Origin of the sequence: Curtobacterium sp. MCPF17_047 (assembly GCF_003234045.1) — a bacterium.
In the GTDB taxonomy this organism is placed as follows: domain Bacteria; phylum Actinomycetota; class Actinomycetes; order Actinomycetales; family Microbacteriaceae; genus Curtobacterium.
The window spans coordinates 1-55,333 of the sequence record NZ_QKSF01000001.1; the positions used below are offsets into that span (position 1 = coordinate 1).

Annotated in this window: 54 protein-coding genes, 3 tRNA genes and 1 pseudogene (1 of these 58 cut by a window edge); 34 read left to right on the forward strand and 24 right to left on the reverse strand. The window is 69.3% G+C overall.

Features of this window, described 5'->3' with window-relative positions; genetic code table 11:
* Window positions 1-315: 315 nt before the first annotated feature.
* The 3 genes from DEJ33_RS00005 (at window position 316) to DEJ33_RS00015 (ending at window position 611) form a co-directional block, all read left to right on the forward strand.
* A tRNA-Glu gene (locus DEJ33_RS00005) sits at window positions 316-388 on the forward strand.
* Between the two features lie 72 nt (window positions 389-460).
* Window positions 461-537 (forward strand) — tRNA-Asp (locus DEJ33_RS00010).
* A 1-nt stretch (window position 538) separates the two neighbouring features.
* Window positions 539-611: transfer RNA gene (locus DEJ33_RS00015), tRNA-Phe, on the forward strand.
* A gap of 218 nt (window positions 612-829) precedes the next feature.
* Here the strand turns inward: DEJ33_RS00015 and DEJ33_RS00020 are convergent.
* A complete protein-coding gene (locus DEJ33_RS00020; protein WP_111076896.1) occupies window positions 830-1,840 on the reverse strand; it encodes an aldo/keto reductase family protein in 1,011 nt (336 codons plus the stop codon).
* Between the two features lie 239 nt (window positions 1,841-2,079).
* Between DEJ33_RS00020 and DEJ33_RS00025 the strand changes: the two genes are divergently transcribed.
* Together DEJ33_RS00025 and DEJ33_RS00030 are read left to right on the forward strand one after the other, a co-directional pair.
* Window positions 2,080-2,730, forward strand: coding sequence for a hypothetical protein (locus DEJ33_RS00025; protein ID WP_111194072.1), 651 nt, complete (start codon window positions 2,080-2,082; stop codon window positions 2,728-2,730).
* 59 nt (window positions 2,731-2,789) lie between these two features.
* Entirely contained in the window at window positions 2,790-3,791 is a 1,002-nt protein-coding gene (locus tag DEJ33_RS00030; protein ID WP_111194211.1) for an SDR family oxidoreductase, read from the forward strand.
* Window positions 3,792-4,014: 223 nt separating this feature from the next.
* Here DEJ33_RS00030 and rocD read toward each other — a convergent pair whose 3' ends face one another.
* Both rocD and ddaH read right to left on the reverse strand, forming a co-directional pair.
* Window positions 4,015-5,250, reverse strand: coding sequence for an ornithine--oxo-acid transaminase (gene rocD, locus DEJ33_RS00035; RefSeq protein WP_111194073.1), 1,236 nt, complete (start codon window positions 5,248-5,250; stop codon window positions 4,015-4,017).
* Window positions 5,250-6,143, reverse strand: a complete 894-nt coding sequence (gene ddaH / locus DEJ33_RS00040) for a dimethylargininase (RefSeq protein WP_220034016.1) — start codon at window positions 6,141-6,143, stop codon at window positions 5,250-5,252. Before ddaH ends, rocD begins: the two co-directional genes overlap by 1 nt.
* Window positions 6,144-6,350: 207 nt before the next feature.
* Here ddaH and DEJ33_RS00045 point away from each other — a divergent pair, with 207 nt between their 5' ends.
* From DEJ33_RS00045 to DEJ33_RS00070, 6 genes and pseudogenes are all read left to right on the forward strand, one after another.
* Window positions 6,351-6,788, forward strand: coding sequence for an Lrp/AsnC family transcriptional regulator (locus DEJ33_RS00045; protein ID WP_111076413.1), 438 nt, complete (start codon window positions 6,351-6,353; stop codon window positions 6,786-6,788).
* A 100-nt stretch (window positions 6,789-6,888) separates the two neighbouring features.
* A complete protein-coding gene (locus tag DEJ33_RS00050) occupies window positions 6,889-7,257 on the forward strand; it encodes a hypothetical protein (protein ID WP_258374558.1) in 369 nt (122 codons plus the stop codon).
* A 28-nt stretch (window positions 7,258-7,285) separates the two neighbouring features.
* Window positions 7,286-8,086, forward strand: a pseudogene (locus DEJ33_RS00055) (nitroreductase family protein); the annotation flags it as partial.
* A gap of 137 nt (window positions 8,087-8,223) precedes the next feature.
* Window positions 8,224-8,997, forward strand: a complete 774-nt coding sequence (locus DEJ33_RS00060) for a YqjF family protein (RefSeq protein WP_111194075.1) — start codon at window positions 8,224-8,226, stop codon at window positions 8,995-8,997.
* Window positions 8,998-9,154: 157 nt separating this feature from the next.
* Window positions 9,155-10,153 (forward strand): SDR family oxidoreductase, encoded by a 999-nt coding sequence (locus tag DEJ33_RS00065; RefSeq protein WP_111076902.1) that lies wholly within the window; start codon window positions 9,155-9,157, stop codon window positions 10,151-10,153.
* Entirely contained in the window at window positions 10,150-10,512 is a 363-nt protein-coding gene (locus tag DEJ33_RS00070) for a hypothetical protein (protein ID WP_111076903.1), read from the forward strand. Before DEJ33_RS00065 ends, DEJ33_RS00070 begins: the two co-directional genes overlap by 4 nt.
* Window positions 10,513-10,582: 70 nt before the next feature.
* On the opposite strand, the gene DEJ33_RS00075 is transcribed toward DEJ33_RS00070, so the two are convergent.
* Window positions 10,583-10,795 (reverse strand): hypothetical protein, encoded by a 213-nt coding sequence (locus DEJ33_RS00075; protein WP_111076904.1) that lies wholly within the window; start codon window positions 10,793-10,795, stop codon window positions 10,583-10,585.
* Between the two features lie 137 nt (window positions 10,796-10,932).
* The gene (locus DEJ33_RS00080; protein WP_111076905.1) at window positions 10,933-14,490 is read right to left on the reverse strand and encodes a proline dehydrogenase family protein; all 3,558 of its coding nucleotides are present in this window, start codon (window positions 14,488-14,490) and stop codon (window positions 10,933-10,935) included.
* A 118-nt stretch (window positions 14,491-14,608) separates the two neighbouring features.
* Between DEJ33_RS00080 and DEJ33_RS00085 the strand changes: the two genes are divergently transcribed.
* Window positions 14,609-15,094 (forward strand): MarR family winged helix-turn-helix transcriptional regulator, encoded by a 486-nt coding sequence (locus tag DEJ33_RS00085; RefSeq protein ID WP_181427330.1) that lies wholly within the window; start codon window positions 14,609-14,611, stop codon window positions 15,092-15,094.
* Between the two features lie 62 nt (window positions 15,095-15,156).
* Complete coding sequence (locus DEJ33_RS00090) at window positions 15,157-16,320, forward strand: PP2C family protein-serine/threonine phosphatase (RefSeq protein ID WP_111076907.1); 1,164 nt, start codon at window positions 15,157-15,159, stop codon at window positions 16,318-16,320.
* Window positions 16,321-16,612: 292 nt separating this feature from the next.
* Here the strand turns inward: DEJ33_RS00090 and DEJ33_RS00095 are convergent, their stop codons facing one another.
* The 5 genes from DEJ33_RS00095 to DEJ33_RS00115 all read right to left on the reverse strand — a co-directional run bounded on the left by DEJ33_RS00095 (window position 16,613) and on the right by DEJ33_RS00115 (window position 25,064).
* A complete protein-coding gene (locus tag DEJ33_RS00095) occupies window positions 16,613-22,099 on the reverse strand; it encodes a discoidin domain-containing protein (protein ID WP_146242483.1) in 5,487 nt (1,828 codons plus the stop codon).
* A gap of 125 nt (window positions 22,100-22,224) precedes the next feature.
* Window positions 22,225-23,103 carry a serine hydrolase gene (locus tag DEJ33_RS00100; protein ID WP_111076911.1) on the reverse strand — a complete coding sequence of 293 codons (879 nt, stop codon included), beginning with the start codon at window positions 23,101-23,103 and terminating at the stop codon, window positions 22,225-22,227.
* Between the two features lie 49 nt (window positions 23,104-23,152).
* The gene (locus DEJ33_RS00105) at window positions 23,153-23,872 is read right to left on the reverse strand and encodes an anti-sigma factor (RefSeq protein ID WP_111194077.1); all 720 of its coding nucleotides are present in this window, start codon (window positions 23,870-23,872) and stop codon (window positions 23,153-23,155) included.
* Window positions 23,869-24,378 carry a sigma-70 family RNA polymerase sigma factor gene (locus DEJ33_RS00110; protein WP_111076913.1) on the reverse strand — a complete coding sequence of 170 codons (510 nt, stop codon included), beginning with the start codon at window positions 24,376-24,378 and terminating at the stop codon, window positions 23,869-23,871. The genes DEJ33_RS00105 and DEJ33_RS00110 overlap by 4 nt, the downstream gene beginning before the upstream one ends.
* Window positions 24,379-24,380: 2 nt before the next feature.
* A complete protein-coding gene (locus DEJ33_RS00115) occupies window positions 24,381-25,064 on the reverse strand; it encodes a YceI family protein (protein ID WP_111076914.1) in 684 nt (227 codons plus the stop codon).
* Between the two features lie 130 nt (window positions 25,065-25,194).
* Between DEJ33_RS00115 and DEJ33_RS00120 the strand changes: the two genes are divergently transcribed.
* Window positions 25,195-26,070 (forward strand): DUF808 domain-containing protein, encoded by an 876-nt coding sequence (locus DEJ33_RS00120; RefSeq protein WP_111076915.1) that lies wholly within the window; start codon window positions 25,195-25,197, stop codon window positions 26,068-26,070.
* 86 nt (window positions 26,071-26,156) lie between these two features.
* The gene (locus DEJ33_RS00125; RefSeq protein ID WP_111076916.1) at window positions 26,157-26,657 is read left to right on the forward strand and encodes an ATP-binding protein; all 501 of its coding nucleotides are present in this window, start codon (window positions 26,157-26,159) and stop codon (window positions 26,655-26,657) included.
* A 68-nt stretch (window positions 26,658-26,725) separates the two neighbouring features.
* Here DEJ33_RS00125 and DEJ33_RS00130 read toward each other — a convergent pair whose 3' ends face one another.
* The gene (locus DEJ33_RS00130) at window positions 26,726-27,619 is read right to left on the reverse strand and encodes a helix-turn-helix domain-containing protein (RefSeq protein ID WP_111076917.1); all 894 of its coding nucleotides are present in this window, start codon (window positions 27,617-27,619) and stop codon (window positions 26,726-26,728) included.
* A gap of 123 nt (window positions 27,620-27,742) precedes the next feature.
* Between DEJ33_RS00130 and DEJ33_RS00135 the strand changes: the two genes are divergently transcribed.
* Together DEJ33_RS00135 and DEJ33_RS17730 are read left to right on the forward strand one after the other, a co-directional pair.
* Window positions 27,743-28,585, forward strand: coding sequence for an SDR family NAD(P)-dependent oxidoreductase (locus DEJ33_RS00135; protein WP_111076918.1), 843 nt, complete (start codon window positions 27,743-27,745; stop codon window positions 28,583-28,585).
* Between the two features lie 41 nt (window positions 28,586-28,626).
* Window positions 28,627-28,914, forward strand: coding sequence for a MarR family transcriptional regulator (locus tag DEJ33_RS17730; RefSeq protein ID WP_111076919.1), 288 nt, complete (start codon window positions 28,627-28,629; stop codon window positions 28,912-28,914).
* A gap of 88 nt (window positions 28,915-29,002) precedes the next feature.
* Here the strand turns inward: DEJ33_RS17730 and DEJ33_RS00145 are convergent, their stop codons facing one another.
* Window positions 29,003-29,296 (reverse strand): hypothetical protein, encoded by a 294-nt coding sequence (locus DEJ33_RS00145; RefSeq protein ID WP_111076920.1) that lies wholly within the window; start codon window positions 29,294-29,296, stop codon window positions 29,003-29,005.
* Between the two features lie 339 nt (window positions 29,297-29,635).
* Here DEJ33_RS00145 and DEJ33_RS00150 point away from each other — a divergent pair, with 339 nt between their 5' ends.
* Together DEJ33_RS00150 and DEJ33_RS00155 are read left to right on the forward strand one after the other, a co-directional pair.
* Entirely contained in the window at window positions 29,636-30,631 is a 996-nt protein-coding gene (locus DEJ33_RS00150; protein ID WP_111076921.1) for a helix-turn-helix domain-containing protein, read from the forward strand.
* Between the two features lie 139 nt (window positions 30,632-30,770).
* Window positions 30,771-31,718 carry an alpha/beta hydrolase gene (locus DEJ33_RS00155; RefSeq protein WP_111076922.1) on the forward strand — a complete coding sequence of 316 codons (948 nt, stop codon included), beginning with the start codon at window positions 30,771-30,773 and terminating at the stop codon, window positions 31,716-31,718.
* A 64-nt stretch (window positions 31,719-31,782) separates the two neighbouring features.
* Here DEJ33_RS00155 and DEJ33_RS00160 read toward each other — a convergent pair whose 3' ends face one another.
* The 3 genes from DEJ33_RS00160 to DEJ33_RS00170 form a co-directional block, all read right to left on the reverse strand.
* Window positions 31,783-32,397 (reverse strand): lytic transglycosylase domain-containing protein, encoded by a 615-nt coding sequence (locus tag DEJ33_RS00160; RefSeq protein ID WP_258374608.1) that lies wholly within the window; start codon window positions 32,395-32,397, stop codon window positions 31,783-31,785.
* A gap of 328 nt (window positions 32,398-32,725) precedes the next feature.
* Window positions 32,726-33,208 (reverse strand): hypothetical protein, encoded by a 483-nt coding sequence (locus DEJ33_RS00165; protein ID WP_111076923.1) that lies wholly within the window; start codon window positions 33,206-33,208, stop codon window positions 32,726-32,728.
* Between the two features lie 367 nt (window positions 33,209-33,575).
* A complete protein-coding gene (locus DEJ33_RS00170; protein WP_181432758.1) occupies window positions 33,576-34,514 on the reverse strand; it encodes an AraC family transcriptional regulator in 939 nt (312 codons plus the stop codon).
* Between the two features lie 204 nt (window positions 34,515-34,718).
* On the opposite strand from DEJ33_RS00170, the gene DEJ33_RS00175 reads away from it, so the two are divergent.
* The 7 genes from DEJ33_RS00175 (at window position 34,719) to DEJ33_RS17035 (ending at window position 42,225) form a co-directional block, all read left to right on the forward strand.
* Window positions 34,719-36,593, forward strand: coding sequence for an adenylyl cyclase (locus DEJ33_RS00175; protein WP_146242485.1), 1,875 nt, complete (start codon window positions 34,719-34,721; stop codon window positions 36,591-36,593).
* 269 nt (window positions 36,594-36,862) lie between these two features.
* Window positions 36,863-37,873 carry a 2-keto-3-deoxygluconate permease gene (locus DEJ33_RS00180; RefSeq protein WP_111076926.1) on the forward strand — a complete coding sequence of 337 codons (1,011 nt, stop codon included), beginning with the start codon at window positions 36,863-36,865 and terminating at the stop codon, window positions 37,871-37,873.
* Window positions 37,870-39,054, forward strand: a complete 1,185-nt coding sequence (locus tag DEJ33_RS00185) for a four-carbon acid sugar kinase family protein (RefSeq protein ID WP_181432757.1) — start codon at window positions 37,870-37,872, stop codon at window positions 39,052-39,054. Before DEJ33_RS00180 ends, DEJ33_RS00185 begins: the two co-directional genes overlap by 4 nt.
* Before the next feature lie 9 nt (window positions 39,055-39,063).
* A complete protein-coding gene (pdxA, locus tag DEJ33_RS00190; protein ID WP_111076928.1) occupies window positions 39,064-40,059 on the forward strand; it encodes a 4-hydroxythreonine-4-phosphate dehydrogenase PdxA in 996 nt (331 codons plus the stop codon).
* 1 nt (window position 40,060) lies between these two features.
* A complete protein-coding gene (locus DEJ33_RS00195; RefSeq protein ID WP_111076929.1) occupies window positions 40,061-40,849 on the forward strand; it encodes a DeoR/GlpR family DNA-binding transcription regulator in 789 nt (262 codons plus the stop codon).
* Between the two features lie 47 nt (window positions 40,850-40,896).
* The gene (locus DEJ33_RS00200) at window positions 40,897-41,901 is read left to right on the forward strand and encodes a hypothetical protein (protein ID WP_146242486.1); all 1,005 of its coding nucleotides are present in this window, start codon (window positions 40,897-40,899) and stop codon (window positions 41,899-41,901) included.
* A gap of 177 nt (window positions 41,902-42,078) precedes the next feature.
* A complete protein-coding gene (locus tag DEJ33_RS17035) occupies window positions 42,079-42,225 on the forward strand; it encodes a hypothetical protein (protein ID WP_181436490.1) in 147 nt (48 codons plus the stop codon).
* Between the two features lie 956 nt (window positions 42,226-43,181).
* Here the strand turns inward: DEJ33_RS17035 and DEJ33_RS00210 are convergent.
* The 5 genes from DEJ33_RS00210 to DEJ33_RS00225 form a co-directional block, all read right to left on the reverse strand.
* Entirely contained in the window at window positions 43,182-43,457 is a 276-nt protein-coding gene (locus DEJ33_RS00210) for a hypothetical protein (RefSeq protein WP_146242487.1), read from the reverse strand.
* Between the two features lie 173 nt (window positions 43,458-43,630).
* On the reverse strand, window positions 43,631-43,993 hold the full coding sequence (locus tag DEJ33_RS00215) for a hypothetical protein (protein WP_111076933.1): 363 nt from the start codon (window positions 43,991-43,993) through the stop codon (window positions 43,631-43,633).
* A 160-nt stretch (window positions 43,994-44,153) separates the two neighbouring features.
* Window positions 44,154-44,558, reverse strand: coding sequence for a hypothetical protein (locus DEJ33_RS00220; RefSeq protein WP_111076934.1), 405 nt, complete (start codon window positions 44,556-44,558; stop codon window positions 44,154-44,156).
* 104 nt (window positions 44,559-44,662) lie between these two features.
* A complete protein-coding gene (locus DEJ33_RS16800; RefSeq protein WP_146242488.1) occupies window positions 44,663-45,208 on the reverse strand; it encodes a hypothetical protein in 546 nt (181 codons plus the stop codon).
* Window positions 45,201-45,653 carry a hypothetical protein gene (locus tag DEJ33_RS00225; RefSeq protein ID WP_146242489.1) on the reverse strand — a complete coding sequence of 151 codons (453 nt, stop codon included), beginning with the start codon at window positions 45,651-45,653 and terminating at the stop codon, window positions 45,201-45,203. The genes DEJ33_RS16800 and DEJ33_RS00225 overlap by 8 nt, the downstream gene beginning before the upstream one ends.
* 98 nt (window positions 45,654-45,751) lie before the next feature.
* Between DEJ33_RS00225 and DEJ33_RS00230 the strand changes: the two genes are divergently transcribed.
* The 6 genes from DEJ33_RS00230 (at window position 45,752) to DEJ33_RS00260 (ending at window position 49,884) form a co-directional block, all read left to right on the forward strand.
* Window positions 45,752-46,393 carry a hypothetical protein gene (locus DEJ33_RS00230; protein ID WP_111076936.1) on the forward strand — a complete coding sequence of 214 codons (642 nt, stop codon included), beginning with the start codon at window positions 45,752-45,754 and terminating at the stop codon, window positions 46,391-46,393.
* A gap of 512 nt (window positions 46,394-46,905) precedes the next feature.
* Window positions 46,906-47,349, forward strand: a complete 444-nt coding sequence (locus tag DEJ33_RS00235) for a hypothetical protein (protein ID WP_111076937.1) — start codon at window positions 46,906-46,908, stop codon at window positions 47,347-47,349.
* Window positions 47,350-47,438: 89 nt separating this feature from the next.
* On the forward strand, window positions 47,439-47,651 hold the full coding sequence (locus DEJ33_RS00240; RefSeq protein WP_111076938.1) for a type II toxin-antitoxin system HicA family toxin: 213 nt from the start codon (window positions 47,439-47,441) through the stop codon (window positions 47,649-47,651).
* On the forward strand, window positions 47,651-48,289 hold the full coding sequence (locus tag DEJ33_RS00250) for a DUF2188 domain-containing protein (protein ID WP_220034423.1): 639 nt from the start codon (window positions 47,651-47,653) through the stop codon (window positions 48,287-48,289). The genes DEJ33_RS00240 and DEJ33_RS00250 overlap by 1 nt, the downstream gene beginning before the upstream one ends.
* A 42-nt stretch (window positions 48,290-48,331) precedes the next feature.
* Window positions 48,332-48,694, forward strand: coding sequence for a hypothetical protein (locus DEJ33_RS00255; protein ID WP_111076939.1), 363 nt, complete (start codon window positions 48,332-48,334; stop codon window positions 48,692-48,694).
* Window positions 48,695-49,188: 494 nt separating this feature from the next.
* Window positions 49,189-49,884, forward strand: coding sequence for a toll/interleukin-1 receptor domain-containing protein (locus DEJ33_RS00260; RefSeq protein WP_111076940.1), 696 nt, complete (start codon window positions 49,189-49,191; stop codon window positions 49,882-49,884).
* Here the strand turns inward: DEJ33_RS00260 and DEJ33_RS17735 are convergent.
* Together DEJ33_RS17735 and DEJ33_RS00270 are read right to left on the reverse strand one after the other, a co-directional pair.
* The gene (locus DEJ33_RS17735; protein ID WP_375334678.1) at window positions 49,802-50,359 is read right to left on the reverse strand and encodes a GAF domain-containing protein; all 558 of its coding nucleotides are present in this window, start codon (window positions 50,357-50,359) and stop codon (window positions 49,802-49,804) included. The two genes, DEJ33_RS00260 and DEJ33_RS17735, sit on opposite strands and share 83 nt — an antisense overlap.
* 103 nt (window positions 50,360-50,462) lie before the next feature.
* Window positions 50,463-51,107 (reverse strand): PDDEXK nuclease domain-containing protein, encoded by a 645-nt coding sequence (locus DEJ33_RS00270; protein ID WP_258374616.1) that lies wholly within the window; start codon window positions 51,105-51,107, stop codon window positions 50,463-50,465.
* Window positions 51,108-51,452: 345 nt separating this feature from the next.
* Between DEJ33_RS00270 and DEJ33_RS00275 the strand changes: the two genes are divergently transcribed.
* Entirely contained in the window at window positions 51,453-51,797 is a 345-nt protein-coding gene (locus DEJ33_RS00275; RefSeq protein WP_111076942.1) for an Lsr2 family protein, read from the forward strand.
* A 106-nt stretch (window positions 51,798-51,903) separates the two neighbouring features.
* On the opposite strand, the gene DEJ33_RS00280 is transcribed toward DEJ33_RS00275, so the two are convergent.
* Window positions 51,904-54,342 carry a hypothetical protein gene (locus DEJ33_RS00280; protein WP_111076943.1) on the reverse strand — a complete coding sequence of 813 codons (2,439 nt, stop codon included), beginning with the start codon at window positions 54,340-54,342 and terminating at the stop codon, window positions 51,904-51,906.
* 211 nt (window positions 54,343-54,553) lie between these two features.
* Between DEJ33_RS00280 and DEJ33_RS00285 the strand changes: the two genes are divergently transcribed.
* Window positions 54,554-55,177, forward strand: coding sequence for a recombinase family protein (locus tag DEJ33_RS00285; protein WP_220034424.1), 624 nt, complete (start codon window positions 54,554-54,556; stop codon window positions 55,175-55,177).
* 145 nt (window positions 55,178-55,322) lie between these two features.
* Here the strand turns inward: DEJ33_RS00285 and DEJ33_RS00290 are convergent, their stop codons facing one another.
* Window positions 55,323-55,333 carry the final stretch of a hypothetical protein gene (locus tag DEJ33_RS00290; protein WP_146242490.1) on the reverse strand. The gene runs 295 nt beyond the window's last position, so 11 of the gene's 306 nt are visible here — the last part of the coding sequence; the start codon falls outside the window, past its right edge — the gene reads right to left on this strand; its stop codon occupies window positions 55,323-55,325.

Sequence of the window (55,333 nt, forward strand, 5' to 3'; positions counted from 1 at the left end):
GGGGGCGAGCGGGGAGGAGGGAGGGAGTCGACATGGGTCTCGTTTTCGTCACAGTCCGGCGTGGCGCACGTCACACTGTCAACAGACGCAACAGTAACAACATGGGTCAGCCCAGGAACACCCCGTTCGAGGGTGAGAGGTCAGCATCGATGCTCGCACCGGGTCGGCCCGCTCCTCGGGAGCCCGCTCCGGCGACTCCCTGAGGGTCCGTCGAGGTGGCGCGACACGCCCAAGCGGACCGTTCGCCGGGCTCGATTTGGCAAGAGGGCCGACCGTCCGTATGCTTGTCCATCGGTAGCGCGATGCACTGCTTGCGGCCCCATCGTTTAGTGGCCTAGGACACCGCCCTTTCACGGCGGCAGCACGGGTTCGAATCCCGTTGGGGTCACTCCTCACCGGGGGACAGCAAGCAGAACAGAACGACACCGAAGCAAGAACAGCAACACAAGCAATTCCACATGGCCCTGTAGCGCAGTTGGTTAGCGTGCCGCCCTGTCACGGCGGAGGTCGCGGGTTCAAGTCCCGTCAGGGTCGCCACGGCTGGGTAGCTCAGTTGGTAGAGCGTTCGACTGAAAATCGAAAGGTCCGCGGATCGACGCCGCGTCCAGCCACAGTGAAGAGCCCCCTACTTCGGTAGGGGGCTCTTTTGCGTTGCGCGGGCGTGCGTTGCGCGGGCGGTCGAACTGCCTCGACGGTCGCATCCGACAGGAAGTGGTTCGGATCGTCCACGCACAACAGAAGGCGGCTCGAACCGCGGATTGCCGTGGTTCGAGCCGCCTTCTGTTGTGCGCAGCCGGCCGGGAGGCTCGTACCGGCCGGGCAGCGCGGCCTACGCCTCGCGGGTCTTCGGGCTGCTGTCGTTCGTCCTCGACGGGTCGCGCTCGACGACGGCACCGAGGGCGTCGTCGATGCGGGACATCAGCTCGGCCGGGATCTGCACACCGGCAGCGCCGGCGTTGTCGTGCACCTGCTCCGGACGCGAGGCTCCGATGATCGCCGACGCCACGTTCTCGTTCTGCAGCACCCACGCCACGGCGAGCTGCGCCATCGACAGGCTGAGCTCGTTCGCGACCGGCTTGAGCTCCTGCACGGCGGTGAGCACCTGGTCGTTCATGAAGCGCTCGATCATCTTCGCGCCGCCCTTGTCGTCGGTCGCGCGGGAGCCCTCGGGCAGCGGCTGACCCGGCTGGTACTTCCCCGTCAGGACGCCCTGGGCGATCGGGGACCAGACGATCTGCGAGATGCCGAGTTCCTTCGAGGTGGGGACGACCTCCTCCTCGATGACCCGCCAGAGCGCGGAGTACTGCGGCTGGTTCGAGATGAGCTGGAAGCCCAGGTCCTTCGCCAGTGCGGCACCGGCACGGAGCTGGTCGGCGGTCCACTCGGAGACGCCGACGTACAGGACCTTGCCCTGGCGGACGATGTCGGCGAACGCCTGCATGGTCTCTTCGAGCGGGGTCTCGTGGTCGAAGCGGTGCGCCTGGTACAGGTCGACGTAGTCGGTTTGCAGGCGGCCGAGCGAGCCGTCGATCGACTCGAGGATGTGCTTCCGCGAGAGCCCGGTGTCGTTGTGGCCCTTGGGACCGGTCGGGCCGAAGACCTTCGTGGCGATCTCGAGGGACTGGCGACGCTCGCCCTTCAGCGCTTCACCGAGGACCGTCTCGGCGCCGGTGTTGGCGTACACGTCGGCGGTGTCGAACGTCGAGATGCCGACCTCGAGGGCGGCCTTCACGCAGGCGATCGCCGCGTCGTTCTCGACCTGGGAGGCGTGGGTGAGCCAGTTGCCGTAGGTGATCTCGGAGACCTTGAGGCCCGAGTTGCCGAGGTAGCGGTACTCCATGTGTCTGTCACTCCTGTCGTGGCCGCGTCGATGCGGCACGCCCGTGACGGTAGTCCCCCGGCCGCCCCGGCCGGTCCATCGGGACCCGCCCCGGCCGCCCTGCCACCTGTAGGGTGATGTATCACTGCCCGTCGGGAGGGGAAAGACGAAACCCCGGCGATGTGGCCGTGGCCAGTGATCGTTCCGGGGTCTTCGGCATTGATGTTACACGACTGTCCGACGCGACGGAAGGAAGCGGGATGCACGGCAAGGAAGACGACGTCGTGGTCTTGCTGACGCCGGAGCGGCTGTCCTCCTACGACCGAGTGACCGGGAGCCGGAGCCGAGCGCTGCGCCTCTACGCATGGAACATGCGAGCGAGTTCCAGCGTCTTGGAGCTCACCGGCATCGTCGAGGTCGTCGCACGCAATGCAATGGACAGGGAGTTGTGCCGCTGGTCGGAACGCCGCCACTCGTCGCGCTCGTGGTTTGACCACGTCCCGCTCGACCGTCAGGGCAGCGCTGACCTGGCGAAGGCCCGCTCGAGGGCGGCGCGACATGGTGGAGCAGAGGTCCACGGGCGCGTGCTGGCCGAGCTGAGTTTCGGCTTCTGGCGGTACCTCGTGGAGAGCCGGTACCTCACCGCCTTCTGGACGCCGGCCCTCCATCGGGCGTTCCCGGCAGGGCCCGCCGACATCCTGACCCGTCAGCGCAAGGTTCGAGCACGGATGCAGCAGCTGCACTTCGTGCGCAACCGCGCCGCCCACCACGAGCCGATCCACCAGCGCGACCTGCACCGCGACCACTCCGACGCGATCGAACTGCTCGGCTGGATCAACCCCGTTGCCGCGGAGTGGGCGACGGAGGTGGCGAGCCTCCCGGCGGTCCTCGACGCCCGCCCCAGCCCGTGAGGTGCAGGATCGCAAGAGGCGCGGTGCGCGGACGCACCGCCGGGAGCAAGGGAGCATCCATGACCGGATCCAGCGTGCTGTTCATCGGCGGGAGCGGCATCATCAGTGCCGCCTGCGTGCGCGAGGCAGTGGACCAGGGCTTCGACGTCTCGGTGCTCAACCGGGGCACCACGGAGAAGCGGACCCTGCCGGATGCGGTGACGCGCCTCCAGGCCGACGTGGCGGACCGGGACGCGCTGGCGGCGGCGATCGGCGACCGCACCTTCGACGTCGTCATCGACTTCGTCGCGTTCACCCCTGACCAGGTGCAGGCCGACATCGACTTCTTCACGGGCAAGACCCGGCAGTACGTGTTCATCAGCTCGGCTTCGGCGTACCAGACCCCGCCGACGCACCTGCCGGTGACCGAGTCCACGCCGCTGAAGAACCCGTACTGGCAGTACTCGCGGGACAAGATCGCGTGCGAGGACCTGCTGGTCGCTGCGTACCGGCAGGACGACTTCCCGATGACGATCATCCGGCCGTCGCACACCTACGACGAGACCCTGCTGCCGTTCGACGGCGGCTGGACGGTCGTCGCGCGGTTGCGTGCGGGCAAGCCGGTCGTCGTGCCGGGCGACGGGACCTCGCTGTGGACGATCACGCACGCGCGGGACTTCGCGGTCGCGTTCGTCGGGGTGCTCGACCGGGCCGAGGCGATCGGCGAGGCGTTCCACATCACCGGCCAGGAGTCGCCGACGTGGGACCGCATCCACCAGGAGGTCGCCGCCGCCGCGGGCGCCCCGGAACCGCAGATCGTGCACGTGCCGGCGGACGCGATCATGGCCGCGGACCCGGAGTGGGGCGCCGGCGTGGTCGGCGACAAGGCGAACAGCATGGTGTTCGACAACAGCAAGGTGCGGACACTGGTGCCGGGATGGGCTGCCCGGACGTCGTTCCGCGAGGGTGCCCGCGAGCTGGTCGCCTGGTACGACGCGCACCCGGAGGCGCAGGTCGTCGACGAGGAGAAGGACGCCCTCATGGACCGGCTGGCCGAGGCGTACGCGCCGGGTCGCGTCTAGCGCCGTCTGCCGGACGGGAGGCGCGTGGCGTCCCCGCCCCGTGCCTCCCGCCCGTCTCGCCCCGCGCCTCCCGGTGCCGCGCCCGCGCGGTGCGGCGCGGCGCCGACAGGAGGGGCACAACAGGAACCGGCTCGAACCACGGGAGTTCGTGGTTCGGGCCGGTTCCTGTTGTGCGTGGGCAGCCCGCGCCGGCGGGCGCGCGGCCGCGCGGCCGACGGGCGGGCTACGCCAGGTCGCGGAGGACCGCGCCGAGGGCCTGCATCGCGGTGGCGATCTCCTCGTCGGTGACGACGAGCGGCGGGGCGAAGCGGATCGTGGACCCGTGCGTGTCCTTCACGAGGACGCCTCGGGCGGCGAGCGCCTTCGCGACCTGCTTGCCGGTGCCGAGCGCCGGATCGATGTCGATCCCGGCCCAGAGCCCGGCGACGCGGTGTGCGACGACGCCCTGGCCGATGAGCTCGTCGAGGAACCCGCGCAACACCGGTTCGCCGTCGAGCGCCCGCTGCTGGAACGTGCCCTCGGCGAGCATCGCGACGACCTCCGTGCCGACGGCGGCGGCGAGCGGGTTGCCGCCGAAGGTCGAGCCGTGCTCCCCCGGCCGCAGCACCCCGAGCACGTCGGCGCGGCCGACCACGGCGGACACCGGGACGATCCCGCCGCCCAGGGCTTTGCCGAGCGTGATCAGGTCCGGCGTCACGCCCACGCGCTGGACCGCGAGGGTGTGGCCGGTGCGCCCGAGGCCCGACTGGATCTCGTCCGCGATGAACAGCGCACCGAACTCGTCGCAGACCTCGCGGACCGCGGGCAGGTAATCCGCCGGCGGGATGACGACGCCGCCCTCGCCCTGGATCGGCTCGAGCAGCACGGCGACGACGGTCTCGTCCATCGCCTCCCGGAGTGCCGCCGCGTCGCCGTACGGCACGGTGCGGAACCCGGGCGTGTACGGCCCGAAGTCGTTGCGGGCGTCAGGGTCGTCCGAGAACGAGATGATCGTCGTCGTCCGGCCGTGGAAGTTCCCGCTCGCGACGATGACGGTCGCCTGCCCCTGCGGTACGCCCTTGACGCGGTAGCCCCAGGCGCGGGCGACCTTGATCGCGGACTCGACCGCCTCGGCGCCGGTGTTCATCGGCAGCATCATCTCGGTGCCGGTGAGCGCGGTGAGGCCCTCGGCGAACGGGCCGAGCCGGTCGGTGACGAACGCACGGCTCGTCAACGTCACCCGGTCGAGCTGGTCGCGCGCCGCGGTCAGGAGGCGCGGGTTGCCGTGCCCGAAGTTGACCGCCGAGTAGGCGGCGAGCCCGTCCAGGTAGGTGCGGCCGTCGACGTCCGTGACGGTCGCACCGTGGCCGGACGCGATGACGACCGGCAGCGGGCTGTAGTTGTGCGCGAGGGCACGGTCCTCGACGGCGAGCGCCGCCACGGTGGCCGGCCCGGGGGTGCGTCCGGTGTCCGTGGACATCAGGACCGTGCCACGGAGGTACCGGTGCCGATCGGGTGCAGGTCCAGCGTGCAGCACTTCACACCGCCGCCGCCGAGGAGCAGCTCGGACAGGTCGACGCCGATCGGGTTGTAGCCCTTCTCGCGGAGCTGCGATGCGAACGTGGTGGCACGCGCGGCGATCACGACGTTGTACCCGTCGGAGTAGGAGTTCAGGCCGAGGATGGCGGCGTCCTCCTCGGTCGCGATGATCGCGTCCGGGAAGCGCTCGCGCAGGATCGCCAGGGACGGCTCGTCGAAGGCGCTCTCGAGGTACGCGATGTTGGAGCGGCCGGACGCGTCCGGCACCGGGTCGAGCGCCGCGATGGCCGTGTCCAGGTGGTAGAAGCTCGGGTTGATGAGCGTGAGCGTGACGACCTCGCGGCCGTACACGCGGGCGAGCTCCTCGTGCGAGGTGCTGTCCGAACGGAAGCCGGTGCCGGCGTAGATCGTGTCGCCGATGAGCAGGAAGTCGCCCTCGCCCTCGTTCGTCTCCTGGGGCTCGGCGACGGTCAGGCCGGCCTGACGGAACCAGTCCATGTAGGCCGGGCCCTCGGGCTGCCGCTCGGGGTACTGGAACTTCGCACCGTAGGCGACACCGTCGAGCACGAAGCCGCCGTTGGCCGCGTAGACCATGTCCGGCAGGCCCTCGATCGGTGCGATCTGGTGGATCTCGAAGCCGAGCTGCTCGTAGACGTCGACCAGGCTCTGCCACTGGGCGACGGCCTTCGAGGTGTCGGTCGGCTCCTCCGGGTGCATCCAGGGGTTGATCCGGTAGCTGACCGTGTAGTGGGTCGGCTTGCACATCAGGACGGTGCGGTGCGTGGCCGTGCGCTGCGGGGCGGCGGCAGTGGGCTGGGGTGCGGTGTTCGACACGAGGTCCTCCAGGACCGGGGCCCGAGCCTGCCAGGAACCACCACGGTGAGAGCTCCGACGAGATGCAGGCTCACTCGCCGGAGGCGGACCAGGTCGACGCCTGCCCTGATCCTTGCACAGGAGGGCGGTTCGGTGGCGCGGCTCGACACGCACGTTTCCTGCGTTCCACCGCATCCGCTCGCAAGGACCCCGCGTAGGATGGGGACAATGGATTCGCTCGACCACCGCATCCTCGACCAGCTCCGGGAGAACGCCCGCGCCGGCTACGGCGACATCGGCTCGGTCGTCGGGCTCTCCGCCTCCGCCGTGAAGCGCCGCGTCGACCGGCTCGTCGCCGACGGCGTGATCCAGGGCTTCACGATCAAGGTCGACCCCGCCGTGGACGACCGTGGCACCGAGGCCTGGGTCGAGCTCTACTGCCGCGGCACCGTCTCCCCCGACGAACTCCGCACCCTGCTCGACGCCGTGCCCGAGGTCGTCGACGCCGGTACCGTCACGGGCAGTGCCGACGCCGTGGTGCACATGCGCTCGCGGGACCTGCCGGCGCTCGAAGAGGCCCTGGACCGCGTCCGCCTCGCCCCGCAGGTCGACCACACCCGCTCCGCGATCGTGCTGTCGAAGCTCGTCAGCCGCGGTTCCGACTGACCCCCCTCCCGCGAAACGCAACGTGGGCGTCATCTCGCAGCGGTACCCCCTTGCGCATAGCCGCCCGGGTTGCGTTTCGCGGGAGGGTAGGGTCGCGCCCATGGGACGTGGGACGGCAGCCGGGAGGCGCGGCGGGCCTCCCGGGTCGGTGGCCGCCCGGCGGATGGTCACCGCTGCGACCGTCGCCTACGTCGTCAACTGCCTGTGGGGCACCGCGGTCGCGCTGCGCCTGATCCGCACCCGACGGCTGCGGGTGGTCCACCACGGGTTGTTCGTGGCGACCGCCGTGCTCACCGGAGCGGCCGCGACGACACCGCTGTGGACACGGTCCCGCGCGGCGCTGTTCCTGCTGCCGGCGCTCGTCCCGCTGGCGCTGGCTCCACGGACGAACCCCCGCAGCGGAGCACACTGGAAGACCGCGGTCGCCGCCGCACCGTCCTACCTGGGGGCGGTCCTCGCGCGGCGCTGACCGCTGCCGTCGTACCGAGAGGACACCAGTGGAACTCATCGAGGCCATCCGGCGCCGACGGACCACGAACGGGGCGTTCCTGCCGGACCCGGTGTCCGAGGAGCACCAGCGCCTGCTGGTGGAACTGGCCGGACGGGCGCCGTCGCAGTTGAACAGCCAGCCGTGGCGGTTCGTCCTCGTCGAGGAGCGCGAGACGATCGACCGGATCGCGGACATCAGCGGCAGCGCGATGACGACGACCATGTCCCGGGGCACGTTCTTCGAGCGGTACCGGCCGTACTTCCGGTTCTCGCAGGCCGAGATGGACGAGCGTCGCGACGGCATGCTGTTCGACAAGCTGCCGAAGCCGCTCCGTCCGTTCACGAACCAGGTGTTCACGAAGCGGGGGCAGTTCCTGATGAACGCCCTCCGGGTCCCGCAGACCCTGGGCGAGGAGAACCGGAAGCTCGTCGCCGGGTCGCCGCTGCTGCTCGGGGTGATGCTCGACCGGGCCGAGTACCGGAAGGAGGCCCGCAACGCCTTCTACTCCGTGTTCAGCATGGGAGCGGCGATGGAGAACATCTGGCTGGCGACCACCGAGCTCGGCCTCGGGATCCAGTTCGTGTCGTTCCCGATGGAGATCGAGGAGTCCTGGAACCAGGTCGAGCAGTTGCTCGAGGTCCCGCCGGAACTCGAACTCATGGCCGTGTACCGGATCGGGTACACCCCGCCGGAGCGCCGACGACCCGCGATCGACTGGGTGTCGAACGAGCGGAAGCGGCCCTCGCAGTACGTGTTCCGCGGCACGTGCGCGACGCCGCAGCAGGGCTGGGACGACCAGCCGGTGGCCGGGTCAGGCCCGACGGGGCAGGGCGCAGCGGGGCAGGGCGCAGCGGGGCAGGGCGCAGCGGGGCAGGGCACAACGGGGCAGGGCACAGCGGAGCCGAGCACGATGGACCGGACCACGACGACGGACGGGACCACCTGATGACCGCGACGCTGCCCGGAGGGGTCCAGGCCGTGACGCCGACCGCGCCCGCCCTGCCGGGACGACCCTGGATCGAACAGGCCTGGCGCGACGTCGTCTTCGTGCACTGGCGCGTGGACGTCTCCGCGGTGGCACCGCTGCTGCCGTCGGGCACCCGACCCGACACGATCGCGCCGGACGGCAGCGACGACGGGGTGACGACGTGGGTGGGCCTCATCGCGTTCAGCTTCGAGGACACCCGGTTCCCGCCGTTCGGGCCGCTCGGACGGACCGGCCGTGTCGGCGACTTCCTCGAGGTCAACGTCCGCGTCTACACGCGCGACGACGCGGGGCGCCGCGGCGTCGTGTTCCTGTCGCTCGACGCGGGGAAGTTCCTGCCCGCCGCGGCAGCGCGCGTCGTCACCGGCACGCCGTACCACTGGGCGCGGGTCGCCCGTCGGCAGCACGGGGACCGGACGGCGTACGCCGTGCACCGCCACGGATCGCGTCTGCGGTCCCTCCTGGAGGTGGAGGTCGGCGAGCCGATCTCCGAGCCGACCGCGCTCGAGTCGTTCCTCACGGCGCGGTGGGGCATGCACGTGGGGCGTGCCGGGCGGACGTCGTGGTGGCCGAACGAGCACGACCCGTGGGTGGTGCACCGGGCGTCGCTCACCCGGCTGCGCGACGACCTGATCGGGGCGGCGGGGCTCCCGGTGTCGCTGACCGAACTCGAACCGGACTCGGTGCTGTACTCCCCCGGGGTCGTGACGCGGTTCGCCGGTCCGCGCGCCTGAGCGACGCCGGGCCCGGGCCTCGGGCACGGACCTCGGGCACGGACTTCGGGCCGGCCCGCGCCTAGGTCCCGGCCTGCCCGCCCCGGGCCCCGACACCCCGCGCCGGGGGACAGCGGCTGACCGCAGTGCCGCAGGGGCCCCGCGTACAAAGGGCTGCATGACTCGAGTGGCTGTGGTGACCGGTGGATCGGCTGGACTGGGACGGGCGACGGTCCGGGAGCTCGCGGCACGCGGCTGGGACGTCGCCGTCCTGGCACGCGGTGCGGACGGGGTGGACGCGGCAGTCGCCGAGGTCGAAGCGGCCGGCCGACGCGGTCTGGCCCTCGTCGCGGACGTGTCCGACCGCCAGGCCGTCGAGGACGCCGCCGACCGCGTCGAAGCCGAACTCGGCCCGATCGACCTGTGGGTGAACGGCGTCATGGTCGGGGTGTTCGGCAAGTTCCTCGACACCGCACCCGAGGACTTCGAACGGGCACTCGACGTCACCTACCTCGGCTTCGTGAACGGCACCCGTGCTGCCCTCAGCCGCATGGTGCCCCGCAACTCGGGACACGTGATCCAGGTCGGTTCGGCCCTGGGTTCGCGTGGCATCCCGTTGCAGGCGGCGTACTGCGGGGCGAAGCACGCGATCGTCGGGTTCACCGAGTCCGTCGTGTCCGAACTCATCGAGCAGGGCAGCGACGTGCAGGTCAGCCGGGTCGACATGCCCGCCCTCAACACCATCCAGTTCAACTGGGTGAAGTCGACGCTCCCGCACCACGCGCAGCCCGTCGCCCCGATCTACCAGCCCGAGGTCGGTGCCCGCGCCATCGCCGCCACCGCCGAACGCCCCCGCCGCCGCACCTGGGTCGGCGAGTCGACCGTGTACACGATCCTCGCCAACCGCATCAGCGGTCGGTTCGCCGACTGGTACGCCGCGAAGACCCTGGTCAGCGGTCAGCAGACGGAGGAGAAGGACGGCGAGGAACTCCCGTCGAACCTGTACGAGCCGGTCCCCGGGGACCACGGCGCGCACGGGGTGTTCGACGAGCAGGCGCACGAGTGGTCGCCACAGACGTGGTGGGTGGAACACCGCCGACTCGGCAACGGGATCGTCGGCGCAGCCCTCGGCGTCGCGGGACTCGCGGTCGCCACGGCAGCCGGACGCCGTCGATGAGCCGCGCGGGCCTCGGCGGCCGCCTCGGTACCCGTGGGCAGCGGGCGCTCGCGGTCGAGCTCCTGCGTGCCGGCATCGGCATCGCCCACCTGCTCGGCGCCCGCCGTGCCCTCGGGCGCCCGGCCGTGCTGGGTCGGGTCCTCGGTGTCCGTCAGCTCGGCCAGGCCGCACTCGTCCTGCGTGCGGGGACGGCCGACGCCCACACCGTCAGCGCGTTGGTCGACGCCACCCACGGCGTGACGATGGTCCCGCTCGCCCTGATCGATCGGCAGTCGCGGCGGTTCGCCGTCCGACAGCTCTGGATCGCGACGCTCCTCACCGTGCTCGAGGTCGCCCTCGTCGGTCGCGGGCGGCGCTGACCGGCAGCACCCCCGGACGCAGGACGCCCCCCGCGGACCTGATGGTCGGCGGGGGCGTCCCTGCGTGCTGCTACTCGACTTCGGAGGCCGGGTCCTCGGCCTCGACGCCGGTCTCGTCGAGACGGTCGCGCAGGTGGTCGGCCATCACGCCGGCACCTTCGTCGCCGTGGTCGTGCTGGACCTGCTGCACGAGACCGTGCAGCTTCTCTTCGTTCGTCGCGTCGGTCGCACCGTCCATGATCGGCTCGGACTGGACGCCGTTGTCACGCTCTTCTGCACTCATGGCACGAACGCTACGCCGCGCCGGGCAGCGGCTCACGGGCGCGCCCCAGGTCGTGCGGGGGACGGACGGGAGGCCCGGATCACGTGGGCTGCGCACGGACGTGGGCAGGGCCTCCCGTCCGGTGCGCGGGACCGACGTCAGAGGCGGAGGCGGGCGAACTCGGGGTCGACGTCGCCGTGCCGGTGCGCGGTGACGACCACCGTCTGTTCACGGAGGTAGTGCGCCATCTCGACGACGCCGGCCTCGACGACGGGTGCGTCGTGGATGGCGGTGTCGATGCCCGCGCCGAGCGCCTCCTCGAGCGCGAGGGGGTCACCGCCGAGCAGGCGGATCCGCGACCCCGGCCCACCGAAGGCCGTGTGCTGCCGGGGTTCGAAGCCCTGCGACAACACGATGTCGATGGCGTCCTGCGGTTCAGCGGCCCCTCCCGACCACTGCTCGTGGAGGAGCGCCCCGGACGCCGCGCGCGCGAGGAACTCGTCGTCGGTCTCCACCAGGTGGTCGACGACGTCGAGCGGGGACCGACCGCTCGCGAGCAGCTGCGTGAGCGGCCCGGGGAGCGCGCGAGCGGTGCTCAGCAGGACGTGCGCCCGGGCAGCGGTGGCGGCGGCGAGGGTCCGGATGAGGTCCCCCGTGCTGACGCCCTCGGACTGCCGGACGACCACGGACTGCGGGCGGTGGCGCAGCACGTTCCGTTCGACGCCGAGGTCCGCGGTGTCCCGGGACCGACCGAAGCGCTCCTCGCGCGCCTGGGCGTCGCTGGTGGCACCGGCGCGGACCTGGTCGAACTCCTCGAAGGACAGACCGCTGCGGGACGACTCGATGAGGGCCGTGACCCGCGGCGGCAGCCCGTGCAGCTGGATGCTCTTGTGCACGGTGCGGGGGACGGGCTCCCAGTGGCCGAGCATCGCGACCGAGTCGGGGCCGCCGCGCTTCGCGACCGCACCGACCGAGGAGCTCCCCCAACCGCCGGCGGGCTGCCGGACGACCGTGGTGTCGGTCGTGGCACGGTTCACCACGAGCGTGCCGGCGTCGACCCGGTCGGTCCAGAGGGCGACCTCGTCGACGTCGAGCGTGTGCAGGGCCTCGACCAGGCCGTGGTCGCTGCCGTTCTGGATCGCGATGGCCTGCTCGAGTGTCTCGACCTGCACCACCCCGAGCACCGGGACACCGACCTCGGGGTGGGTGGCGGCACTGCCGGGACGCACGCCGACGCGGACGCCCGGGGACCAGAGCCGACCGGACTCGTCGAGCAGCCGGGGTTCGACGAGCCAGGACTCCCCCGGACCGAGGTCGGTCAGGGCGGCCCGCGCTGCCCCGGTCGGCTCGACGACGAGCGGCCCGACCTGCGCGGCCGGGTCGGTGGGCCAGGCGACGCGGAGCGCACGGGTGGCGTCAGCCAGCTGGCGGAGGAACCGGCTGTCGACGCCGTCCTCGCCGACCGACCCGACGAGCACCACGAGGGAGATCGCCGCACTGGCCTGCCCGGACTGGGTGAACGCCGAGGCGACGACGTCGCGGACGGCCTGGTCGACGTCGGCCGCGGGGGTGACGACGGCCGCCGAGACCGCTCCGGTGTCGGCGAGGAGCGGCAGGCCGGCACGCCACCACCGGAACGAGCGGGCGGTGTCGGGCGAGCCGGTGAGCAGCACCCGGTCGACGGCGGGGTGGGCGACGAGGTCGCGGCCGAGCTCGCTGACGTCGAGGTCGACGAGCTGGAGCATCGAGTGCGGGACTCCGGCGTTCCAGAACACGTCGGCGAGCACCGCACCCGACCGCTTGGCGAGCGGGGACGGCTTGAGGACGACACCGCTGCCGGCGGCGAGCGCCGAGAGCACGCCGTCCGCCGGGGTGGTCAGCGGCGAGTTCCACGGGGCCACGACGACCGTCAGCCGGGGCGGGACGAAGGTCGCTCCCGTGACGTCGACCAGGTGTCGGGCGCGGTCGGCGGCGTGGTGGGCGGCGTCGACGGCACCGCTGACCTGCCGGTCGGCCTCGGTCAGGGTCATCGCGGTCTCGGCGACGACGACCTCGACCAGGGCGGCACGGCGGGCCTCCAGCTCGTGGGCGACGAGGTCCAGGAGTTCGGCCCGGTCCTGCGGGTCCTGCCGACCCCAGTTGACGCCTGCCTGCGCGGTGCGGGCGATGGTCCGTTCGAGTCGGGGGCGGTCGGTGACGCGGGCACCGCGGATGGTGGCGGTGCCGAGCTGCGAGCGGGGGACGCGGCGGAGCAGGTCGGCCGCCCACTGCCGGTTCGCGTCGACCCCGGCGTCGGTGTCGACCGCGGGCGGGTGCACGGCGCGGATCTCGGGGGCACCGAGGGGGACGCGGCGGTCCTGCGTGCGGAGGCTGGCCGGGGCGGGGTGCCCGAGTGCGGCGACAGCGTCGGTCAGGCGGGCACGTGCGCGCTCGGTCTCGGCGGCGCGCTCGTCGTCGGTGCCACCACCGGACGTCAGGGGGCCGGCAGCGCCCTCGCGCAACCGGCGGGCGAGGTACGGGATCGCCGCGTCGAACTCGTCGGGGTGCACCACGGGGGTGACGAGGGTGACCGTGCCGACGTCGGCGCGGACGGCGTCGAGGACGGTGCCCGTCATGCCGAGGAGCATCTCGACCTCGAGCGCGTCGGCGACCCCGCGACGGTCGGCGAGCACGCGGGCGGCGGCGACCAGCACGGGATCCCACCCGGTGAGCGCGATCCGCACGGCGTCGGTGTGCTCCGGTGTGAGTGCGGCGTCGAGCAGGCGCAGGAGCGCGGTGTCGATGTGCTGCCGGTCGGTCCAGACGGCCGGTGGACGTCCGTGCACGAGGGCGTCGGCCCGTTCCTCGGCCAGGTGGGCACCGTCGACGAGCCGGACCCGGACGGGTGCTCCTCCGCGGAACCGGCGGGCGGCCGCCCAGTCGGTGAGCGCCGCCAGGACGCCGAGGCTGTCGGGCAGCGACGCCGGCAGCGTGATGCCCGCGGTCGCGTGGGCGAACTCGTCCTGGTCGAGCAGGGTGCGGAACACGGCCACGGAGAGGTCGAGGTCGTGCGGGCCGTTGACGAGCAGCGTGACGGTGCTGCCGGCGGCGTCCGCCGCGCGGAACACCGGGACGAGCCGCTCGACCGCCTGCTGGGTGGCATCGTCGAGGGCCCACGGCGAGGTCGGCGGGACGACGTCCGCGACCGCGAAGGACACCGCCGGGACGTCGTCGCGACCGAGCAGGTCGGTGATCCAGGCCAGGCGGCGGTCGCTCTCGGCGGGACCGAACACGGTCGGGCCGAGGGGCACCACGTCGAGGCGGGTGCCCGGTCCGGCGAGCTTGCCGAGCGCTGCGCCGAGTCGGGCCGGCGGGGCGTCGACGACCAGGTGTCCGGCCAGTCGGCGGAGCACCCGGCGCGCGGACGGGATGACCGCCCACGGCGCCATCGTCGCGAAGCCACCACCGACGGTCACGGCGCCGCGGAGGTACCAGGCGAGGAAGTCCGGGACGTCCCGGCTGGCCTTCTCGAGGTTCCGGGCGGCGACCTTCGGGTCGTCCGGCCGGATCACCTTGTCGACGAACCCGCGGGCGAAGTCGAGACCGCGCTCGTCGCGCAGGACCTCGGCGAGCCGGGCCGCTCGGGCTTCGGGCTTCGCGCCGCGGGAGGCGTCCAGCCAGCGCCCGACGAGGGCGGACGCGTCGTCGGTGCAGTCCTGGAGGCGTGCGGGCGGCATGGTCTCGATCGTAGGCCGCTCCCCCGACCTCTCCTCGGAGGCGCCCGTGTGCCGTCCCGGAGTCCGCCGAACGGATGATCCCGGCCCGACGAGCTGCCCTCGCGGATACGCTGGCGGGATGGTGGAGCACGGCGCTGACGGCCACGACTGGGCCACGTGGGACGTGTTCCACGACGTCTGGCGCGGGCTGGACCGGGCGCTCGACGTCGCCGTGCAGCGGGACGCCGGCATCTCCATCCCCGAGTTCGAGATCCTCATCGGCTTGCACCGCGACCCCGAGCACCGGCTGCGGGTCCGCGACATGGCCGCCGGGATCGGCTGGGAGAAGTCGCGCGTCAGCCACCAGGTCACGCGCATGGTGGCCAGGGGGCTGGTCGCGCGAGCCGACTGCCCCTCGGACGGCCGCGGCAGTTGGATCGTGATGACCGCGGACGGCCGACGCGCGGTCCTCGCCGGCATCCGGGCGCACACGGCGGCGCTGGAGCAGCTGTTCTGGAGGCCCGTGGCCGGTGACGCGGACACGCTGCGGGCCGTCTCGCACCGTGTCCTCGAGGCGCTCGGTCCGGTGGACACCGGCACCGACCTCGTCCCGGGGGACGCCTGACCTGACAGCCGCCGTCCCCGTCGTGGGAGGATGCCCTGGACCGACTGTGCGGGGGAGGGCAGATGGACAACGACGGCTCACGATCCGCACGCGCGGCACTCGTCGCCGCGCTCGACATCGTCGGGCTCGCACCGTCCGAGCGCTTCGACCGCATCGTCCGGATCGCCCGCGAGGTCTTCGACGTCCCGTTCTCGTACGTCAACCTGCTCGACGACACGCTCCTGCACACCTTGACGCCGAACACGGCGGGCGAGCCGACGTCGGGACCGCTCGAGTGGTCCTTCTGCCAGTTGACCGTCCAGCGCCCCGGGCCGACGGTCGTCCCCGACACGCTCGCCGACCCGCGCACCGTCGACCTGCCGGGTGTGACGAGCCGCGGCATCCGCTTCTACGCCGGCGTCCCGCTGACCATGCCGGGCGACCTGACGATCGGCAGCCTGTGCCTGATGGACGTCCGGCCGCGGGAGTTCAGCCCGCAGGACGAGGCCGCGCTTATCGACCTCGGACGCTGGACCGAACAGGCCCTGACGAAGGGGATGCAGCACGACCGGCTGCTCGAGGTCGTCGAGGCCCTGACCCCGCCGCCCGTCCACGTCCCCGGTTACGCACTGGCCGGGCTCAGCGTGCCGTACGGCGACCTCAGCGGTGACGTCCACGACTGGACGGTCGCCGACGACGCCGTGACGTTCACGCTCGCCGACATCATGGGCAAGGAGCAGCCCGCCGCACTGCTGGCCGCCGGACTGCGGGCAGCGCTCCGGCAGCACGAGGACCTGCCGCCGGTCGACGCCGTCGGCGCGGTCGAGCCGCGGATCAGCGAGGACCTCAGCAGGGCCTCGGCGTTCGCCACGCTGTTCCACTCCCGCCTGACACCGAGCACCGGACGGGTCGACTTCGTGGACGCCGGGCACGGGCTCGTCGTGCACCTGCACGCGGACGGCACCTCGGACATCCGCCGCTCACGGGACCTGCCGCTCGGACTGCACCCGCAGGGGGTCCCGTTCCGCCTCGGGTCCCTGGTGCTCGAGCCGGGCGACGCGCTGCTCGTGGCGAGTGACGGGGCGCTGGACCTGGGCGACGGGACGATCGACACCCTGACGGACATCGGGCGGACGTACCGCCGGGCGCCGAGCACGGCCGCGTTCCTCGAGACGGTGCGCCTGCGGGCCGCGGAGCACGCCGAGGACGACGTCACCGTGACGGTCCTGGCGCGGGACGCGGACTGACCCTCCGGCGGGTCCTGGGCGCCGACGCCACGACGCCACGACGCCACGACGCCACGACGCCACGACGCCACGACGCCACGGTGCTGGCACCTGCGGACAGGTGCCAGCACCGGGGCTCGTGCGCCTGACCCGAACAGGAACACGAACTCCCGCCAGCCTCTCCGGCACCACCGACGCCCGCGGCCCCCGGGAACGGCCGGCAGCGCCCCGGTCGTCCGATCCGGCGTGATGCGGACAGCGCCGGGCTGCGTCACGCCCGGACCCCGGCCGAGCGCCCTCTTCGTGGCCCGGTTCAGCGCACTTCGAACCCGTACAGCGAGTACCCGTACGGCGTGGCCCGGTGCACGCCCTGGAACCGCACGTGACGCCAGGTGCCGGACAGGTCGACCGTGTCCGTGCCTCCGTCGCCGTCACCGACGGTCGCGATCGTGGTCCAGGCGTCGCCGGCCCCGTTCCGCGCCTCGATCCGGTAGGCGGAACCGTACGCGTCCTCCCACCGCAGGGACGCCCGGTGCAGGGGCTGCGCCGATCCGAGGTCGACGTCGAGCCACTGGTCGTCGGTGTGACCGCTCGCCCAGCGGGAGCCCGGGTCACCGTCGGTGGCGTTCCGCGCGGCGACACCGGCGGCCTCGTCCGCCGACGAAGTCGTCGGGGCGTTCCGCGCCAGGTCGGGCGTCGGTGCACCCTCGGTCGAGTCCACCCGGAACGCGAAGAGCGAGTACCCGAACGCCGTGTGGCGCTGCACGCCGAGCATCCGCACGTACCGCGCCCGGACCCCGTCGAGCTCGTGGACCGCGCTGCCACCGGCCCCGTGGTCCTCGGTGGTGACGGTCCGCCAGTCGTCGTCCGTCGTGGTCCGCACCTGGACCAGGTACCGGTCCGCGTACGCCGCCTCCCAGTCGAGACGCACGCTGTCGACGGGGACCACGGCGCCCAGGTCGACCGCGATCCACTGGTCGTCCGACGCGCGGCTCGCCCACCGGGTGGAGCCGCTGCCGTCGACCGCCTGCTCGCCGCCCAGGTCCGCGCGCTCGTCGGAGGACGTCGTCACCGGCTTCCCGACCGCGATGTCCCGCGAGGTGCCGGTGCCGGGGTCCGGGTCACTGCCGTCACCGGGATCGGCGACGTCGCCGTTCGTCACCGTCGTGATCGTCGCCTGCCCGGAGGCCCCGCCGAGGGTGGCGCTCACGGTCGAGGTGACACCACCCGCGGCAGCCGCGGTGACCGCGCCGTCGCCGGTGACCGAGCCTCCGCCGTCGATCGTCCACACCGGTGCACCGTCGGAGCCGGCAGCTGCCGTCACCGGTCCGCCGTCGCCGTCCGCGTCGAACCCGTACGCGGTGAGCGTGGTGCCGCCGCCGGCCGGGAGGCGCGTGGTGCGCGGTCCGACCAGCACCGTCGACGGGGTGATCGCCGAGACCGACGGGGTGCCGTGGACCTCGAACGACCAGATCGAGTAGCCGTACTGGGTGAGGCGGTCGACGCCGTGCATCCGCACGAACCGCGCGGTGGTGTCGACCGTGACGTGGTCCGCAGCCGCCGTCGTCTTCGCCACGTTCCGGACGGTGCGCCAGGGGCCGTCGGCGTCGTCGGCGACCTGCAGGTCGTACTCCTTCGCGGCGGCGTTCTCCCACGTGACGTCCACGTCGGTGATGTCGGTCGCACGGCCGAGGTCGACGGTGTAGTCGACGGCGTCCTGCCCGTGCTCGCTCTCCCACCGCGTCGTCGGGTCGCCGTCGAGCGCCTTGCCCGGACTGTTCCCCCCGTCGCTCGAGGTCGCCACGGCGGTGGCGTGGAGCGCCTGGTCCGGGACGGTGGCGACCGCCGAGACGACGGCACTGCCCTCCACCCCGCCGCTCGTGGCGGTGACGTACCCGGCCCCGGGGGCGGCCGGACGGACGCTGCCGTCGTCGGCCGAGCCTCCAGGCAGGGTCGTGGCCCAGGTGACCGGGCCGCTCAGGGTGAGCGGGTCGCCGTACTGGTCGCTGCCGACCGCCGCGAACGTCGTCGGGGTGCCGACGACGAGCTGCTCGAAGCCCGGGGTGACCCGGATCGACGTGAGCTCGGGAGCCGGGGCGACCCGGAACCGGTACGTGTCGCTGACCGACCCCACCGAGGCGGTGACCGTGACGCTGTCGGCGCGCTTCGTGGCGTCGTACGTCCCGTCGGCGGCGATGCTGCCGGTGCTGGCGTCCCAGGTCAGCCCGTCGAGCGGCATGGTCGCGCCGTACTGGTCGTACCCGGTCGCCGTGAACCGCGTGGTGGAACCGGGCGCGAGGGTCTTCGGGCTGTCCGTCGTGTCGACCACGATCTCGGCCAGGTGGGCGTCGAGGTGCGAGGTGATCTGGGTGTGCGCGGGGACCGCGATCTGCCCGATCACCCGCTGGCCTTCGTAGACGTCGTAGGAGTGCTGGACGTCGTCGACGTTGTCGAGCACGTAGGAGTACGTGCCGTCGGCGGCGCGGAACACCTGGCTGAGCGGGTCGGAGGTGTGCCGGTCCGTGACCTCGGTGCCGACCATCCTGTTCGACGCCGCCTGGTGGTAGACCAGGCCGGCCATCGACTGCCCGGTGACGGCCGGGTCCCCCGCTGCCCACAGTGCCCGGTGGATGTCGAGGTACGTGTCCGGGTCGTACTGCGCGAGGAAGCCGAGCACGACGTTGCCGAGCGCGTCGCCCATGTCGCTGAACACCGCCGCCGCGTGGGCGGTGTCGGTACCGGGCCGGTGGTCCGTCAGGTCCACCGAGTACAGCCGGTCGATCGTCGCCGTGTCGGCGGTGTACCGGGTCGACAGGTACGGCAGCAGCGGTGACTGCACGGGCCAGTCCTTCGGCTGCCTGTCCGCCGTCGGTCCGTCGGTCTTCGTGGGCACGAGTGCCGCGGGCAGTGTCGTCGGGGTCCAGTACTGCGCCGGGAACACCACCTCGCCGTTCGCATCGGTGCTGACGAAGAGCGTGCCGGTCGCCTGGTCGTACAGCGGGTTCGCGGCCGTCCTCGCCGTGACGTACCCGGGGTGGTTCGCCTCGGCGGCACGGACCGCGTCCTCGAGTTCACCGATCGCGGCGTTCCGGTCCTGCGCGATCGCGTCGTTGCCGTAGGTCCCGACGCCCCACCACTTCTTGGTGAGCATCTGGATGTGGGCGGCGTTGCCGTTCACGACGCCGTCCTGCCCGACGACCCGTGGGCGCGCCTGCATCATCTGCCGCATGATCGCCTTCGAGAAGCCCGGGTCCCAGCCGAAGAAGTCGAACCAGGGTGCGGTCGGCATCCACTGGATGCCGTAGATCCACGCGGGGTCGCCGGAGAAGTACGTGGCTTCGGCCTGGCCCGAGTCGAACAGAATGCCCGCCTGGCCGTACCGGTACGCGTCGGGGAACGCGCCGTTGCCGTCGTACGACTTCGACGCGGTGTTGCCGTGGGCGTTCTGGTAGTAGTCCCGGACCGCGGCGCGTTCGGTGACGTACTCCATCGCGCCGGTGGCCTGCATCTGCTCGTTCCCGAGCACCGTGCCGAGGAGGAACAGGCCCGCCTCGGACTGGATCGCCTCGGACGACGACTCCTGGTTGTTGCCACCCGGGGACGAGACACCGCCCGCGTTCGAGTGGCCCTCCCACACGCCGAAGGTCCGCAGGTGCGGGAACCGGTCGTCGTCCCGGTCCCAGTTGGCGTACTGCTTGGTCACCAGGGTGGCCATGCCCTCGTACCGCTCCGCCCAGCCGGGATCGACCGCCCCGAGGAGCGCGGTGGCGACGGCGAAGTAGCCGTAGTGGAAGTGGTTGTCGTTGAACTGCGCGGACCCGTACGAGTCACCGAAGCCGATCAGCGCCTTCCACGTCGGGTACATGGCGAAGAAGTGCTCGCTCTCCCCCGTCGAGTACGTGTACCAGTCGGTCAGGGCCTTCGTGAGCGTGGCCTGGAGCTTCCGCTCGTCGTCGGTGTCACCGATCTGCCGCGCCACCGTCATGTACTCGGCGAGCTGCTGCAGGTCCTTGCCGCCCCAGTAGGTGTCGCCGCCGTACGTGGTCTTGGTGGCGTAGTCGGAGAGGTACTGCCGGAGCACGTCCCGCTCGTCCTGCCCCTCTGGTGAGGCTCCGGTGGGCGTGATGCCGGTGAAGGCGTAGTCGAGGGTCCACCCGTCGTGGCCGATCGTGGTCTTCATCGTGCCGCGCGGGGTCGCGTACGTGGCACCGGTGAAGTGCAGGTCGTTCGTCGTCTCGGCGTACTGGTGCTGCAACCAGCCCTGCACGGTGTCGTGGTTCGAGCCCTGCAACGCGTCGGTCTGCACGGACCACTGCTGCTCGACCTGGCCCGCCGCCGGGTCGTACGAGTAGTCCATCGTGGTGTTCCGCGGCACGGCGAACGCGTACTGCTGCAACCGGTCGAGGCTGAGGCCACTCTCCGGGACGGCGCTGAGTACCAGGTACGCCGTGCCCGCGGACGCGTCGATGGCGTTGCCGCTCCGGGTGAAGGTCGTCCTGGCTGGTGCGTGCACGCCGAACACGTGGTCGCCCTGCCGGATCTCGAACCGGTCGCCCGTGAACGGGAAGCTGATCGGCTCGCCGGCACCGTCGGTGATCGTCGCACCCGGTTGCACCGACAGGCGGGGGGTCATGCCGCGGTACTCGAACCACTCGTACGGGTTGCCCTGCACGCTCGTGACGTCCATGTACTGGCCGCCCGCGCCCGCCTGCGGCATCCGCCAGCTGACGTTCCAGTCGCCCCAGCGGAGCGCGTCCGCCTCGGTCGCGGAGAACGCCGTCGAGAACCGCTGCGCGACCCCGTCCGGCTCGTCCGTCAGGAGCACCTGGTCGACCATCACGTGGGCCCAACCGGCGTTCAGCGAGTCGACGACACGGAGCTGGGCCTGCTGACCCGCCCACGCGCTGACGTCCCAGTCGACCCAGCGGAACCGCTCGCTGTCGTCGCCGGTGGCGGAGGCGACGACCTGCCCGCCGACGACGAGCTGCACGGCCTCCTGGTCGGCGTGCTTGCCGCCCGCGACCATGAACGCGAGCGTCGAGTGGTCGACGGTGAACGGCTTCGACGTCATCGTGCCCGTGGCGCCGTCCCCGCCCGTGGCGCCCCACGACGTCAGGTACCCGTTGCCCACCCACCCGGACACCTGGCTCTGCCCCGCGGCGGTGTCCGTCGCCCCGCTGAACGCCGTGCCGGTGCTCGTCCACCCGTCGGGGACACCGTGCTCGAAGTCGGCGAGCAGCTCGTCCGAGGGGTCGACGGCGGGGGTCACCGTGCCGCTCACCGTCACCGGGGACTCCAACTGCATCGCGGTGCCGTCGCTGTTCCACTTCGTCGGGTACGTCAGCTTCGTGCCGTCCTGGCTGTTGGAGGACACGAACGGGTACGCCCACATGTCGCCGGAGTACTTGCTGACCAGCAGGTCGGTCCACCACTGGTTGGTCGGCACCGGCTTCCCCGCCTGCGACGGGTCGATGTACAGGTGCTGGTCCACCGTCTTCTGCACGTCGGCGCTGTCGCTGATCGAAGTCGGCGGTGTGGGCGCGAACGACCCCGAACCGACCCGGGTGCCGTCGGTGGGCGGAGCCGGCACCGTGGCGGGGGTCGGCAGCGCGGTGCGGGTGGACGGCGCGGTGCGGGTCGCTGCCGATCGTGTCGAATCGGTCGCCCGGTCGGCTGCGCTGGCACCGGTCGCGGGTCCGACGACTGCGGCGATCACCGTCATCACCACGAATCCGGAGGTGACGATGGTGCGGGGCGTGGAGCGGCTTCTGCGCGGTCGTTCCGCGTGGCGTCGGGGCACGGTCCGACGGTATCGGCGCGTCCGCACGACGTCAGTCGGTAGAAGTACGGACCCGGGCGGGATCACCCACCCCACTTCGGGGGCGGGGCAGGCTGCTGACACGCAACCGACTGAGCCGGTACCCGTCAGTCCGAGACGTCGGCCAAGGCCGACGCCACGAAGGACGCGAGCGCGTCCGCCCCGGAGTGGTCGTCGGCCGTGACGGTCACCACGGCGTCCGCCGCCGGATCGAAGAGGAGCATCTGCCCGCCCGCCCCGTGCAGCCGCCAGAGCTGCGCCGGCCCGTCCCACCCGGCGAGCGCGTACCGCTGGTACGCCGGGTCCCGACCGGCCACGACCCAGTCGGCGTGCAGGGCGTCGACCCACTGCGCCGCGACGAGCTGCTGCGCACCGACCCGGCCTCGGTCCCGGACGAGTCGACCGATCCGTGCGACCTCAGCGGTCCGGAGGAACAGCCCGCCGCCGGCCGCGACGAAGCCGTTCGGGCACCGCTCCCACTCGGCCCCGTCGATGCCGAGCGGGGTGAGCAGCCGGTCCTGCACGAAGCGGCCGACGTCACCGACCCGGGTCGCCAGGACACGCATCGCCGTGTAGGTACTGGCGTTCGCGTACTGGAACACCCGGCCCCGGCTCGGACGCCCGAGGAACTCGACGGCCAGGTCCGGCCAGTCGGTCAGCAGCGTCGGCGACCACGGCAGGTCGATGCCGCTCGTCATGCTGAGCAGGCGACGGAGCGTGACGCGCTGCGTGCCGTCGCCGAACCGGACCTCGGGCAGGTACTCCGACACCGGCACGTCGAGGTCGACCACACCGTCGTCGGCGGCGATCCCGACCGCCAGGACGCAGACGCCCTTCGCGATCGACTGCACGTCCTCCGGTTCGTCGGGCGTCCAGCGGTGGTCGGCGACGTCGTCGCGGACGAGCACGTGCAGCCCGTGGGCGCCGAAACCGGTCCGGGTGACCTCGGCCACGACGGCGTCCCGGACGGTCTGCGCGCGAGTCATCCCGCCATCCTCTCGTGCGCGAGCGGCCCCCGGAGTGGGAGTCCTGTGCTCAGAGGTCCGTCCGCGCCAGCGTTCCCGTCTCCCCGCGCAGTCGCACCTCGACGCTCGCGATGTCGGCGCGGGGCACGTCCGTCGTGGCGGACAGGCCACGGGCCTCCCGTCCGGCCGCCGTCCACGACGCGATCCGCTCGTCGGACCCGTCGGTGCGCACGACGACCAGGTCGTACATGACGGACCCGTCCGAGGCCCAGTCGCGCCCGCCGTAGGAGCAGCCCCAGTCGAACCGGGTGCCCCAGGACTCGGTGCGCACGGCCAGGTCGACGTCGAACCCGGACTTGCCGGTCAGGGTGTACCGGTCCGACGAGGCACCGGCGGACGCCGGCGGCCGGGCCGCGTCCGTGCTGCCCGGGGTCGGACCGTCGGCGCGCAGACCGAGGCCCAGCCCGGCCACCACCGCGACGGCGACCACGACGCCGGCCCCGGCGGCGGCCAGCACGCGGCGACGCCGCCGACGACGCCGGACGCGGTGCGCCACCGAGGCGAGCGTTCCGTCGCCACTGGTGACGGGCCTCCCGTCCGGTTCCGCGATCTCCACCGCGGCGTCGGCCGGGAGGCGCCCCAGCAGCCCCGGCAGACCGGCCAACTCGGCGACGGCCGAGCGACACGCGTCGCAGTGCTCCAGGTGCCGCTCGTACTCCAGACGTTCCGCGGGCGGGAGCGACCCGAGGACGTAGGCCGCGTCCCACTCCGCGTACCGGTCGTCGCTCATCGGGTGACGCCTCTCTCCTGCAGGGCGAGCCGCAGTGCTCGCAGCCCGTAGTGCAACCGCGACTTCACGGTGCCCTCGGGGATGTCGTGTCGCCGGGCGATCTCGGGCACGGTGTGTCCGAGCCAGTACGCGTCGACGACCACCCGGCGGTGTTCCGACGACAACGATGCCAGGGCGTCGGCGACGACGATGCGGTCGAGGACCGCGTCGGTCCGGTCCGCCTCGACCTGGTCCACCGGACGGTCCGTGCCGTGCTCGCGGCGGTTCCGGGCGGACCGGGCATCGTCGACGACCAGGTTCCGGGCCACCGTGAACAGCCAAGCCCGGGCCGCGTCCGGCTCCCGTTCCAGGACGGTCGGGCGCTGCCAGGCTCGGACCATCGTCTCCTGGACGACGTCCTCGACGTGACCAGCGTCGCGGGTGAGGTGCCGCACGTACCGGAGCAGGGCGTCGCCGTGCTCGCGGTACAGCGCGCCGAGCAGCTCGTCCGGTCCCGATGCGGCCATCGTCACTTCGCGAGGTCGAGTGAGAACTCGACCGAGCCCTTCGGGTCCACCGTGACGAAGCCGAGCGACGGAGCCGTCACCCCGTAGTCCTGGAACGTGACCGGGACCGTGCCGGCGACCTGGACGTCCCCGTCTGCGCCGACCGCGACCTGCGCGTCGGCCTGCACGGTCTTCGTGACGCCGTGCATGGTGAGGTCACCGCTGAGGGTGACGCTCTGGGTCGAGCCACCGAGGGCGCTCGAGACGTCCACCGGCTTCGTGACGCGGAACGTCGCGGTCGGGAACTGGTCCGTCTGCAGGGCCTTGTCACGGAAGTACGCGTCGCGCGCGGCTTCCGGCGTGCTGATCTCGCCGACCTGCACCGTGACGGTGGCGTCGGAGAGCTTCCCGCCGTCGACGGTCGCCGTCCCCTCGACCTGCTTCGTCCGTCCGACCACGGTGACATCCTGCCCCTGCAGGACCTCGTGCACGCGGTACCCGGCGTAGGAACCGGTGCCCGACCTCCACGTGCCGTCGGCGTGGGTGGTGTCGAGCTCGCCCGCGGCGCTCGGGGAGAGCGACGGCGCGGCGGCCGCCGAGCCGTTGACGGCGTCCGCGTAGAGGCGCGGACCGACGACGACGCCGGCCCCTGCGACCACGACGACGCCCGCCGCGATGCCGATGATGACCTTGGTACGAGTTCGCATTCCCATACCCAGGACACGAGGCGGCCTGCTGGATCGTTCACGGATCGATCGGCTCATCGGGAACGCCCACCTCCGGGCCACTAGTCTGTGCGGTCGGACAGCTTGCCCGGACCGTCGAGGAGACCACCACATGTCAGTCGGACTGCTCGCCGTCGTGGACGACATCCTCAGCGCGGCGCTCAAGGCCAGCGCGAAGACCGCGGGCGTCGTCATCGACGACGCCGCCGTCACCCCGCAGTACGTGCAGGGCCTGGCGCCCGCGCGGGAGCTCCCCGTGGTCGGTCGGATCGCCCTCGGCAGCCTGTTCAACAAGTTCGTCATCATCATCCCGCTGGCGCTGCTGCTGTCGGCCTTCGCGCCCTGGGTCCTGCCGTGGCTGCTCGTCATCGGCGGCACCTACCTGTGCTTCGAGGGTGCCGAGAAGGTCACCGAGTGGTTCGGCGTGCACCACGAGGCCGCCTCGGACGAGGCCGCGAGCGAGCCGAAGCTCGTGTTCGGGGCGATCCGCACCGACCTCATCCTCAGCACCGAGATCATGCTCATCGGGCTCGCCAGCCTGGACACCGACCTGGGCTTCTGGCAGACCCTCGGTGCGCTCGCGGTGATCGGCCTCGGCATGACCCTGCTGGTCTACGGCGCCGTCGCACTGCTGGTGAAGATCGACGACATCGGCCTGCAGATGATGAAGAACCCGGTCCGACGCACCCGTCGCGCCGGCGCCCGGATCGTCCGCGCGATGCCGGCCGTGTTCCGGGTGATCAGCATCGTCGGCACCGTCGCGATGCTCTGGGTCGGTGGCCACCTGGTCATCCAGAACCTGGCGGAGACGTTCTGGGCTGGGCCGTACGAGCTGCTGCACCACGTCGAGCACGCCGTCGAGGGCGGCGGGCCCGTCGTCACGTGGGTCGTCGACACGGCGATCTCGGCCGTCGCGGGACTCGTCCTCGGCATGGTCGTCGTCGGGATCGTGCTGGGGATCGGGCGACTGCGGGGCCGAGCGCACTGACGGCCTCGGCCCGCGACCTGCGGTCGGTCGACGCTGTCGGAGCGGATGAGGCCCGCGTCGGCCCGCAGAGGTGTGAGTATGTGCCCATGGTGAGTGACGAGACGGCCGACGTGTCGGAGATCCACGGGCCGGCGTGGGAGCGCACCGTGCTGCTCGTGATCCCGCCGAACGACGTCGACGAGGTGCACGAGTCGGTCGACGACCTCTGGCAACTGAACGCCGACCTCGGCAGTGGGGAGCGAGCCCGGTTCGAGACCGCACTGCTCGAACTCGCCGGGAACGTCATCGAGCACACCGAGGGCAGCGAGCGGCTGCTGTGCGAGCTGACACTCCGTCGGACATCGACGGCGCTGGAGGCGCTGCTCAGCGACAGCGGCGCCGAGGTGCACGTGCCGTTCCGCACCGCGATGCCGGACCCCGAGGAGATGGCGGAGTCCGGGCGCGGCATCGCGATGATCGAACTGCTGATGGACGACTTCTCCTACGAGCGCGACTCGGAGGGGAACCGGTGGCGACTCGTGATGCGCCTCCCCGCGCCACTGCAGCGCGAGCACCACGTCGCCGCCGACGGACCGGGCTCACCGTGAGCAGGTCGGCAGGCGACGGCCGGGGCCGGCGGAGTCCGTCACGATGGACGGTGACGATCGCCCCGGGGTCAGCGCTCCGTCGTGCGGGGCTGGCGGACCGGTCCCGTGTCGTTGGTGACAGCCCAGTGCGCGAGCAGTTGCAGGCTGTCGTGTGAGGCTGATCCGGGTGATGCGAGGTAGGTGACCAGCGCGAGTCCGCGACGGGAGCCGATGTCGAGCGACTCGAACGTCAGGTCGAGGTCACCGACGATGGGGTGGTGCACCAGCTTCTGGCCGGAACGGTGTTCCCGCACCGTGTGGCTGGCCCAGAGGGTGCGGAACGCCTCGCTCGCCACCGACAGCTCCCCGACGAGCGTGGTGAGTGCGCGGTCGCCGGGAGTGCGGGCCGCCTCGGTCCGGAGCACCGCGACACTCTGTACGGCAACGCTGTCCCAGTCGCGGTAGAAGTCGTGCGACCGGGGGTCGAGGAAGATGTACCGGCCGAAGTCCACCGACCGGCCCGGAGTACCGAAGAGGTCGCTGTAGAACGCACGACCGAGCCGGTTCGACGCGACCACGTCGAGCGTGGTGTTCTGCACGATCACCGGCATGTCCGTCATGCCGTCCACGATCTGCTGCACGCTCGCACTGACGTGCTGTGGTCGTTGTGCGGAGCGCCGCGTCCGGAGGCTCGTGGGTGCGTTGGCAGCACGGACGAGGTCGACCAGGTGCGTGGCTTCGACATCGTCGAGGAGCAGGGCGCGGGTGACGCCGTCGAGGACACTGTCGGAGACGCCGGTCGCGTTGCCCCGTTCGAGGCGGGTGTAGTACTCGACGCTGATCCCGGCGACGAGAGCCACCTCCTCCCGTCGGAGTCCCGCGACTCGGCGGCGTCCACCGAAGTCGGGCAGGCCGATCTGCTCCGGGGTGAGCCGTGCCCGCCGCGATGTCAGGAAGTCGCGGATCTCCGCCTGGGTGTCCACCCCTCGACGGTACGTCACGCCGGTACCCCGAGAGGGTCCCTGTCAGTGACCGTGTCGGCGGAGTCTGGCTCCGTCCGAGGCGGCGACGTTGACTTGCAGCGTTCCCGACAGGAAGGCACTCCCATGACCGACTCCACGGTTTGGTTCATCACCGGCGCAGCACGCGGGATGGGCATCGACCTGACCAGGGCCGCCCTCGCCGCCGGCCACCGCGTCGTCGCGACCGCGCGTGACGCTGCGAAGGTCACCGACGTGTTCGGTGACCAGGAGAACCTGCTGGCGGTGTCGCTCGACATCACCGACGAGCACGCCGCCCGAGCAGCCACCGACGCTGCCGTCGCCCACTTCGGTCGCATCGACGTGCTCGTCAACAACGCCGGCCTGTTCTACGCCGGGTTCTTCGAGGAGATCAGCCCGGCGCAGATGCGGCAGCAGATGGAGACGAACTTCTTCGGCCCGCTCACCGTCACCCGCGCGGTCCTGCCCGTCATGCGTCACCAGCGCAGCGGTCAGGTCATCACGATCAGCTCGACCGCGGGCATCGTCGGCCAGGAGTTCGTCGCGGCGTACTGCGCGTCGAAGTTCGCGCTCGAGGGATGGATGGAGTCGATCCGCTACGACCTCGCTCCGTACGGCATCACGACGATGGTCGTCGAGCCCGGCTTCTTCCGCACCGAACTGCTCGTCGAAGGCACGTCGACGATCTGGCCCGAGCTGTCGATCGAGGACTACGCCGAGCGCACCGCGACGACGATCGAGGCGTGGAAGGGCATGAACGGAAAGCAAGGCGGGGACCCCGCCAAGCTCGCGGCCGCCCTGGTCTCCTTGACCGATTCCGGTGAACCCCCACTGCGCTGGGTCGCGGGTGCCGATGCCGTGCAGACCGCCCTCGACAAGGCGAACCTGCTCCTCGAGCAGGTCGCGGCACACGAGCAGCTGTCCTCCTCGCTCGCCCACGACGCCTGATCCACGACCGCCGCAGGCAGCTCGGGTACGACTGAAGGCCGTTGCTCAGAACGAGGAACGGCCTTCATCCCGGCCACCAACTCGGGTTCCGCACGTCATGTGCCATCCGGCCGACCGATGCGGTCGCACTGCTGCACCTGGTCGAGGCGAGCCGCGGAGACCGGTTTCTGAGTCCCACCGAACTCGCGGCGAAACTGCACCTCACATCCGCCGGTGTGACCAAGCTCGTCGACCGTCTCAGCAGCGCTGCACGGGTGGAACGCCGACCGAACCCCCGCGAGCGACGCAGTGTCGCTTTGGTCCCCACCGCGACCGCGACCGCGACCTGACCCGGGCGTACGGCCACATCTCCAGACGTCCGCGGCGCGCTTCGCCGAAGGGCTCCGCTACGACGAAGAGGCGGACGAGCCGCCTCCGTCAGGCGCGGGGACGCGCGCTGATGAGGACCGCACGGGTGCGGTCGGTGATGTCGTCGACGAACTCCTGATGCGCTGGCTCGAGGACGTCGTCGGAAGCGTCCTCTGTGAGCACGGGGATTCCCGGGCCGAGCACCAGGCTGACGGACGTGTTCGCGCCGCTCAGATCGACCGCCGGCATCGTCACGACGTCCGCGAGCGAGCTCTGACTCAGAGCTGCTGTGTACTGCAACACGGCGGCTGCGGCCGCGCTGCTGGTGAGGATCGAGGACAGTCCGTAGACGAGGTACATCATGATGATCCGGTTCCGACCTGCTCCTGCCGGCTGACGCCGAGGAAGGCGCACCTGGTGACGGTGCGGCTGGTCATGTGGGCGGGGCACCCGCGACCAGCTCAAAGGGGGCGAATCGTGTGCAGAACGGTGCACGCGATCAACGAGGTCTCGTGCTCCTTGCACGCTACGACTCACTCGTGATTTCCCCGAGGAGGCCCGCGTGAAAGGGATGAACGGGCGAACGAGAGCCGAGGAGGAAGTCCTCAGCGGCAACGCGTCGGGTCGCTAGACTCTCTAACGAAGTCGGAGTGCGCTGACCTGGTGCAAGGGCGGGCGCCGCTGGGAAACGCGGAGATGCGGATGACGACGACCAACGAAGACCCGTCGGACGTCGAACGCACCGAGGACGGCCGCAGTGACGTCCGGATCGAAGCGGCCGGGAGCAGCCCCGAGGCTGCCGTTCTCAACCTCAGCGGGTTCTACGCCGGCCGGCACTGGGCCGCCCGGGCCACCGCACGTCCCTTCACCTACCGCCACACCGCGGTCGGCGACGCCGACGTGACCCTTCGCAGGTCCCGGATCAACGGTTTCATCCGCGGCGTCATGGCGCCCTCGGACGAGTACATCGTCCAGTGGCTCACCTCCGGTACCGGTGTGCCGGACATCGTGCACGACCGGGTGCCGATGACGGGGGACGTCCCGATGCTGTTCCCGAGCGCGCGAGAGTTCGTGTTCGAGTACCGGGACTACGACCAACGCGTCGTGCACATGTCCCGCCGACTCGTGCACGAGGTCGCCGACGAACTGTTCCACACCGGCGAGGTCCCCGACCTCGGCCTCGACCACCTCCGCACCCTCGACCCCGCCGCGGTCACGCAGTGGCGCGAGAGCCTCGGGTTGCTCTCCCGCGAGCTGAAGGTCGGCGGCATCGAAACGCTGCTGTGGCACACCCTCACCCGAGGCACCGCTGCCGCGTTCCTGCGGATGTACCCACCGCGGGTGCGCGCGCTGCCTCGTGCGGTGCTCTTGCCGAGACGAGACCGGATCCGCGCAGCGGTCGAGTACATCCACGAGCACGCCGCCGACCCGATGAGCGTCTCCGACGTTGCCGAGGCTGCTGGTCTGAGCGTCCGAGCGACGCAGGAGGCTTTCCAACGGCACCTCGGTCAAACACCCATGCGGTACTTGCAGACCGTTCGTCTCCACGGAGCCCACCGAGAACTCCGGCAGCTGGACGCAGCGACTGCTTCCGTGCGAGACATCGCCCGAAGGTGGGGCTTCGCACACCTGGGCCGGTTCTCCGGCGCCTACCAAGCCGCGTTCGGTGAGTACCCGCGAACGACCCTACGGAACTGACCCGCCTCCGGATCCATGATCCTCCGCCGTCGCCCGGTTTCCGCTTGCCGCTCCCTGACCGTCCGCACCCGTCCGGAGCGGAGACTGCTGAGAGCCACCAGGACGGCGGCTGTGCCAGGACGGCGACGGAGGAGGAACCGTGACGGAACTCGATCGACGGACCAAGGTCCTGGGACGGCTGATCGGGCTGGCGTCCGTGACCCGCCGCTCCGAGGCCCAGATCACCGCCGACCAGCAGCGGGTGGTCGGCCACAACGCCGTCACGGACCTGCTGCTCGGCGGACTCGCTCCCGGGGTCAGCGTCCGCGACACGACCGCCGCGGGGCAGGACGGACCGATCGGGGTGCGCGTGTACCGTCCGACGACGTTCACCGGGACCCCACCGCTCGTGGTCCTCGTGCACGGCGGCGGCTGGACCTCGGGCACCCTCGACACCTACGACTGGCTGGCGTCGAACATCGCGCGGGACGCCCGGGTGGTCGTCGCGTCCCTGGACTACCGCCTCGCGCCGGGTCACCGCTGGCCCGCGGCCGCCGAGGACTCGTACGCCGCCACGGTGGACCTCGTCGGTCGCGCATCGGAACTCGGTGCCGACACGACCCGGGTCGCGGTCGTCGGCGACAGCGCCGGCGGGAACCTGGCCGCCGTCGTCGCCCTGATGGCACGCGACCGTTCCGGCCCGGCGATCGCGTTCCAGGCACTCCTCTACCCGGCGACCGACCTGACGATGGCGAGCCCGTCGATCGACGAGAACGCCACCGCCCCGATCCTGACCAAGGCCGACATGCTCGCGTTCCGCCGCCACTACCTCGGCGGCGCGGACCCGCGCGAGCCGTACGCGTCACCGCTGTTCGCGGAACTGGCCGGGCTGCCGCCCGCCCTGGTGCAGGTCGCCGAGCACGACCCGCTCCGGGACGACGGGCTCCGGTTCGCCGCATCCCTGCAGGACGCGGGGGTCGCCGTCCGGACCACGACGTACTTCGGCATGCCGCACGGCTTCATGGCCTTCCCGCGCATCAGTCGTGCTGTGCCGCAGGCGCTCGGCGAACTCTGCCAGGAGCTCCGCCGGGCACTCGCCGTGTCCTGATCCGAGACCGGCTGTCCATCCGGTGACGGGTGCACACCACGAGCGACCGGCAGGCACCGACGACTCAGTACGAGCCGACGGCCTCGCTGTGCGCCCACGCACCACACGGGGTGCCGTACCGACCGGCGATGTAGTCGAGCCCCCACGTGATCTGCGTCGCGGGGTTCGTCTGCCAGTCGGCTCCGGCTGACGCCATCTTCGACCCCGGGTACGCCTGCGGGATGCCGTACGCGCCGTTCGGGTTGGCGGCCGTGGTGCGCCAGCCGGACTCGCGGTCCCAGAGCGACACGAGACAGCCGAAGTCGTCGCTGCTCCAGCCGCGAGCCGCGACCATGTCGGCGGCGATCGCCTGGGCGCTACCGGGGGTCGGTGTCGGGACGACGCGGACGGGGGCCGGTGCGGCGGCGGGCTTCGGGGCGACCGCGCTGGCGGCCACGGACTGCACCGCCGGGGCAGTGGTCGGGGCAGCCGGAGTCTGCGGTTCCGGCTTCGGCTTCGGCTTCGGCGCCTGCACCGTGAAGCCGTCGCGGTCCACGGCGAGCTCGACCGCGCCCTGCGTGGAGAACGTCTGGGCGGCGGGGGCCGTCGCCGCTGCCGGGACGACCGCCGTCGCGGGGTCGGCGAAGGCCGGGAGGGTCAGCTGCGTCGCGAGGAGGGCGACAGGCGTCGCGAACGCCACGGCCGCGGCGACGCGACGGGCCGCCGAACGATGCGCGGCGGCGGGGTGGGCGGCGGGGCGACGGGGCGTGCCGTGATCCGGTGCTGCCGACGAGGGTGTCGATGACCGGGACGGCAGCGGTGGACGGGGCAACGGGCCGGGGCCTCGACGGGCGCGCGCGGTCGACACCGAGACCGACCGTGGTCCTGCGACCGGACGCTCGAGGGGCGCCGGCGCGGCCACGATCGCCGGCTCGGTCGATGGCACTGCGGCGTGTCGGCCCATGCCGGCGAGCGTAGCCCCTCGCCGTGTCGTCGTGGCAGCAGGGCGGTTCCGGCGCGGCGGTGTGTCAGTCCGCCTGGCCGCCGGACCCGCGGACGGTCAGCTGCCAGGCGCTGTCCGCCGTGCTGTCACCGCCACCGAACCCGACGCGGTCGACGTCGTGCCGCCACTTCGCCGGGACCCGGAGGCGCTGCGGCCGTCCGCCGCACTGCATCGGCTCCGCGCCGTACGTCACCGTGGAGCCGTGGGACTCGAGCTCGACCTCGGTTGACATCGTGCCGTCACCGAAGCACGAGAGCTCCAGCGCGTCGATCTCCACCGGCCCCGCGAACGTCGACGCGACGGAACCGTGCGCGTGCTCCTCGGTCTGCCCCGCGCTGATCTCGGCGCTGAGCACGACGAGCACGTCGTCGTCGCCCTGCACGGCAGCCTTGCTCGAGGCACTCCAGCGTCCGACCGCCGCGGGGTCGAACGGCTCCTGCGTGCAGCCGCCGAGCACCAGCACGGCGACGAGGGGTGCGATGGCGGCGATCGCGGTGGTCCAGCGCATGGTGCGTCCCCTCGTCTGCGGCGGCGGGAGACCCGTCCACGCCTGCGCGACGTCCCCCGTCGAGAACGGTAGCGGGCGGCACCGCGGCGCGGAAGTGGGGCGGGACGGGGTGACGGATCAGGAGCCACCCCGTCCCGCGGACGCCCGGCCAGGGACCGGGGCGTGACGCTGACGGTAGCACTCAGACGCCATCGGCACACTGCTCGGAATCAGTGTCGCCGCAGAACGAACGGCCTGCGTCGACGGCGTGCTCCTGGCACAATGGGGGTGCCCCGGGGCCGGATCAGGGTCCTGGGAAGAGAGGGCGGGGGCCTCACCAACCTCCGCCCTCTGCACCCTCCGGGCGGAGGCGGCGGTGGCAGCACGCTCAGCGCATCAGCGTCCGGCGCGGCGTCTCTCCGTAGGTCTGTCGGTAGAGCGCCGTGAACCGTCCGGCGTTGCTGAAACCCCAGTCGGCCGAGATGCTCGTGACGGTGTCGCCCCGCGTCGGGTCGCCGGCGATCAGGTCCGCCCGGGCACCGTCGACCCGCGCCAGCCGGACGTACTCCATCGGCGTCTGCCCGCGCTCCCGGCGGAAGGCCAGGGACAGCCCACGGGTCGACAGGCGCGCGGCAGCGGCGATGTCCTGCACCGTGATCGGCTCGCGGCGGTGTTCGTCGACCCAGGCGGTCGCACGGCGGACGGCGGCACTCTCCTCCGCACCGCCCCGGGGTTCGGTGACGAGTCCGAAGGCGGAGATGGCGCTCACGACCACGAACCGCGTCGCCTGCGCGCGCAGCAGCTCGTTGCCGTAGACCTCCGGGGTCTCGAGCACCTGCTGCCGGTACTCCTGCACGGTCCGCCGCCACAGCCAGTGCCGGGCAGCGTCGACCGGACGCACGGCACCTTCCGCCAGGCACACGTCCTCGTCGTCCCAGATCTCGCCGGCGACCCGGCGGAGCACCTGGGCGGAGAACGAGCAGGTCGATGCGTAGGCGTGGTCGATGACGAAATCGAGCTCCTGGTCCGGGGGCATCACGAACGCCTCCCCTTCGCCGATCACGTGCTCGGCTCCCCACGGGTTGAACGCGTAGGCACCGGAGTGCACCTGGACGAACATGACCTCGTCGGTGGAGTCGACGGCGACGCGCACCTCCGTGTCCCACTCGACGTCGGCGACGGTGACCGGGTCGCCGACGATCACGTGCTGCCGGTGCGACAGTGCCCGCGTGGTGGGCGCGATGCGGTACCCGAACCCCGTGCTGATCGCTGCGGTGAGTTCGTCGGCATTCGTCGTCTCCGCGTCGAGGAACGAAGGACTGCTCATGGGGAGGGGTCTACCACACGTCCCCGCCGGATGGCGGGCACGGATCATCCGCGCAACGAGTCCCGACGGATCCGTCCCCTGCGAACCGCCTGGCCGGCGCTACGCTGCCGCCACCCCAACCAGCGCGGCCGTCGTCGTCCGCCCGGTGACAGCGACGTCACCCGGCCCGACGCGGACCGCACGTCTGCAAGGAAGCAGGTCACGGTGATCCCCCTCTCCCCATCGCCCCTCGGACGGGCACGAACCCGCAGGCGCGTCATCGGCGCGACCGTCGCGGTGAGCGCGGCCGCACTCGGCGTCCTCGCCACGACCCAGACCGCGGTCGCGGCACCACCGGTCCCGCCCACGACCGACCTCGGCCAGAACGTGCTCGTCTTCTCTCCGGACATGCCGCAGGCCGACATCCAGGCGAAGGTCGACGCCGTCTACGAGCAGCAGGTCGACAACGAGATGGGCACGGCTCGGTACGCGCTGCTGTTCAAGCCGGGCACCTACGGTTCGGCGACGAACCCGCTCGACATCCGGGTCGGGTACTACACGGAGGTCGACGGCCTCGGCCAGGACCCGAGCGGCGTGACCATCAACGGCGGTGTCACGGCCACCGGACGCAACGGCAGCGGTTCCCTCGACACCTTCTGGCGGTCGGTGTCGAACCTGACGATCCACGTGGTCCCGACGGCCGACGCCTGCCACACCGGCAACGAGATGTGGGCCGTCTCGCAGGCTGCGCCGATGCGTCGTGTGGACGTGAAGGACTACACGTCCTTCATGCCGTACTGCGAGGACCCGAACTACGCCAGTGGCGGCTTCGTCGCCGACTCGAAGCTCGAGGGCGGCGCGCTGAACGGGTCGCAGCAGCAGTTCTACGTCCGCAACACCGACCTCGGTGCCGGATGGTCGAACGGCGTCTGGAACCAGGTGTTCTCCGGCGACCTGAACGCCCCGGCCCAGTCCTTCCCGGTGCCGCCGTACACGACGCTGACAGCGACGCCGGTCTCCCGCGAGAAGCCGTACCTCTACGTCGACGACCACGGGGCGTACCGCGTGTTCGTGCCGAGCGCCGCGACGAACTCCGTCGGACCGAGCTGGGCGGACGGGCACACGCCCGGCCGGTCGCTGCCCCTCAGTGACTTCTTCGTCGCGCACCCCACGGACTCGGTGACGACGATCAACGCCGCCCTCGCGAAGGGCAAGAACCTGCTCGTCACGCCGGGCGTCTACGACGTCGCGAAGAGCATCGCCGTGAAGCGCGCCGACATCGTCGTGCTGGGGCTCGGCCTGGCCACGCTCACCGCTCAGAACGGCGCCGTCCCGATGGTCGTCGGCGACGTGCCCGGTGTCGACATCGCCGGCCTGACCTTCGACGCCGGCACCGTCAACTCGCCGACGCTGCTGAAGATCGGCAGCGGCCACCACAAGGTCGACCGGAACCCGGCCACCGCCGGCAGCGCCGCCGATCCGACCGCCCTGCAGGACGTGTTCTTCCGCATCGGCGGTCCGCACGTCGGCAAGGCCACGACGAGCCTCGAGGTCAACAGCAGCCACACGATCCTCGACGACATCTGGGCCTGGCGCGCCGACCACGGCGTCGCCGGATCCGTCGGCTGGACCGTCAACACGGCCGACACCGGAGTCGTCGTGAACGGTGACGACGTCACCGCCACCGGCCTGTTCGTCGAGCACTACCAGAAGTACAACGTGATCTGGAACGGCGAGCGCGGGCGGACCGTGTTCTTCCAGAACGAGCTGCCCTACGACGCACCGGACCAGGCATCGTGGCGGCACCAAAAGGTCAACGGCTGGGCGGCGTACAAGGTCTCGGACAAGGTCAAGACGCACGAAGCCTGGGGTCTCGGCAGCTACATCTTCACCAACGTGAACCCGACGCTCCACGCGACGCAGTCGTTCGAGGTCCCGGACCGTCCGGGCGTGGTCATGCACGACATGACCACCGTCGCGCTCAACACGAATGCGGGGACCATCGACCACGTCGTCAACGGGCAGGGATCGGCGGCGACGGGCGCGGTGTCCGGGCAGCCGCAGACCGTGACGCGGTACTCGAACAAGGTGGTGCAGTAGCGGACGCGCGCTGACCCGACCGTGTGAGCCGAGCCTCCCGTCCGTCACGATGACGGGCGGGAGGCTCGGCTCGTCTCCGTCTCGCGGCAACCGCCCGTCCGGCCGTGCAGAACCCGGAGCCATCCCGCTGAGCAGGAGCTCGGCTGCGTCGCGCAGAACGAGCGACTCCGTCCTCGCTTTTTGCACACAATGCGCACGCATCTGCGCGTTGTGTGCAACTCTTGTCGTACCGGGCCGGAACGACCCGGAACGAAACGATGGAGTTGCGTATGTCCGTTCCGATCAAGGCCGCCATCGAGAAGGTCCCCGGCGGCATGATGCTCGTCCCGCTCCTCGTGGGTGCCGTCCTCGCGACGGTCGCCCCGGGAACCGCGGACTTCTTCGGCTCCTTCACGGGAGGCCTCCTCACCGGGAGCACGCCGATCCTGGCCGTCTTCTACGTCTGCATGGGCGCGAGCATCGACCTCCGCGCGACGCCCTACATCCTCAAGAAGGGCGGGGCGCTCTTCGGCTCGAAGGTGCTGCTCGCCGTCGTCATCGGCGTGGTCGCCGGGCAGTTCATGTCCGAGCTCCCCATCCAGGGCGGTTTCCTCGCCGGCCTGTCCGTCCTGGCCCTCGTCGCCGCGTTCAGCGACACGAACGGCGGCCTGTACATGGCGCTGATGGGCCAGTACGGCAAGCCCAAGGACGTCGCGGCGTACTCGATCATGACGATCGAGTCCGGCCCGTTCCTCACCATGCTCATCCTCGGCGTCGCCGGCCTCTCCGCGTTCCCGTGGCAGGCACTCGTCGGCGCGTTGATCCCCCTGGTGCTCGGCATGGTCCTCGGCTCGCTCGACCCGGCGATGCGCAAGTTCCTGTCGTCGGCGTCGCCGGTGCTCATCTTCTTCTTCGGCCTGGCGCTCGGCTTCGGCATCAGCCTGCAGACCGTCCTCAGCGCCGGCCTCGTCGGCGTCCTGCTCGGCCTGGTCGTGCTGTTCCTCAGCGGTGCTGTGCTGTTCCTCGCCGACCGCTTCACCGGCGGCACCGGCCTCGGCGGACTCGCCGCGTCGTCGACCGCCGGCAACGCGGCGGCGGTACCGATGCTCGTGGCCGCCGCGAACCCGGCGTACAAGGAGGCCGCGGGTCCCGCGACCGTCCTCGTCTCCGCCGCCATCGTGGTGACGTCGATCGGCACCCCGCTCATCGTCGCCTGGTACGCCCGTCGCCTCGCCGCGAAGAAGACCGGTGGGGACACGTCCGGCGTCGCGGCCGTCGCCGTCGATCGGGCCGCCTCGTGAGCGACGCCGCAGCCACCCTGACGATCGTCGCCGACGACCTGACCGGTGCCGCTGACGCCGCGGCCGGGTACGGCGCGATCCGCACCAGCGCGGTCGTCCTCGGCCCGGAGGTCCCCTGGCCTGCCGCTGACGTGCTCGCGGTCGACACCGAGAGCCGGTACCTGTCCGGCCAGGAGGCCGCCTCGCTCGTCGGCTCCGTCGTCCGCCGCTCGGTGGACCTCGGTCGGCCGGTCTTCAAGAAGATCGACTCCCTGCTCCGCGGCAACGTCGGCGCCGAGGTCGCGGCAGCACTCGATGCCGTCTCCGGACCGGAGCGCGCCCTGGCGGTCGTCGCACCGGCCTTCCCCGGCACCGGCCGCACCACCGTCGGAGGCGTCGTCCACGTCGGTGGCGCGCCCAACATCGACGGCGACCACGCCGGTGACGTGGCCGCATCGCTCACCGCAGCGGGCCTCCAGGCCGGGAGGCTCAGCCCCGCTCCGACGGACAGCCCTGCGGACATCGCGGCCCAGCTGGACCGCCTGCACGCCGACGGCGTCGACGCGGTCGTCCTCGACGCGGTCACCGACGCCGACCTCGAGACGATCGCCCGGGCCTCCCGGCTGGTCACCGGCCCCGTCCTCGTGACCGGCTCCGGCGGACTCGCCGCGCACATGCTGTCGCTCGCAGACAGTGGGGCGACACCGACGGCACCGCTGGCGCCGGTCGACCGCGTCCTCGTCGTCGTCGGGAGCTACTCCGGACCCGCTCGATCGCAGATCGACGAACTCGTCCGGCGCGGTGCCGAGCACGTCGAGTTGCGGCACCGCGACGACGGTGAGCAGGCGGCGACGGACCAGATCGCCCGTTCCGTCTCGGACGTCGTCCTCACCCCCGACCTGGGCGTGCCGGTCGACAAGGACAACGCCCTCGACGTCGCCGCGGCCCTCGCGGCGACCGTCACCCGGAGCGCCGACCGCTTCGGGGCCCTCGTCCTGACCGGCGGGGAGACCGCCCGAGCCGTCCTGGACGCGCTCGGCATCGACACCGTCCGCGTGCACGGCACCGTCGAACCCGGCGTCGTCCTCAGCAGCCACCCCGACCACCGGCCGGTCCTCGTGACGAAGGCGGGGGCGTTCGGCGACGCCGGCACCCTCGCCCGCACCGTCCGGGCCCTCCGACAGCAGAACACAGAGCAGTAAGGAAGAACAATGAAGCCGATCATCGCGATCACGATGGGTGACGCCGCCGGCGTCGGACCCGAGATCATCGCCAAGGCGATGGCTGACCAGGCGACCCGGTCGCTGGCGACGATGTTCGTCATCGGCGACCTGCGCCGCCTGCAGCTCGCCATGGACGTCGTCTCGAGCACGCTGACCCTCAACCGCATCAGCGACCCGTCCGAGGTGACCGAGGACCCGACCACCATCGACGTCCTCGACATCCCGTGCATCCCCGAGGACCTGGCCTGGGGTGAGCTCTCGGCCGAGGCCGGACACGGCGCCTTCCTGTTCATCGAGAAGGCCGTCGAGCTCGCCATGGCCGGCAAGATCGACGCCATCTGCACCGGTCCGCTCAACAAGGCGGCCCTGCACATGGGCGGGCACCAGTACCCCGGCCACACCGAGATGCTCGCCGAACTCGCGGGGATCGACGAGGTCTCGATGATGCTCACCGCGCCGAACATGCGCGTCATCCACGTCACCACGCACCTGGGCCTCGTCGACGCCGTCGCCGCGATCGACGGCGACCGGGTCTACCGGACCATCACGCGCGGCAACGACCTGCTCGTCCGCTCCGGCAACGAGCGTCCGCGCATCGCCGTCGCGGCCATCAACCCGCACGGTGGCGAGAACGGCCTGTTCGGCAACGACGAGGAGGCCCAGAAGATCCAGCCCGGTGTCGACCGCGCCCGCGCCGAGGGCCTCGACGTCATCGGTCCGCTGCCCGCCGACACCCTCTTCATGCTCGCCAGCCGTGGCGACTACGACCTGGTCGTCGCCCAGTACCATGACCAGGGCCACATCCCGGTGAAGGTGCTCGGGCTGAAGAACGGTGTGAACGTCACCGTCGGCCTGCCGTTCGTCCGGACCTCGGTCGACCACGGAACGGCGTTCGACATCGCCGGGAAGGACATCGTGGACCACGAACCGCTGCTCGAAGCGCTCCGTCAGGCCGCCGACCTCTCCCCGGAGCGCGAAGGCTGACGTGAACGCCCGCGACCGTCGGCGCGAGATCAGCCGCCTGCTGCAGGAGAAGCCCGTCACCGTCGACGAGCTCGCAGCGGTGTTCTCGGTCTCCGCGTCGACGATCCGGCGGGACCTCGACACGATGACGCGGGACGGCGCCATCGTCCGGACCTACGGCGGCGCCCAGACCATCGGCGGCCCGGAGCGGAGCCTGCGGGAGCGCGAGGCGATCGCGATCGAGCAGAAGGCCGCCATCGGACGGCTCGCGAGCACGTTCGTCCCAGCCGGAGCAGTCGCGGTGCTGGACGCCGGGACAACCGTCGGAGCCCTCGCGCGGAACCTCGTGTACCGCGAGGGCATCACCGTCGTGACCACCGGGCTGACGACCACCAACGCGCTCGAGCACAGCACGGGCGTCGAGCTCATCGTCGTCGGCGGACGGCTGCGGCACATCAGCTCGGGGTTCGTTGGCCCCTTCGCGGAGCGGATCATGGCGGACGTCTCCGCCGACGTGGCGTTCCTCAGTGCCGACGGAGTCTCCGCGGAGTTCGGGCTCTGCGAGGAGACGCCGGAGCAGGCATCACTCAAACGCGTGATGGTCGAGCGGGCGCGGGAGCTGTACGTGCTGGCGGACTCGACGAAGCTCGGTGTCGCGTCGTCCCACTGGTGGACGCGGATCGAACGGCCGTGGTCGCTCGTCACCGACGACGGGGCGACGGAGGAGCAGTTGGCACCGTTCCGGGCGTCGGAGTTCGTGACGGTGTGCGTTGCGGCAACCGAGACCCGGGCGCCGACGGGTACTTCCTGACGGAACTCGGGCAAGAAGGCCATCGGGAGAGGGGGACGATCGCCGACATGAGATCCATCGACTTCGCAGACCTGGAACCCCAGGACGCCGATGAGTGGCTGCGGTTCACGATCGCATCCCACGAGGCGCGGTTGACCGAGTTGGCCGATTGGATGAGCCAGGACTTCGGCCCCGTGGCGCGGGCAGACGCCAGTTGGTCGAGCCTGCAGACGGTCTGGAGCTGGGCTGTCGACTTCACCGAACGTCTTGGCTCCGCGCAGTACGACGATCAGATCCGGCCGCCGAGCCGCGCCACGGCATTCGGTCTTCCATTGCCCGCAAGACCGATCGCGGCCGTGGCCGAGGACCTCGTGCACTACGTCTTCGAGGTGCTCCGCCGCGAAGACGGCTCCACCCGCTGGGCCCTGTACCCATCCTCCCCAGGCGGCCGAGTCGTCGACGTTCACCACCAGGAAACCGGGATCCAGATCGGCGATCACTGGATCCCACTGGAAGGCAACCTCCCGGGCATGCTCCGGCAAGCGCTCGAGGGTCGAGCCACCGCATCCGCACCCACCGGCCTCCAGCATCTCCTGACGTCTCTACTCCCCGACCTGGCAACCCGACAGTGGTCCGCCGGCTCCGAGTCCGTCCTCCAGCCTCGTGTCGGCAGAACGCGCATCGAACCCGTCGTCCCGAACCTCGAGGACCGGGAAGCTCCGCGCCGACCAGAGCTCGAGCGAGACAACGACTTCACCCTCCTCGCCCCGGGCGCGAGTGACTTCGACCTGATGGCCGGCCCCGGCCTCCCGGCGCAGGACGTCCTGACGCTCCTCCAGCCCTACGGACTCGAGATCGGAATCGACCTCACGGAGATGGACGGCCACTTCCAGGGCGGCAGCCTCGGCTGGCTGTTCTCCCGCGGACTGGCACTCGAAGCCTGGGCACGGAACGGGCGCATCCACGCTCTCCGGAACCTGCCGCTGCAGGTCACAAGAGCCGAGATCCGCGAATACCGGCGTGCGGTCGACGCATTCGCGACCGTCCACGGAGGATCGACGATCGACGACTGACCGCGCGCCGACCGTGACGGCGTTGTCTGCGATCTCGTCGCAGGGCGGGCGGGTGACGCCGTCGTCGGTGATCTCCCATGAGAAGTTTGAGTAGCCCCGGGGCTTGCGGATCTGAGTGACCATCGGAGAGACACGAACCTCAAAGCTAGACGGCCGGTCGGTGCGATCGTGATGGGCGTGATATTCGTCCTGATCGGCGTCCTCGAAATGATTTCGATAGGCGATGATGCGAAGTTGTTCATCGCCGCGATGTTCATCATTCCCGGAGCGCTGTTCATCATCCAAGGAATCGCCACTCGAATGAGTGGCGACAAGGGCGCGTGAGGTCGGCGTGGACAAAGCCGCGTACCGGTCTGCGGCCTGCAACAATGGCGAAGCAGATCGACACGACACCCCGATAGGTACAACGGTCGGTCACCGCCGGGCGGCCGACCGCTGTCGTGTGATTGCTTCAGGCGCCATGCCGAGGATCGACCGCAACCGGCGAAAAGCGACCTCGATGCGGGGCGCGGGCCCTTGTGGCATCGAGGTAGCACCTCTAGGCCTGACATAAGGATGAGTATCGGCTCCAGACCCTGTCACCGTCGGTTACTGCGAAACGCGAGCGGGGGGAGGGGAGGCAGGGTTCCGATAGGGGATCGGCCAGTGAGGCACCGCTCAGCGGCGGCGACTCCTGATGATGGCGCTGACGACGATCACAGCAGCCAGTACGGCGACGATCGCCGTCGGGATTGGTTCAAATCCCACCCCAGTGAACGCAGCAACCACGGTGTCCTCTCGTCGAGCGCGTAAGTGAGCGCTCGGCTCGAGGGTACCGGAATGCCTTTGGCCCTTCTCGTTAGCCAATCGGTCACCGTACGCCTAGTGCGTCGCCTCCTTCGAGGCTGTGCGGATCGACGCCAAGAGAGCCCTCTCAAATTGAGACGGCACTGCGTCGGGAGCAGCGAGCCCTCCGCGCCGAGCGGCCAAAATCACAACCTCCGCCCGACCGTCTTCCGCGCGGCGAAACCCGAGGGTGATGACCTCGGCACGGGGGATCAGGACGCCCGAGCGTTGAGTGATGACCGCAGTGCTGCCATCAATGTCGGTAATCGAGGACCGTGGTATCCCTGCCACTGCGGACCGGATGAGGGCGGGCACGTGCTCCAGTGCCGCATCGACAAGCACAGTGCCACGAGGTTTATCTGCCACGTGCGCCAGCCAAGCACGGCGTCCCGGGAGCCGATCGGCTGTCGAGACAGCTCGGTGGCCCGGGCAGACGTGCAGTTCTAGCGAAGTCGTCATGCTTCGAGGCGAGCCAGGATCCTGCGTACTTCCCGGCCGACCGATTGCGTCACTCGCTTCGGGTCCCCGTAGCCGCCGTGGACCGAGAGGTCGAGCCGGTCCGACTGTGCCCTGACGTCATCCGTCACCGCACGGTCTGTTCGCGCCAAGAGCGGGATCAGAGTCTCGATCGTCGACAGCAGGTCTGCTGCGACCACCGGCGCGGTCTCTGCGCGGAGCGCCAGTGCCCAGAGGAAGGCGGCGCTGTCGAGCTCGAAGTGCTGAGTGGTCACAGCGAAGGATCGCAGGAACGAAGACACCGATACAACCGACCAAGTCGGTCAAGAGGACTGTTCCGACATCCTTGGCCTCAGCCAGGTTCTGCTGTCTCAATAGCCGATCGTCAAACGGGGCAACGCTGCGTCTCGGAACGAACGACGGCGGCTCGTGCCGGAGCTGCCAGCCATCAGACCCGCAGGAGCTCGAGGATGCCAAGTACGGCGAGAACGACGCCGGCGATGCACCCAACGAGCCCGACCAGCGTCACCGACTGCGCGTACGCGCGAAGGTTCCCCTCCGCGCCGAACCGGTCGATGGCTGATGCTGCTAGCAGTGTCGCTGCCAGCGCCACGGGGACCGTGGCGATCCACGTGAGGCCGAGACTCCATCCGGCTGCTGTGACGTCGGCGGGACGAGCGTGGAGGAGGCCCCGGCCACGCTCAGCGCTGACGTCGTACGCAGCATCAATCGGGGCGGTGTGGACGTAGACAAGGACGCACGCGAGCATCTGTGCGGCCAGGAGGACAAGCGCGAGGGTCGGCAGGACCACGCCAACGTCACGCCCTTGCGCAGGACCGGTGTCTCCGTTCGCTCCACGGGCAGAGCCTAGGCGCCGGGATGAGCGCAGTCGTCCGATCACCGATCGTCTACGGGACGCTGACTCCGGCTTAACTCTGACGCCTTGACGGAAAAGTAAGTATCAGGGGCCTCTATGGCGTGTAGCCGCCGTCATTGGGGGTGAGGAGGACCCCACCGTTGAACTGCAGTGCCAAAGCAAGGCCGATACCAGACGTGACGAGAACCGCAACGGCTGCAATTGCCCAGCTCGCGCCTCGCTCGTCTCGTTCGCGCGGCGCAATCGATCGCAGAATGACGAGTCCGAGCAGGTGTGCGAGCACAAGCGGTACTACGCCGAACGTCACGAAGAGACCGTCGGTCGAGGTGTCGCCCGGCGGCGCTTTGGCTGACTCCGTCACCTGCTCCGTTGAAGCCAGAGTGAGCCAGATCCAGGCCGCGCACATGATCGGCGCACCCAGCACAGTGAGCGGCCAGAACGCGACCACTCTGGCCTTGCGTTGCCGGCCGCTGAGCCGTGTCCCCACCGCGTCGTCCATCCCCTGATGCTAGGTCTCCGACCGGGTGTGGGTTCGGGCCAGGAGCGGTCAGACGGGAGCGGTGTGTCGTAAGCCGATCGGCTATCGGACGTGGAGCGAAGCCGTCAGAGTTGCCCATAAGCAGTCCAGACGTAGATGAGGATTCTGTCGTCTGCCGTTCCGGCGAAGAGGTTCGTTCCGTCGGACTCCAAGCCGGTGATACTGGTTGCTCCTTTTTCGCGGAGTGCTGCACGCGCCTTGTCATCGGGAGCTGCGGGCGTGGCGTTGTCGAGCGTGGGGACTCGGCTTCCTTGGGGGAGCCGAAGAACCGCGGAAACGCTTTGCACCCCGAAGCCGCCTTGACCTCCGGGGTCAGCGTCCGAACGGACTACATGCGTTCCCGCGGGGAACCGCACATCCGTGTACTGCTCGATCGTCGCAAGGGGTGAGACGTCGCAGGCGTCTTCGCTGACTCGGCAGATGCCGCGGTCCGGTGCAGCCGTCACCCAGGAGAGCACCGCGAACACGGATCCGACGATGAGCGCTGCCACAACGGCGAGCACGCCCGCGAGCTGCACCAACAGACGAATGCTTGTCGCGGCTGCTTGTTCTTCGCGCATCGTTTCAGGGCTGAATCTCGAAGCGAGCGGGAACCAATCGCCGTCAGTCATGGTAGTTGACGTAGACGAGTAGCATCCTTTGTCCGTCTCGGCGCCCGGTGAGCACGATCACGCCATCGCCGTTCGTATCGATACGGATGCGTGTGACGCCTGCAGCTCTGAGTTGCTGCTCGTACGGCGAGGCGTCGGCCTGCCCGTCCCAGTCCAAGCCGAGACCGTACCCGACCACCTGCACGGCGCCTTGCGGCGGGAGTTGCAGGACGGCGCTCACGAACGCCGGCCGGAAGCCGACGAAGCCCGGGATCCTCGCCATCGACTGCTCTGTCCGCGTCCCGGGTGGGAACTGCAGGCCGCTGTACCGCTCGATGGTGCTCATCGGCACGTTCCGGCACGTATCTGACAACACGAAACAGGTCCCAAGTTCCCCGCGCGGGTTGAGCACTCGATACCCGCCGAAGGCCACCGCAACCAGCAGCAGTGCCACGAGCGCGGCCACGACACCCCGCCGGAGGGGGGACCTCGGGAACGAAGCATCGCGCATGGTCCCACCATGCGCGATGCTCGCTTGTCTCCGCGTCCTACGGCAGTCGGAACATGTTCGGCTTCGGAAGGAACGCCCACCTGCGGAGGGTGACCAACCGCCGTACGCGGCGGCCGTCGTGGGGTGAGAAGCCGCAGACTGTCTTGACGCCGCGGTCGTACCGGCCCGTGTGGCAGGGTGACGGGAGCAGCAGGGAGGCGTACATGCGCAAGCGGATGTGGACGATCGGAGTCACGGCGCTTGCGACAACGATGGTGCTTCTCGGCTTCTACGGCGTGAAGCACGTCGTTGCACGGGAAACAATGTTCGGCATCTGCAACTCGGTCACCGACCAATGCCACGACGTACCAGTAGAGACGCTCGAGTTAGTTGCTGGGCTGCGGTGGGACGGCGCCTCAGCGAAAGTCCTGGAGTCCTCCGCATCTACGTCTCATGGGTTGCTGGGCAGCCCCGAGATCGTCAGCGGGGTTCTCGAACTGCACAACGTCGGCGACGGCGCCAGCCTCGGCAACGGGGCGTCTTACCCGGCACCCCAGCCCGGGCAGAAGCTCAGCACAGATGAGGGAGAACGCGTTCTCCGGCGTCTCGGCGCGACCGACGTGAAGACGCTGCGGCAACGGGACCAGCTAGTGGTGTTGCGTGGCGAGACGAAAACCACGTCTCTCGTCTACGTGTACAGCTTGCTCTCGCGGTAGCTCGTCGGAGCAAGAAACCTCACAAGCCTTCGTCGTGGAGCATGACGAACGCTGCCTGGGCTTCGAGGTTCGTCGGGGCTGAGGACGACCGGTAAGTACGCGGACCCGAGCCGCGGGTTGGGTGGATCACGCTGACCGAGAACGGCTGACCGACCTCGCGTGCGAGAACTTGTGGGATCGTTCATCCTCACGCTCATAGCCGTGCCGGACGTCTCCACGTACGGGGTCAAGGTAAGAGAGTGCAGAGCTCGCCTTCACGCAATCTGACATAACATACATTATCGGCTCATCCGCGCCAAGAGAGTAGTACGCGTCACGCGGCGTCGAGCCATGAGCCCCGATCCACTCAATCTTCATCCAAACGCCCACCGTGAGCTCTGGGATGTCCAGCCCTTCGCGTCGCTTGCGGCTCCGATCCAGGTGCCCATTCGACGTCTCGCATCGCCGCACTCAGGCCCGAGGTTGAGGGGCGGACCCCCGACCTCGCGGAGTAGGCCGAGCACCGCGGGCTCATGGAGACCGAGGCCGAGAGCGTCGCCTACGTCGTCGCCGACCTCGTTGGTTTCGACACCAGCGCGTACAGCGTCGGCGACGTCGCCGGCTGGGCCGAGGCCGACGTCGAGTTGATCCGCGGCACCGCCGCCCGAGTGCTCGCCACCGCCCACCAGATCGCCGCGGTACTCGACCCCGAGGACGACGACACTGTGGGCACCGACGAGGCGACGCCGCAGCGGCTGACGACTGTTAGTTGTGCACCGGCGCTGTTTCCGATGACGGGACGGCCGGTTCTGGTTGCGTTCGCAAACGCCATGCTTTGGTGCCAGAGCCGGTCCCTCAAAACCCTGCCAACAGGGGTGCCCTCGGCCAGGCCGGACGCTGACATGTCCACCTCCGCGCCGCGACCATCAGTCCCCCTCGGGCCATGTCGCAGCAAAGCGGAGGCGGCGCAGCCCTGAAGTCGAGTCCGCATATTCCCGGCTCGACTCGACGTCTAAAAAGGCAAGGGGGACTTGCCTTGCGGGGCAAGCGAGGCTAGACTAGGCTTATGAAGCCGCAGAAGTCACGGGACGTGATTAAGCACCTGGGGAGTATCGGGTGGGTGCTCCTATCCGACGCCCCAGGAAGCCATCAGATTTGGGGCACGCCCGACGAGTCGGTGAAGTTCTCGTTCCCGTTCGGTCACAAGGAAGTGTCCGCCGGTGTCCTTCAGAAGTTCAGCAAGAAGCCGGGCGCGAACGTCCCGAAGGGATGGAAGTGATGAGCAACAAGAACAAGAACGTAGTCCCCAACCCGAACGGCGGCTGGGACGTACGAGCCGGCGGAAGCCGGGTGGTGCACGTTGACACTCAGGCTGAGGCGATCGACCGAGCTCGGCGGGTCGTCCGCAACGCCGGTGGCGGTGGTGGTGGAGAGTTCGTTGTCAGTAAGAACGGCACGGGGCGATCCGTCGTCACTAAAAACGGCATCGGACAATCCCTTGTTAGCAAGAACGGTGGTGCACCGGCCGTCGAAAACAAGCGCACGTATGACGTCACTGTTGAGCGCGAGGGGCGCTGGTGGGTGTTCGAGATCCCAGAGCTCGACACTGCGGGCCAGGCCCGCAATCTCGCCGAGGTCTCTGACGAAGCGCGCGGCATCATCAGCGCCTGGGAGCACGTTGATATCGACTCCATAGATGTGTCCGTGACGGTCACGAGTGCCGAGGATGCCCAGGCGGAATGGCAGAAGGCAGAAGCCGAGCTGGCGGCTGCACAAGCCCGTGTGGGTGAGCGGAAGCGGTCCATCGTGGTCACGCTCCGCAGCAAGGGCCTTACCGCTGACGACACCGGCAGAGTGCTCGGAATCAGCAAGCAGCGCGTGTTTCAAATTGAGAAGGACAAGAGCGACGCGAGCTGATGAATCGCGCGCCGTGTCGGCGGTAGATGCGAAGATGCCCGTATGGCTTCCATCGAGTTGAACAAGTCCGTCGAGCAGCAGTTCCAGGACCTCCCGAGTCTGCGAGCTGGTCTCATCGAGGCGCAGAGCGTCGTGATCACCAACCAGCCTGAAATCCACCACACCGCTGCGATCACCAAGGGTGAGCGCACCGGCAAGGACGAGGAGGTTGGAAAGGCCTGGGACGCGCTGCACCAGGACCCCGAGAGCGGCCGCGTCTTTTCCTGGAAGGGCGGAGGGGGGTTCGAGGTATCCCTCGCGTTCGGGGAGGCGTTGAGAGTTGTCGGGCACGTGAAGGGTATCGACGAAAAGGTCGTGAACTTTGTGCACGATCGTGTGACTAAGGCACTTGCCAAGGCCGCATAGTTGGCGCGCAGTAACGGCGAAGAGTATCCCTGCCGAGGCGCGGTCTTTCAGCGGTATGGCTTGATGTAGACCCCAGCAAGGTCGAGGTCGAGGTGCCCGACGCGCGCGTCGGATGTTGGAGGACGGTGCGGCGGCGGAAGTTGAGGCTCGCGCGGCAGTATTGCGGAACCCGGCCGTCGGCGAACTCCGTGGGCAGGGCAACACCCTTGATGCTGCGGCTGTGGCGTTCGAAATTTTTGCAGCCGACGCAGCAATTGGCGAAGCAGTCGTAATCACTGTCTGTTTGAGCCGTATCGACAGTGTCTGTGCGGCGGGATTTGGTGGAGGGGTCTGTGGCTAGTTTGAGTGAGGTCAAGCGTCACCAGGACGAAATCAGTCGTCTTCGGAGTCTTGCGTCAAAGAAGTTGTCCGAGAGCAGCGCGGCGCGTACCAAGGCAGGCAAGGCGCGAGTAGCGGCTAGCAAATCCAAGAGCGCAGCAACGATCCGGACCAAGGTGGCCGAAGCCGACCGTGAGGACAAGAGGGCCACTGCAGCGGACGCCGGTAGGGCGGCGCTAGAGAAGAAGATCAGCGCGGCGGAGGCCAAGTTGTTCACCGCTCAGCGCAAGTACACTGCGGCGACGGAGCGTGAACAGACGCAGGCTCTTCGGGGTCTGACATCGATCGTCGACGAGCGCCAGGTGCAGTTTCAGGTTGTCCCGGCCGAGATAGCGGCTTCCGTCCCGAGAGGAAGCAGCGACATGGCCCGTGATGTGTTCATCTCTCATGCCTCCGAAGACAAGGAGGAGTTTGTTCGGCCCTTGCAGGCGCTTCTCACCGAGCGGGGGGTCACAACGTGGCTTGATGAACTCGACATCGGATGGGGTAGTTCTATCCGTCAGTCCATCGACGAGGGCATTGCCGGTGCCCGTTTCGGGCTCGTGGTCATCTCTCCATCGTTCATTAAGAAGGATTGGACCAAGGCAGAGCTTGACGCTCTTTTCAGCCGGCACCTTGGAACCGAGGGGGGCGGATTCATGCTTCCCGTCTGGCATAAGGTAACTAGGGACGAAGTGCAGAGGGCACTCCCCACGATCGCTGGGCTCAAAGCTCTCAGCACGGCCGTGTTCACGGTGCCAGATATCGCAGATGCCATCGCCAAGCTCGTCCTCGCCGGCGGCGAAGACTCCGATGAGAGCGACGGAGACTGAGCGTCCAGTCGTAGAAGTCGCCGCTGGCATCACTGAACGGGATCATTTCGGCGCGCAGGTCGTAGCCAGGGAGCTGAATCGGATCAGGAGTGAGGGCGCTGTCGTCGGTTTCCGAGACGGAGTCCCTGCGGTCGTCGGTGAGGATCCGGCCTGCCCATGTGGCGAGGTCTTGCAGCAGGATGACGTCGCTGTCCGCCAGGACCCGCGGGGCGGTGTCCATCCCGCAGACCGATCCAACTCGGATGCCTCGCACCTTGACGGGGGCACCAGCGTAGAAGCGAATCCCAAGCGTCCGCACCACCGGCAGTGCCGCAAACCCATCATCAGTGCGAGCGTCATGCACCAGAGTGGGCTCGTCGTGGAGCACAGTCTCGGCGCAGAAACTCTCGCTCGCGGGTACCTTCCGCCGACTGGTCGATGTCTGTGGAGTGAGGGTGTGAACGGTGTCGTCGTCGACAAGGTTCAAGAACGCCATCGGCGCATCGAAGACGTCCCGTGTCAGCCGAGCAACGCGGTCGAACCGTTCGGCTGGATCTCCCCGATGACGTCGAGCTCGTGCACAAGAGCTGCCCGAGCCGTCACACCATCCACAGCCGCCACTGTAAGCGCGTCATTGCGCACTTGAGTCCAGACCCTGCGCCGTGACCCCGCAAGCACACTGCTATCACGTTGCAAGCAAGAGCGTGCACCCTCGCGCGCCACTTGCCGACGGCGTGTGTTTGCCAGACGTGGAAGAAGAGCAGGTCGACGAAGAAGTCGTCTCCGTCGACGTCGAAGTGCACCTGCCGGCCCACGAACGCGAACCCCTCCGCCAGTTCGCGCAGCGTGTCGATGATCCGATCGACGAGGGCCTGCTCAAGCTGCCGTTCCTTCGCATCGCCCTCGAGCGTGAGGAAGTCCAGGACGTACGGATCCTTTGTGAGCTGCTGCGCCAGGTCCGACTCCCCCGCCGGCAACGTCGCAGCGAAGTTCGACGGTGCCGCCTCAAGCCGCGCATGTGCGTCAGTACGGATGTGGTACTCGAGGACGTTCCGAGACCACCCGTGATGCACGGCCTGCGCGGCGTACCACTCGCGTATCTCCTGGTCGTCGAGCCGGTCGAGGAGCACGGTGGTGTGCCCCCAGGGAAGTTGTCCAACAAGCTGTTGGACAACTTCCTCGTCCGGCCACGCTGCGGCGACACGACGCATGTAGACGAGGTTTGCCCGCGAGAAGCCCTTCATCTCCGGGAACTCCGAGCGGAGATCTTCAGCGAGCCGGCCGATGACGTTGGTGCCCCACCCCTCCTACTCCTGCCGCTGCAAGATGGTCGACCCGATCCCCCAGTACAGACGCACCAGTTCGGTGTTGACGCGTCGCTGCGCAGTGAAAACGCGCTTCCCTCACTTGCTGCTTGAGTTCAGCCGAAGCCACGGCGTAACCGGACGGCACTGGTGCTCTTTGAGTCATCGGTAGCCATTCTGCACCAGCACTTTGCGTCACCGACAATCGGCACGCATCGACCGGATCTGCTCTGGATATGTCACAGTACAGGTGTACCTCCCCCACTACGAAAGGCAGCAGTACCCATGGCGCAGAAAGTCACCACGCAACTCGTCGACGACCTGACCGGCGAAAACATCGAAGACGGCAAGGGTCGCACCGTGTCCTTCGGGTTCGACGGCGCCAACTACGAGATCGACCTCACCGACGACAACGCGGACCAGCTCCGCGAAGCGTTCTCCGACTACATTGCCGCCGCCCGCAAGACCAGCAACCGCTCCGGCCGTGCCTCCTCTGGCACCGCGCCGAAGCGCGGCAACTCTGAAGAGCTCGGCAAGATCCGTGAATGGGCCGCAGCGAACGGGCACGAGGTGTCCTCCCGCGGCCGGATCAGCCAGGCCATCCGCGACGCGTACGACGCCGCGCACTGACGCCACTCCCCCACACGCGGCAACGGCCGGCTACCCCAAGGGGTGGCCGGCCGTTGCTGATCGCGCCGATAGCGGTCTCTTATGTCAGCTTCCAGGCCGGACACTTCTACTCGGCGGTTCGGCCAGTCTGCATCCCGACATTTGTCACGTGCGGGCCGGACTCCTCACTGGGAGCACCCGCGACTGGGCCACTTTGGCGTCGGGCAGGATAGTCGGCCCACATCCTCGAAAACTCGCTCTCAAACCGCGGCGTGAAGCGGAGCACCTCATTCGGCTCTGCAAACACTGCTGCCCGGACGATGTACTGGGACGTCTGCAGATCGGGAAGGCCCATCCAGTCAAACTTCGATGGACGCGCGAACAAGTGTTCGACGCTGCGAGGGCCCGAGAAGCGATGCTTGCTTCGACCCCAAGCGTCCGACTCAAAACCTGCCGGGAAGCAGAGGAGGCGAGCCAGTCCAAGGTTCTCGAGTTCTTTCACCGCGTCGCGTATAGCATCCAGAGCACGCACCATACGCTCGATTTCTGGCGATGTGCGTCGGTAATGCGAGTAGTCATTACGCACCTGATGAACCTCCACCGGGTGCAGCAGCCCTGCCGAGATGCTCTTTAAACCCTTGACCAGCCGATCTTGCGCCGCTTCCGTCAGGTTGAGATAGGGGACGCAAGACTTGAAGACAAACTCCTTGATCGCCGTCTTTCCGTCGAAATCAGGAATATCGTTTGACGGTCGATTGAGGCTCGACTGCTGCGCCTTGACCGTGTCGAGTTTCTTGGCGAGCACCTCAAATCCACGGATGAGGGCATAGAGCTCCAGACGATCGGAGCCAAAGTCGAACTCTTCCGCAATATTACCCGACTCTTGATGAGCGGCTTGAAGCAGTCCGAGCGCAACTGCTCGATCATCAGCGTCGTTATAGCTGAACGGGAATCGTTGACTCGTGTGGTCTACGAGTAGCACCCACGTAGAGAATGCGAGGGCATCCGCCAAAAGGCCTTCCAGCTCGTTGAAAAATGCGCTTGCCACACCCCTAAACGTTTCAGACTCGCCAATCCCAGATATTCGACTCGCTTGCGTCAGTGCAGAGATGCGCTGATGAAGGTCCCAGAATCGTCCGTGAGAATCCTGCTCAATACGCACATCGAAGCCAAGTTTCCACAGCACAGTCTCGACGAGAAGCTCGTCCGATAGATGTGCTCCGTCTTCAATCCCGACATATTCACAAGCCGCTATCATGTTCGTTTTACGCGCGAGAATCATGCGCGTAAGAGCTGATCGCGGATCAGTCGAGCGGAAGAAGTTCTCCAATCGCTCGTCGAGATCCTCCGAATCGAAGCCCCGTAACTGCCAGTCCAGCTCCTCCGTGTCAGTCTCGTTGTCTCGTAGGTAGAGGCGGTCGAGCAGTTCGCGTTCGCGCAAAGAGGCAAAGCCGGGATCATCACTGACGAAGCGGACGCCAAGGTGCCCGAGTTCGGGCGTAAGTTGGAAGGCGCCCGAACGGTTTCGTATGTTCGTAACCGGCCGACGGACCTCTCCGCGCGGCACCTCGATGGTGCCCGCGTGCACAAGGCGGTCCAGACCCCTGGAGATCCACTCCTCGTTCGCCAGCAGCACGAGTTGCTGCATCTTGTCGCGACCGAGTCCCTCGACCATCTTCTCTGCCGGCCCGGTGAGGAGCAAATCTGCAACTGCAGCGCGGAATTCACCCTTTGTTCCGTCGAGTAAAAACATGAGCAGGTGACGCAGCTCGCCGTCGCTTACCGCGTCTCCCAGCAGTCCAACTAGCGTCGCCGCGTGATGGTCAGCATAAAAAGCGCCCGCAAAATTATCGACTTCAAGCGCTAGACCCCACCAGTCGGCCGCTTTGCCGATCGATTCATCAAGTATCCGCCGCAACTTCTTTCGTTCATCGTTGATCGGCGCGTCATACCCCGTTGAAAGGCGGACCTGATGCACAGATTTGCAGGTCGGTTGTGAACAATGGTACGCCGGCACGACTCTGCTAAATCGGACATGTCGTTCCGCTCGGCTCTGCAAGAGGCCATAAGGTCCGAGGACGTATTTCCCGTATTGATAAACGCCGTCAGGAACGGCCTCAATGAGCTGCAGGGTCTCATCCGTTGTTAGCACGTCCTTTTCATCTTCAAAAAGGCGCCCATAGGCGTCGTATAATTTACGCCCGTAACTGAAGGGGAACCTGATCCGGCGGCTCCGCAGCTGCCCCTCGATGAGATTCGACAGTTTGTCAAGGTCAGTCTCTTCGACATCCAGGAATAGTTCATCATGCCCGACAGTCAATGCACACATAAGGTGCGCCTCCTTGATCGGGACGTGCTCCTTGCGAATGAGCCGATCCTTCATGCGCGTTCCGGCCTCGGTGAGCACCAAGGCACTACTCATCCCGTCGGGTATGGAATAGTCGTTCGGGATGATGCAATCCGCTAGAATTTGCAATAGGTCCGTCAGATCAACGAATTTCCGGCGCCACGCAGGATCCCCATACTGTTCCGCAAGTTCCTTGGCCGTCGCCGCCATGCTGGTCATGCCCTACCGCTCATAGGGACAGATCACCGCCTTGTGGTCTTGATGTCAAGACCCAAAGGGAGCGTCGCTCTGCCAGACGAACCTCCATGCCGAGCGATCGCGCTGCGGTTCTGGGGTATACCCCACCGCTACAGCGCTGGCAGGTGCTGATTTGCGTGGTTCTAGGGTGCGGGTTTGCCCTTCTGCTACAGGTGTGTGCGAAGGTCTAGGAGTGGCGCAACATAAGACGCAGATCGTCGCGTACGTTCGGGTGAGCTCGATCGATCAGAACCTCGACCGGCAGCTCGAGGCCGTGGGCGAGGTCGATCGGGTGTTCAAGGAGAAGATCTCGGGTGGCGCTCGAACTGACCGGACCGCACTGGCCGACTGCATCGGCTACGTCCGTGACGGCGACACCGTTCGGGTCGCGTCGATGGACCGGCTTGCTCGCTCCCTCGGCGACCTTCGCGAGATCGTCGACGAGATCACTGCCAAGGGGGCATCGGTCGAGTTCGTCAAGGAGCAGCAGACGTACAGCCGCGACACCGACGACGCGATCGGTCGGTTCATGCTCAACCTCCTCGGCGCGTTCGCCGAGTTCGAACGCACCCTCATCCGCGAACGGCAACGCGAAGGCATCCGCATCGCTAAAGCCGCCGGTAAGTACAAAGGCCGCTCCCGGAAGCTCACCGACGATCAGATCACCGAAGCGCGCCGACTCATCAGTACTGGCGTCCCCAAGACCACGGTTGCCCGAGGACTTGGCATCGACCGAACCACCCTTTACCGGATGCTTGCCTCGTCCCTCTCCTCCAGACCCACCGACGCCTCGGGCCCGGCAGAAGCGGAGGCGTAGCGGGTCAACCGCACGACCAGACGAACGTCCTTCATGCACGAGCTGACGGCCAACGATCACGAGTCAACCGAACCCGCAGCAGTCCCATCGGATGATGGCAGACGCGCCAGGCAGCAGGGGAAATATGAGGCCTACCGTGGCCCCCTCACCGACCGG

What these genes read in the sequence shown, in the direction of transcription:
- DEJ33_RS00020 (WP_111076896.1), bottom strand. Translation starts at nt 1,840, where the DNA reads ATGGAGTACCGCTACCTCGGCAACTCGGGCCTCAAGGTCTCCGAGATC.
- DEJ33_RS00025 (WP_111194072.1), top strand. Translation starts at nt 2,080, where the DNA reads ATGCACGGCAAGGAAGACGACGTCGTGGTCTTGCTGACGCCGGAGCGG.
- DEJ33_RS00030 (WP_111194211.1), top strand. Translation starts at nt 2,790, where the DNA reads ATGACCGGATCCAGCGTGCTGTTCATCGGCGGGAGCGGCATCATCAGT.
- rocD (WP_111194073.1), bottom strand. Translation starts at nt 5,250, where the DNA reads ATGTCCACGGACACCGGACGCACCCCCGGGCCGGCCACCGTGGCGGCG.
- DEJ33_RS00045 (WP_111076413.1), top strand. Translation starts at nt 6,351, where the DNA reads ATGGATTCGCTCGACCACCGCATCCTCGACCAGCTCCGGGAGAACGCC.
- DEJ33_RS00050 (WP_258374558.1), top strand. Translation starts at nt 6,889, where the DNA reads ATGGGACGTGGGACGGCAGCCGGGAGGCGCGGCGGGCCTCCCGGGTCG.
- DEJ33_RS00060 (WP_111194075.1), top strand. Translation starts at nt 8,224, where the DNA reads ATGACCGCGACGCTGCCCGGAGGGGTCCAGGCCGTGACGCCGACCGCG.
- DEJ33_RS00065 (WP_111076902.1), top strand. Translation starts at nt 9,155, where the DNA reads ATGACTCGAGTGGCTGTGGTGACCGGTGGATCGGCTGGACTGGGACGG.
- DEJ33_RS00070 (WP_111076903.1), top strand. Translation starts at nt 10,150, where the DNA reads ATGAGCCGCGCGGGCCTCGGCGGCCGCCTCGGTACCCGTGGGCAGCGG.
- DEJ33_RS00075 (WP_111076904.1), bottom strand. Translation starts at nt 10,795, where the DNA reads ATGAGTGCAGAAGAGCGTGACAACGGCGTCCAGTCCGAGCCGATCATG.
- DEJ33_RS00080 (WP_111076905.1), bottom strand. Translation starts at nt 14,490, where the DNA reads ATGCCGCCCGCACGCCTCCAGGACTGCACCGACGACGCGTCCGCCCTC.
- DEJ33_RS00085 (WP_181427330.1), top strand. Translation starts at nt 14,609, where the DNA reads ATGGTGGAGCACGGCGCTGACGGCCACGACTGGGCCACGTGGGACGTG.
- DEJ33_RS00090 (WP_111076907.1), top strand. Translation starts at nt 15,157, where the DNA reads ATGGACAACGACGGCTCACGATCCGCACGCGCGGCACTCGTCGCCGCG.
- DEJ33_RS00100 (WP_111076911.1), bottom strand. Translation starts at nt 23,103, where the DNA reads ATGACTCGCGCGCAGACCGTCCGGGACGCCGTCGTGGCCGAGGTCACC.
- DEJ33_RS00105 (WP_111194077.1), bottom strand. Translation starts at nt 23,872, where the DNA reads ATGAGCGACGACCGGTACGCGGAGTGGGACGCGGCCTACGTCCTCGGG.
- DEJ33_RS00110 (WP_111076913.1), bottom strand. Translation starts at nt 24,378, where the DNA reads ATGGCCGCATCGGGACCGGACGAGCTGCTCGGCGCGCTGTACCGCGAG.
- DEJ33_RS00115 (WP_111076914.1), bottom strand. Translation starts at nt 25,064, where the DNA reads ATGCGAACTCGTACCAAGGTCATCATCGGCATCGCGGCGGGCGTCGTC.
- DEJ33_RS00120 (WP_111076915.1), top strand. Translation starts at nt 25,195, where the DNA reads ATGTCAGTCGGACTGCTCGCCGTCGTGGACGACATCCTCAGCGCGGCG.
- DEJ33_RS00125 (WP_111076916.1), top strand. Translation starts at nt 26,157, where the DNA reads ATGGTGAGTGACGAGACGGCCGACGTGTCGGAGATCCACGGGCCGGCG.
- DEJ33_RS00135 (WP_111076918.1), top strand. Translation starts at nt 27,743, where the DNA reads ATGACCGACTCCACGGTTTGGTTCATCACCGGCGCAGCACGCGGGATG.
- DEJ33_RS00145 (WP_111076920.1), bottom strand. Translation starts at nt 29,296, where the DNA reads ATGATGTACCTCGTCTACGGACTGTCCTCGATCCTCACCAGCAGCGCG.
- DEJ33_RS00150 (WP_111076921.1), top strand. Translation starts at nt 29,636, where the DNA reads ATGACGACGACCAACGAAGACCCGTCGGACGTCGAACGCACCGAGGAC.
- DEJ33_RS00165 (WP_111076923.1), bottom strand. Translation starts at nt 33,208, where the DNA reads ATGCGCTGGACCACCGCGATCGCCGCCATCGCACCCCTCGTCGCCGTG.
- DEJ33_RS00170 (WP_181432758.1), bottom strand. Translation starts at nt 34,514, where the DNA reads ATGAGCAGTCCTTCGTTCCTCGACGCGGAGACGACGAATGCCGACGAA.
- DEJ33_RS00180 (WP_111076926.1), top strand. Translation starts at nt 36,863, where the DNA reads ATGTCCGTTCCGATCAAGGCCGCCATCGAGAAGGTCCCCGGCGGCATG.
- pdxA (WP_111076928.1), top strand. Translation starts at nt 39,064, where the DNA reads ATGAAGCCGATCATCGCGATCACGATGGGTGACGCCGCCGGCGTCGGA.
- DEJ33_RS00200 (WP_146242486.1), top strand. Translation starts at nt 40,897, where the DNA reads ATGAGATCCATCGACTTCGCAGACCTGGAACCCCAGGACGCCGATGAG.
- DEJ33_RS00220 (WP_111076934.1), bottom strand. Translation starts at nt 44,558, where the DNA reads ATGGACGACGCGGTGGGGACACGGCTCAGCGGCCGGCAACGCAAGGCC.
- DEJ33_RS16800 (WP_146242488.1), bottom strand. Translation starts at nt 45,208, where the DNA reads ATGACTGACGGCGATTGGTTCCCGCTCGCTTCGAGATTCAGCCCTGAA.
- DEJ33_RS00230 (WP_111076936.1), top strand. Translation starts at nt 45,752, where the DNA reads ATGTTCGGCTTCGGAAGGAACGCCCACCTGCGGAGGGTGACCAACCGC.
- DEJ33_RS00235 (WP_111076937.1), top strand. Translation starts at nt 46,906, where the DNA reads ATGGAGACCGAGGCCGAGAGCGTCGCCTACGTCGTCGCCGACCTCGTT.
- DEJ33_RS00240 (WP_111076938.1), top strand. Translation starts at nt 47,439, where the DNA reads ATGAAGCCGCAGAAGTCACGGGACGTGATTAAGCACCTGGGGAGTATC.
- DEJ33_RS00250 (WP_220034423.1), top strand. Translation starts at nt 47,651, where the DNA reads ATGAGCAACAAGAACAAGAACGTAGTCCCCAACCCGAACGGCGGCTGG.
- DEJ33_RS00255 (WP_111076939.1), top strand. Translation starts at nt 48,332, where the DNA reads ATGGCTTCCATCGAGTTGAACAAGTCCGTCGAGCAGCAGTTCCAGGAC.
- DEJ33_RS17735 (WP_375334678.1), bottom strand. Translation starts at nt 50,359, where the DNA reads ATGGCGTTCTTGAACCTTGTCGACGACGACACCGTTCACACCCTCACT.
- DEJ33_RS00270 (WP_258374616.1), bottom strand. Translation starts at nt 51,107, where the DNA reads ATGAAGGGCTTCTCGCGGGCAAACCTCGTCTACATGCGTCGTGTCGCC.
- DEJ33_RS00275 (WP_111076942.1), top strand. Translation starts at nt 51,453, where the DNA reads ATGGCGCAGAAAGTCACCACGCAACTCGTCGACGACCTGACCGGCGAA.
- DEJ33_RS00280 (WP_111076943.1), bottom strand. Translation starts at nt 54,342, where the DNA reads ATGACCAGCATGGCGGCGACGGCCAAGGAACTTGCGGAACAGTATGGG.